42 protein-coding genes are annotated in these 57671 nt (G+C 39.8%); 20 read left to right on the top strand and 22 right to left on the bottom strand.

Translation table 11 applies throughout. The features are described 5' to 3' along the window. Positions 1-66: 66 nt before the first annotated feature. The 6 genes from serS to lrp all read right to left on the bottom strand — a co-directional run bounded on the left by serS (position 67) and on the right by lrp (position 7535). On the bottom strand, positions 67-1347 hold the full coding sequence (gene serS / locus MTCD1_RS09360; RefSeq protein WP_057180899.1) for a serine--tRNA ligase: 1281 nt from the start codon (positions 1345-1347) through the stop codon (positions 67-69). Positions 1348-1460: 113 nt separating this feature from the next. Further along, positions 1461-1862, bottom strand: coding sequence for a fluoride efflux transporter CrcB (crcB, locus tag MTCD1_RS09355; RefSeq protein ID WP_057180898.1), 402 nt, complete (start codon positions 1860-1862; stop codon positions 1461-1463). Then, positions 1846-3276 carry a replication-associated recombination protein A gene (locus MTCD1_RS09350; protein ID WP_057180915.1) on the bottom strand — a complete coding sequence of 477 codons (1431 nt, stop codon included), beginning with the start codon at positions 3274-3276 and terminating at the stop codon, positions 1846-1848. The genes crcB and MTCD1_RS09350 overlap by 17 nt, the downstream gene beginning before the upstream one ends. Before the next feature lie 145 nt (positions 3277-3421). Beyond that, on the bottom strand, positions 3422-4249 hold the full coding sequence (gene lolA / locus MTCD1_RS09345) for an outer membrane lipoprotein periplasmic chaperone LolA (RefSeq protein ID WP_231733011.1): 828 nt from the start codon (positions 4247-4249) through the stop codon (positions 3422-3424). A gap of 96 nt (positions 4250-4345) precedes the next feature. Continuing rightward, positions 4346-6919 (bottom strand): DNA translocase FtsK, encoded by a 2574-nt coding sequence (locus MTCD1_RS09340; protein ID WP_082606485.1) that lies wholly within the window; start codon positions 6917-6919, stop codon positions 4346-4348. Between the two features lie 133 nt (positions 6920-7052). Next, a complete protein-coding gene (gene lrp, locus MTCD1_RS09335) occupies positions 7053-7535 on the bottom strand; it encodes a leucine-responsive transcriptional regulator Lrp (RefSeq protein WP_057180897.1) in 483 nt (160 codons plus the stop codon). Positions 7536-7713: 178 nt separating this feature from the next. Here lrp and ald point away from each other — a divergent pair, with 178 nt between their 5' ends. The 5 genes from ald (at position 7714) to infA (ending at position 12297) form a co-directional block, all read left to right on the top strand. Beyond that, positions 7714-8832, top strand: a complete 1119-nt coding sequence (gene ald / locus MTCD1_RS09330; protein WP_057180896.1) for an alanine dehydrogenase — start codon at positions 7714-7716, stop codon at positions 8830-8832. Between the two features lie 293 nt (positions 8833-9125). Next, entirely contained in the window at positions 9126-10076 is a 951-nt protein-coding gene (trxB, locus tag MTCD1_RS09325; RefSeq protein WP_057180895.1) for a thioredoxin-disulfide reductase, read from the top strand. Between the two features lie 133 nt (positions 10077-10209). Beyond that, complete coding sequence (gene aat / locus MTCD1_RS09320) at positions 10210-10941, top strand: leucyl/phenylalanyl-tRNA--protein transferase (protein ID WP_057180894.1); 732 nt, start codon at positions 10210-10212, stop codon at positions 10939-10941. Between the two features lie 255 nt (positions 10942-11196). Further along, positions 11197-11949 carry an arginyltransferase gene (locus MTCD1_RS09315; RefSeq protein ID WP_057180893.1) on the top strand — a complete coding sequence of 251 codons (753 nt, stop codon included), beginning with the start codon at positions 11197-11199 and terminating at the stop codon, positions 11947-11949. 129 nt (positions 11950-12078) lie between these two features. Beyond that, positions 12079-12297: a translation initiation factor IF-1 gene (infA, locus tag MTCD1_RS09310; RefSeq protein ID WP_011043571.1), complete on the top strand. Its 219-nt coding sequence runs from the start codon at positions 12079-12081 to the stop codon at positions 12295-12297. 412 nt (positions 12298-12709) lie between these two features. On the opposite strand, the gene MTCD1_RS09305 is transcribed toward infA, so the two are convergent. The 4 genes from MTCD1_RS09305 to recC all read right to left on the bottom strand — a co-directional run bounded on the left by MTCD1_RS09305 (position 12710) and on the right by recC (position 22889). Beyond that, positions 12710-13267, bottom strand: coding sequence for a DUF3087 family protein (locus MTCD1_RS09305; protein WP_057180892.1), 558 nt, complete (start codon positions 13265-13267; stop codon positions 12710-12712). An 88-nt stretch (positions 13268-13355) separates the two neighbouring features. Beyond that, positions 13356-15440, bottom strand: coding sequence for an exodeoxyribonuclease V subunit alpha (gene recD, locus MTCD1_RS09300; protein WP_057180891.1), 2085 nt, complete (start codon positions 15438-15440; stop codon positions 13356-13358). Continuing rightward, complete coding sequence (gene recB / locus MTCD1_RS09295; protein WP_057180890.1) at positions 15433-19305, bottom strand: exodeoxyribonuclease V subunit beta; 3873 nt, start codon at positions 19303-19305, stop codon at positions 15433-15435. The genes recD and recB overlap by 8 nt, the downstream gene beginning before the upstream one ends. Beyond that, a complete protein-coding gene (gene recC / locus MTCD1_RS09290) occupies positions 19305-22889 on the bottom strand; it encodes an exodeoxyribonuclease V subunit gamma (RefSeq protein ID WP_082606484.1) in 3585 nt (1194 codons plus the stop codon). The genes recB and recC overlap by 1 nt, the downstream gene beginning before the upstream one ends. 288 nt (positions 22890-23177) lie before the next feature. On the opposite strand from recC, the gene MTCD1_RS09285 reads away from it, so the two are divergent. From MTCD1_RS09285 to msbA, 4 genes are read left to right on the top strand one after another with little or no spacing between them, the layout of a single operon-like run. Beyond that, a complete protein-coding gene (locus MTCD1_RS09285) occupies positions 23178-24920 on the top strand; it encodes an AMP-binding protein (protein WP_143760104.1) in 1743 nt (580 codons plus the stop codon). Then, positions 24920-25150: a hypothetical protein gene (locus MTCD1_RS09280; RefSeq protein ID WP_057180887.1), complete on the top strand. Its 231-nt coding sequence runs from the start codon at positions 24920-24922 to the stop codon at positions 25148-25150. The genes MTCD1_RS09285 and MTCD1_RS09280 overlap by 1 nt, the downstream gene beginning before the upstream one ends. Then, positions 25140-26105: a lysophospholipid acyltransferase family protein gene (locus MTCD1_RS09275; RefSeq protein ID WP_057180886.1), complete on the top strand. Its 966-nt coding sequence runs from the start codon at positions 25140-25142 to the stop codon at positions 26103-26105. The genes MTCD1_RS09280 and MTCD1_RS09275 overlap by 11 nt, the downstream gene beginning before the upstream one ends. 2 nt (positions 26106-26107) lie before the next feature. Continuing rightward, the gene (gene msbA, locus MTCD1_RS09270; protein WP_057180885.1) at positions 26108-27880 is read left to right on the top strand and encodes a lipid A export permease/ATP-binding protein MsbA; all 1773 of its coding nucleotides are present in this window, start codon (positions 26108-26110) and stop codon (positions 27878-27880) included. Positions 27881-27984: 104 nt separating this feature from the next. Here msbA and MTCD1_RS09265 read toward each other — a convergent pair whose 3' ends face one another. From MTCD1_RS09265 to MTCD1_RS09240, 6 genes are all read right to left on the bottom strand, one after another. After that, positions 27985-28344 carry a DUF4870 domain-containing protein gene (locus MTCD1_RS09265; protein WP_057180884.1) on the bottom strand — a complete coding sequence of 120 codons (360 nt, stop codon included), beginning with the start codon at positions 28342-28344 and terminating at the stop codon, positions 27985-27987. A gap of 179 nt (positions 28345-28523) precedes the next feature. Next, positions 28524-30743, bottom strand: coding sequence for a transglutaminase TgpA family protein (locus MTCD1_RS09260; protein ID WP_235013365.1), 2220 nt, complete (start codon positions 30741-30743; stop codon positions 28524-28526). 29 nt (positions 30744-30772) lie between these two features. Further along, complete coding sequence (locus MTCD1_RS09255) at positions 30773-31789, bottom strand: DUF58 domain-containing protein (RefSeq protein WP_231733009.1); 1017 nt, start codon at positions 31787-31789, stop codon at positions 30773-30775. A gap of 23 nt (positions 31790-31812) precedes the next feature. Further along, positions 31813-32853 carry an AAA family ATPase gene (locus tag MTCD1_RS09250; RefSeq protein WP_057180882.1) on the bottom strand — a complete coding sequence of 347 codons (1041 nt, stop codon included), beginning with the start codon at positions 32851-32853 and terminating at the stop codon, positions 31813-31815. Positions 32854-32949: 96 nt separating this feature from the next. Next, positions 32950-34008 carry a 3-deoxy-7-phosphoheptulonate synthase AroG gene (aroG, locus tag MTCD1_RS09245; RefSeq protein WP_057180881.1) on the bottom strand — a complete coding sequence of 353 codons (1059 nt, stop codon included), beginning with the start codon at positions 34006-34008 and terminating at the stop codon, positions 32950-32952. 326 nt (positions 34009-34334) lie between these two features. After that, positions 34335-34595: a DUF5062 family protein gene (locus tag MTCD1_RS09240; RefSeq protein ID WP_057180880.1), complete on the bottom strand. Its 261-nt coding sequence runs from the start codon at positions 34593-34595 to the stop codon at positions 34335-34337. Between the two features lie 262 nt (positions 34596-34857). Between MTCD1_RS09240 and MTCD1_RS09235 the strand changes: the two genes are divergently transcribed. From MTCD1_RS09235 to MTCD1_RS09225, 3 genes are all read left to right on the top strand, one after another. Then, positions 34858-35073 (top strand): hypothetical protein, encoded by a 216-nt coding sequence (locus tag MTCD1_RS09235; RefSeq protein WP_057180879.1) that lies wholly within the window; start codon positions 34858-34860, stop codon positions 35071-35073. 290 nt (positions 35074-35363) lie between these two features. Then, positions 35364-36713 (top strand): NfeD family protein, encoded by a 1350-nt coding sequence (locus MTCD1_RS09230; protein ID WP_057180878.1) that lies wholly within the window; start codon positions 35364-35366, stop codon positions 36711-36713. A 49-nt stretch (positions 36714-36762) separates the two neighbouring features. Continuing rightward, on the top strand, positions 36763-37551 hold the full coding sequence (locus tag MTCD1_RS09225) for a slipin family protein (RefSeq protein WP_438819281.1): 789 nt from the start codon (positions 36763-36765) through the stop codon (positions 37549-37551). 48 nt (positions 37552-37599) lie between these two features. On the opposite strand, the gene MTCD1_RS09220 is transcribed toward MTCD1_RS09225, so the two are convergent. From MTCD1_RS09220 to MTCD1_RS09210, 3 genes are all read right to left on the bottom strand, one after another. Then, entirely contained in the window at positions 37600-38538 is a 939-nt protein-coding gene (locus MTCD1_RS09220; protein WP_082606482.1) for an FAD:protein FMN transferase, read from the bottom strand. A gap of 72 nt (positions 38539-38610) precedes the next feature. Continuing rightward, positions 38611-39972, bottom strand: coding sequence for a DUF3570 domain-containing protein (locus MTCD1_RS09215; protein WP_057180876.1), 1362 nt, complete (start codon positions 39970-39972; stop codon positions 38611-38613). Positions 39973-40005: 33 nt separating this feature from the next. After that, the gene (locus MTCD1_RS09210) at positions 40006-40275 is read right to left on the bottom strand and encodes a DUF4266 domain-containing protein (protein WP_057180910.1); all 270 of its coding nucleotides are present in this window, start codon (positions 40273-40275) and stop codon (positions 40006-40008) included. A 732-nt stretch (positions 40276-41007) separates the two neighbouring features. Between MTCD1_RS09210 and nhaD the strand changes: the two genes are divergently transcribed. The 4 genes from nhaD (at position 41008) to MTCD1_RS09185 (ending at position 45604) form a co-directional block, all read left to right on the top strand. Further along, positions 41008-42252, top strand: a complete 1245-nt coding sequence (gene nhaD, locus MTCD1_RS09200) for a sodium:proton antiporter NhaD (RefSeq protein ID WP_197410272.1) — start codon at positions 41008-41010, stop codon at positions 42250-42252. A 648-nt stretch (positions 42253-42900) separates the two neighbouring features. Further along, positions 42901-43653, top strand: a complete 753-nt coding sequence (locus tag MTCD1_RS09195; RefSeq protein WP_057180874.1) for a hypothetical protein — start codon at positions 42901-42903, stop codon at positions 43651-43653. Then, a complete protein-coding gene (locus tag MTCD1_RS09190; protein ID WP_057180873.1) occupies positions 43650-44132 on the top strand; it encodes a HEPN domain-containing protein in 483 nt (160 codons plus the stop codon). Before MTCD1_RS09195 ends, MTCD1_RS09190 begins: the two co-directional genes overlap by 4 nt. 410 nt (positions 44133-44542) lie before the next feature. Beyond that, on the top strand, positions 44543-45604 hold the full coding sequence (locus MTCD1_RS09185) for a DUF2971 domain-containing protein (RefSeq protein WP_057180872.1): 1062 nt from the start codon (positions 44543-44545) through the stop codon (positions 45602-45604). Between the two features lie 218 nt (positions 45605-45822). Here the strand turns inward: MTCD1_RS09185 and MTCD1_RS09180 are convergent. Beyond that, positions 45823-47378 (bottom strand): IS3 family transposase gene (locus MTCD1_RS09180; protein WP_231733008.1). Its coding sequence is split into 2 segments (ribosomal slippage): positions 45823-46925 and positions 46925-47378, totalling 1557 coding nucleotides; the frame shifts between segments, so codons are not numbered across the junction. A 477-nt stretch (positions 47379-47855) separates the two neighbouring features. On the opposite strand from MTCD1_RS09180, the gene MTCD1_RS09175 reads away from it, so the two are divergent. From MTCD1_RS09175 to asnB, 3 genes are all read left to right on the top strand, one after another. Continuing rightward, a complete protein-coding gene (locus MTCD1_RS09175; protein WP_143760103.1) occupies positions 47856-48683 on the top strand; it encodes a hypothetical protein in 828 nt (275 codons plus the stop codon). 878 nt (positions 48684-49561) lie between these two features. Further along, positions 49562-50182, top strand: coding sequence for a protein-L-isoaspartate(D-aspartate) O-methyltransferase (locus MTCD1_RS09170; RefSeq protein WP_057180869.1), 621 nt, complete (start codon positions 49562-49564; stop codon positions 50180-50182). A 1153-nt stretch (positions 50183-51335) separates the two neighbouring features. Further along, on the top strand, positions 51336-53000 hold the full coding sequence (gene asnB / locus MTCD1_RS09165; RefSeq protein ID WP_057180868.1) for an asparagine synthase B: 1665 nt from the start codon (positions 51336-51338) through the stop codon (positions 52998-53000). 100 nt (positions 53001-53100) lie between these two features. On the opposite strand, the gene MTCD1_RS09160 is transcribed toward asnB, so the two are convergent. Then, positions 53101-54783, bottom strand: a complete 1683-nt coding sequence (locus MTCD1_RS09160; RefSeq protein WP_057180867.1) for an amidohydrolase — start codon at positions 54781-54783, stop codon at positions 53101-53103. A 201-nt stretch (positions 54784-54984) separates the two neighbouring features. Between MTCD1_RS09160 and MTCD1_RS09155 the strand changes: the two genes are divergently transcribed. Continuing rightward, the gene (locus tag MTCD1_RS09155; protein ID WP_057180866.1) at positions 54985-55671 is read left to right on the top strand and encodes a cytochrome b/b6 domain-containing protein; all 687 of its coding nucleotides are present in this window, start codon (positions 54985-54987) and stop codon (positions 55669-55671) included. Positions 55672-55807: 136 nt separating this feature from the next. On the opposite strand, the gene MTCD1_RS09150 is transcribed toward MTCD1_RS09155, so the two are convergent. Beyond that, positions 55808-57664: an Lnb N-terminal periplasmic domain-containing protein gene (locus MTCD1_RS09150; RefSeq protein WP_057180865.1), complete on the bottom strand. Its 1857-nt coding sequence runs from the start codon at positions 57662-57664 to the stop codon at positions 55808-55810. Positions 57665-57671 lie beyond the last annotated feature (7 nt).

Raw genomic sequence — 57671 nt, 5'->3', positions numbered from 1 at the left:
AGATAACTGAGTCGCGTTTTGGTTTTTAGCTAACGTACCTAGCTAGCTAACATAACAAAAAGTGTATTAAGCTATGTTAGTTACACCAGCCATATAGGGTTGTAGTACCGTTGGGATATTAATACTACCATCGGCTTGCTGGTAGTTTTCTAAAAGGGCAACTAGGGTACGCCCTACGGCTAAGCCTGAGCCGTTAAGAGTATGTAATAATTCTGGTTTATTGGTTTCACTATTTCTAAAGCGAGCTTGCATACGACGTGCTTGGAAAGTGCCCATATTCGAACAAGATGAAATTTCACGATACGTATCTTGTGCCGGCAACCATACTTCTAAGTCGAAGGTTTTCATGGCACTAAAGCCAACATCACCACTACATAATGCCATGGTACGGTAAGGTAACTCTAGCTTTTCTAAAATAGCTTCAGCGTGGCCCGTTAACTCTTCAAGAGCGGCCATTGAGTTTTCAGGTTTAACCAATTGCACCATTTCAACTTTATCAAATTGATGTTGGCGAATAAGTCCACGAATATCACGACCACCAGAGCCCGCTTCACTGCGAAAACAAGGTGTGTGTGCGGTCATTTTAATCGGTAATTCACTCTCATCAACAATTTCATCGCGATAAATATTAGTCAAAGGCACTTCTGAAGTGGGAATTAATGAGAATTTTTTACCTGACAACTCGGTATGGAATAAATCCTCACCAAATTTAGGTAATTGTCCCGTACCATATAACGAGGCAGCATTCACTAAATACGGTACGTACATTTCTACATAACCATGTTCTTCGGTATGTACATCGAGCATAAATTGCGCTAAAGCACGGTGTAATTTGGCGATTTTACCACGCAGAACAACAAAACGTGTTCCCGCTAATTTGGCACCACTTTCAAAATCTAAACCTTTATCGATAGCGAAGCCTAAATCCACATGATCTTTAATTTCAAAATCAAAAGTGCGTGGTGTGCCCCAACGCTTTAACTCTACGTTGTCATCTTCATCTTTACCATCGGGCACTGATTCATCGAGTAAATTTGGTATCGCGCTAGCGATAGCATCAATTTTAGCTAATACGTCATCTTGCTCCGCTTTTGTCGCATCAAGTGACTCACCTAGCTGACTTACATGAGCAAGCAAGGGCGCAATGTCTTCGCCACGGGCTTTCGCTTGGCCAATAGATTTTGAACGTGAGTTACGCTCACCTTGCAGCTCTTGCGTTTTTATTTGCAGTGCTTTACGTTGCTCTTCTAATGCACTTAACGTCGCGGTATCTAATTCAAAGCCACGTTTAGCCAGTTGTTGAGCGATATTGTCTAAATCAGTTCTAAGCAGTTTTGCATCAAGCATAATTGTTCACATTCTTGTTTATAAAGTTATTAAAATCGTATTAATTCAGTATAAGCCACGTTTGTTCTATATAAGCTATGGCTATTCAACCCGCGCATAAGGTATATCTGCGGTTATTTAGTTAAAGCTGTCACCATAAACATTCCCAAGCCTGCGGCGCCAATACACAGTGCCACATTCAGTAAAATATTTATCGCCGCTTTTAACACGTCGCCTTGCTGCAATAATAACAAGGAGTCTAATGAAAATGTAGAAAAGGTGGTAAATGCACCCAAAAAACCTATTCCTATTAAGGTTCTATGAACACTAATATCGATAATTTCGCGCTCGATTAGCTGATATAACAAACCCATAATAAATGAGCCGCTGATATTAACCATCAATGTAGCAAAAGGGAAACCTTTTCCAAGCCAATTTAGCACTAATTGTGAAATATAAAAGCGTAAGCTGGCCCCACAGGCACCACCAATGGCAACAAAAGCATATAAAGTAAAGTTACTAATAGCGCTGCTCATGGCTATCCCTATTAAGCTGATTCAAGTAATCGAGTTTTTCTTTGAGTTTTTTCTCTAGGCCGCGTTCAGTTGGCTGATACAAACTAGTGTGTGAGCTATCCCCTTTAGCTAGCGCTTCTGGAAAATAGTTTTCTCCGGCGGCAAAGGCATTCATTTCATCATGGGCATAGCGATACTCACTACCATGGCCAAGTTCTTTGGTGATACTGCTGGTAGCGTTTTTTAAATGTAAAGGTACCTCTAAAGTACAGGTTTGCTGCGCTAATATTTTTGCTTTATTAAAGGCTTGGTACACCGCATTACTTTTAGGGGCTAGTGCCATATAAACGATAGCTTGAGCAATGGCCCGCTCACCTTCACTGGGGCCAACGCGATGAAAAGTATCCCACGCATTAAGTGCCAGTTGCATCGCCCGAGGATCGGCATTACCAATATCTTCACTGGCAATGGCAAGCAAACGTCTGGCGACATAAAGGGCATCACCACCGGCGGTAAGAATTCGGGCATACCAATAAAGTGCAGCATCAGGACAAGAGCCACGCACTGATTTATGAAAGGCACTGATTAAATCATAAAAAGCATCACCACCCTTATCATAAAGGGCAATTTTACTACCGGCGACTTGGGCAATGAGTGCCACAGAAATACTTTTCACCAAGGTTTTTTCTTTGCCAAGCCTGCTCTGTTCACTTTGCTGCTCACCTTCTTGCACAGCAACTGGCTGACTTGCTTGTTTAGTCGCCTTATTGGTTTCTTTACTGGCAATGGATTTAACGACAGCGCTATCAAGGCAATTTTCCAGTAAATTAAGCAAGCGTCTAGCGTCACCATCACTGCGATTAAGTAAACTTTGTCTAGCATCTTCGCAAAGCTCTATCACTAATCCTTGTTCTTTCTCACAAAAACTAATGGCGCGTTGTAAAACTTGTACTAAGTCATCTGCCGTTAATTTTTTTAAGGTGTATAAACGTGCTCGCGATAACAAGGCTTGGTTTAACTCAAACGCAGGGTTTTCTGTGGTCGCACCAATAAATATAATGGTGCCATCTTCAATATGTGGTAAAAACGCATCTTGCTGTGCTTTATTAAAGCGATGTACCTCATCAACAAAGAGTACCGTACGACGTTTATTTTTCCCCTGACCTTGGGCACGTAGTTTAGCTTTATCAATGGCAATACGGATCTCTTTTATACCCGAAGTTACCGCCGATACTCGCTCTATTTCAGCGTTAGCATGCTCGGCAATGATTTCAGCCAAGGTGGTTTTGCCACTGCCCGGCGGTCCCCAAAAGATAAGCGAGTGACAATGGCCTTGGCTAATGGCTAGCGCTAAAGGAGAGCCCTCAGCAAGGATGTGTTGCTGTCCGACATAATCGGCTAAGGTTTTTGGTCGCATTTTCGCGGCAAGCGGCATAAAACTTTGCACAGCAGTATTCTCACCCCTGGTAGCATAACCACTGCTGGAATGGCTTTCAGTAGCGGCTAGCCCATCGGCTTCGCTGGTAAGGTCAAACAGTGAATTTTGCTGATCATCACTTTGCCCTAAGCCTAAAGATGAATTATCGCTGGTCTTCAAGTCTTACACCTTGAGGTAAGCTAAAGCTAAACAATGAGGCTTCTGGCTTATCTGTACTATTAAACTGACTTAAGCTAATTTGACTAATTTGTCCGGTTGCATCTTGAAATGAAAATTCGCTTAATTGCTCAGTTTTTTCACCCGCACTATCCACAACAGTAAAGCTGATGGTTAACCGCTTAATTTGGCTGTTTTTATCTTTTGGCGTGACAATAAAACGTTCAGCCCACGGCTTATTAGTTTTCGGGTCAGCATCCTGTGCCAAAGCAACAGTACGTTCTTGAACAACAGTGTACTGTTGCCAAAGTGTCGCATCATCACTGATTAACAATAAAATGGGCGTGTTATGAATGGATTTAGCTAAGCTATACGCACTGGCTTGTTCAATGAAGGGGTCATAAAACCACAAGGTATTACCATCACTAACAATTAAGGTTTCATCCGGAGTAACGGTCTGCCAATACACCAGGTTAGGTTTACTAATAGCAAGTTTACCTGTGCCTTGTTGTAATAATTTACCTTGCTCATTGAGAATTTTTTGGCTGAAATTAGCGCTAAAAAAAGCCAATTTACCCAGTTTAGTCATTAAACGTTGTTTCGCTTCGCTTGAATACTCTGCTGACGAGGCACTTTTTTCTAACTTGACATCGCTAACCTTAGCTTCATCAGCCAGAGGTTGAGCGGCATAAACCAAGCCTTGAGAAAAATGTAGTATTGGCATTAATAAACTTGCCAATATAAGTGTTCTGATAACAGGCTGTTTCGTTGACTTATTTTGCATTAAGGGGTTTGGCATCAATGTATTTGGCATAGTTTTACTTCTAATAGAATGAAATGTACCAGCACGGTTGCTAGTACAGATATAGTTAATAAGTGCAGTAGTTAATGTATTAGTCAGGGTAAATCGTTATACATCACGAACTGGCGGTGGCGCCAATACTTCACGAGCGCCGTTATTACCTGGTGTTGAGACGATACCTTGATTTTCCATTTGTTCCACAATTCTTGCCGAGCGGTTATAGCCAATTCTAAATTGTCTTTGTACACTAGAAATAGACACTCGACGTTTTTCAGTAACAAAGTTAACCGCGTCATCATATAGGGCATCAACCTCTTCAGCATCGCTGCCTTCGGCTTGTTCACCGGGTAATAAAATATCTTGCTCGTTTTCCCCTGAGAGTATTTCATCAATATAATTAGGCTCGCCGCGCGATTTCCAATCTTTAACCACAGCATGTACTTCATGATCATCAACAAAAGCGCCATGCACACGTGTTGGTATACCGGTACCTGGTGGTAAATAAAGCATATCGCCCATACCTAATAACTGCTCCGCCCCTTGTTGATCTAATATGGTACGAGAGTTTAGACCCGACGATACTTGGAACGCCATACGGGTGGGAATATTGGCTTTAATTAAGCCGGTAATAACATCAACCGATGGCCGCTGTGTCGCCAGTATTAAATGAATACCGGCAGCACGGGCTTTTTGCGCAATACGGGCGATAAGCTCTTCAACTTTTTTACCCACTATCATCATCATGTCAGCAAATTCATCAACAATAACGACAATGCTTGGCAGTTTTTCTAAGGTCGGTGGTGTTTGATCCAAACTATCGGTTGGCTGCCATAAAGGGTCAATAATAGGTTCACCCTTAGCAATCGCCTCAAGCACTTTCTTGTTGTAGCCTTTAAGGTTACGCACACCCACCGCTGACATCACCTTGTAACGTCGCTCCATTTCACCGACACACCAACGTAAGGCATTAGCGGCATCTTTCATATCGGTAACCACTTCAGTCAGTAAATGCGGAATGCCTTCATAAACAGACAGCTCCAACATTTTTGGATCTATCATGATCATACGCACATCTTCTGGCGTCGATTTATACAGCAAGCTGACAATCATGGCATTAACACCAACAGATTTACCTGAGCCGGTCGTACCCGCAACTAATAAATGGGGCATTTTACCTAAATCGACCACCACAGGATCACCGGCAATATCTTTACCCAAGACCATAGCAAGAGGCGATGTTGATTCTTTAAATTCAGCACATGAGATAACTTCACTCAAATAAACAATTTCCCGGTGTTTATTTGGCAGCTCTAAGCCAATAACCGATTTACCCGGGATGACTTCAACCACACGGACACTAATGGCCGATAGGGCACGGGCTAAATCTTTCGATAAACTGGTAATTCTACTTACTTTAATACCCGGCGCTAAGTCTAATTCAAAGCGCGTTATAACAGGCCCTGGATAAACCGAAACTACCTGGGCTTGGATACCAAAGTCGAGTAACTTGGCTTCTACTAAGCGGCTAACTTGATCCAATTCATCTTGATTAATCGGATTTTTCGCTTTATCTGGTCGGTCAAGTAAATCAATAGAGGGCATACCCTTAAACTTACTTGGGGCAACAGCAACTAAATTAACCTGGCCATTCTCGCTGGTTATATTTTGCTCAACGGGCGCAATAGTTGGTGCTTGCAAGTCATCCGCAACATTGGGTTTATCAACTTCAGCGAAAGCGGCGGTGATTTCTTTTTCGCTAACATGCTCTTGCACGTTACCAATACTGGCTTCACCCATTAGATCAGCAATATCAATAAAGGGCTCACACTTATCATCAACGGGCTGTACATTAGCAAGCTCCTCTTCGTCAATACGAAAAGACTCAGGCAATTCAATGCTAGCTGTTTTGGCATGCTTTGCAGTAGGTAACGGTTCTGCCGGACTAAGTGCTTCTTTATCACTGGCTTTATTTTCTACCGAGTGGTTTTTACCATGACCTACTGCTTCATCGTCTTTATCATCACTGCTGGCAAAATGCGTTTTAATAAGCTTAGGAGCGTTTACTAGCCACAGTGCGCCAACAATGGCGTATTGACCAACACTGTCAATAAACTTAAGCCAAGAAAAACCCGTTAATAAGACAAAACCGGCACAGGTAAATAGCAGAAACAATAAGGTAGAGCCAACAAAAGAAAAGTACGGCAATAAAGTTTTACTGAGCACATCCCCTAAAATACCACCGGCAGAGAAGTAAAAAACATCATCAAAGTTCATGCTCGCCAGTGATGTTACACCGAGATAGAACATGAAAAAGCCAATCAACTTTAGCCCTAAAGTTAAATAGTCTAGCTGCATTAACTGATGAAAACGTTGAAACAATAACCAACCGACAATTGCAATAACAAAAGGTAAGCTATAGGCGATAAGTCCAAAAAGATTTAAAAACAAATCTGCTAGGTAAGCGCCAACCGCGCCACCTAAGTTGCGCACTTGTGTTTGATAACCTGTTTGTGCCCAGCCGGGATCGGCGGGATCAAAACTAAAGAGTGCCAACATAATAAACATGGCAAAAACGGTGAAAAACAATAAGCCAGCTTCCAACAAACGTTGTACGCCTGTTAGCTGATTATTGCTCAATATATCAAGAGAGACATCGGTGTTTTCTGTAAGATCTGAAGACAATTAAAAGTACCATCGAAAATAAATAGGTAAAATTACCCATAGAGCAACTAAAGTATCAAATTAGCGCTTAGTTGACAGCAACAAATTACCATTAGGGTACGATATTTCCATCAACTAGGGTTTAATAGTCATGTTAACGGTTAATGGGTAGCATATTACTGGACTTTATCTCATCCATCACTACATAGGTGCGGCTGGCACTGACCGCTGGCAACCTTAATAAGGTATCACCTAAAAGCTGCCGATACGCCAACATATCTTTCACTCGCGTTTTTAGCAGAAAATCAAAGTCACCGGAGACCAGATGACATTCTTGAATAACATCAAGTTCATCAACCGCTTTAGCAAAATCATCAAATACATCCGGGCTGGTTTTGGTTAAGGTAATTTCAACAAATACTAATAAGGCAGCGTCAAGCTTATGAGGATTCAATATCGCTTTATAACCACTAATATATTTTTCTTTCTCTAGCCGCTTTACCCTTTCTAAACAAGGAGTTGGACTTAAACCAACTTGCTTAGATAGCTCAACATTAGAAAGCCGACCATTGATTTGTAATTCTACTAAAATATTTTTGTCGATACGGTCTAAAGGTTTGCCTAATAAATCACTCATTTTATATTACTCTGTTTTATTGGCCTTTTGCAGCATTATATATCGTAAGTATACAAATAACGACAGGTTATTCTACTATATTGTGACTATACTAGTCGCAAATATGAGAAGCACACGCAGTTAACACTTTGATAACAGCACAATGTGCTACCACAAACTTTGCTTAAGAGAGATTGATATGATTATTGGTGTACCAAAAGAAATTAAAAACCACGAATACCGTATTGGCTTAACACCTGCAGGTGTTAAAGAATTAATCGTTAATGGTCACCAAGTAATTGTTGAACATAATGGCGGTGCCTCTATTGGCTTTGATAATGAGCAATATATTACCGCCGGTGCAAAAATCGTTGATAACGCAGCAGAAATATTTGCCACTGCCGATATGATCATCAAAGTGAAAGAGCCACAGCCGGTTGAGTGTAGTATGCTTCGTCCAGGCCAAATTTTGTTCACTTACCTACATTTGGCACCAGATCCTAAGCAAACCGAGTTATTAGTAGCTTCAGGAGCAATTTGTATTGCTTATGAAACAGTTACCGCTGCAACGGGTGGTTTACCTTTATTAGCACCTATGTCGGAAGTGGCTGGTCGTATGTCTATCCAAGCTGGTGCCCATGCATTAGAAAAAGCACAAGGTGGTTTAGGCGCATTATTAGGTGGCGTTCCCGGTGTTGCTCCCGCTAAAGTACTTATTATTGGTGGTGGTGTTGTTGGTACTCAAGCTGCACGTATGGCAGTAGGTATGGGCGCAGACGTGACTATTTTAGACCGTTCTTTACCGCGTTTACGTCAATTAGATACTGAGTTTGATGGTCGTTTAAAGACTGTTTATTCCACTGCAGATGCTATGGATCACCTAATTGTTGAAGCTGACTTAGTCATTGGCGCAGTATTAATTCCAGGTGCAGCTGCACCTAAATTAGTCACTAGAGCACACATCAAATCGATGAAAAAAGGTGCTGTTGTCGTTGATGTTGCTATCGACCAAGGTGGTTGTTTTGAAACATCAAAAGCGACTACACATCAAGATCCAACCTATGTTGTTGATGAAGTTGTCCATTATTGTGTTGCTAACATGCCAGGTGGTGTCGCTCGTACGTCAACAATGGCGTTAACGAATGCCACAATGCCCTTTGCACTAACCATAGCAAACAAAGGTGCTAAACAAGCTTTATTAGATGATGAACATTTAATGGCTGGCTTAAATGTAGCGCACGGTAAAATCACTTACAAGCCAGTTGCCGATGTATTAGGTTATGAATACGTAGAGCCAAGCGTTGCCCTAAACGCATAAGGCTGAACTTAGCCTTAGCTAAAAAATAATGCGGTAAACATTAGGACAATCTTTTCGCTAGATTAGTCTTTTACCGTAAATAGCGCACTTTTGCTTACAGTTAAGCTAAAGTGCGTTTTTTTTAATTTATCTTATAACGAAGTAATTATTTACCCCCTTGCTTTATTTCCTTATCATGCCAATTAATACATAATACCAATCGGACTAACCGAGCAATCAATTAGTCAGATTTTCTATAAAATAAGTAGTTAAAGCTTAACTGCTTCGAAGTAATCAATTTTCTTGGAGAACCCATGAGTGACGTAAGACACTGTCCCCTACTAATTTTAGGCTCAGGCCCTGCTGGTTATACTGCTGCTGTATATGCTGCCCGCGCAAATTTAAAACCAGTAATGATTACTGGTATGCAACAAGGTGGTCAATTAACCACAACCACTGAGGTAGAAAACTGGCCAGGCGATGCGGATGACTTAACCGGTCCTGCCTTAATGGAACGTATGCAAAAACATGCGGAGAAGTTTGATACTGAAATTATTTTCGACCATATCGAATCAGTAGATTTTTCGTCTAAGCCTTTTAAATTAACCGGCAGCAGTGAATACACCTGTGACGCGTTAATTATTTGTACCGGTGCTTCGGCACAATACCTAGGTTTACCGTCAGAAGAAGCCTTTATGGGCCGCGGTGTTTCAGCGTGTGCTACCTGTGATGGTTTCTTCTATAAAAACCAAAAAGTTGCCGTTGTTGGTGGTGGTAATACCGCTGTTGAAGAAGCACTTTATTTATCAAATATTGCCAGTGAAGTTCATTTAATTCACCGTCGTGATACCTTCCGTAGCGAAAAGATTTTAACCGACCGTTTACATGCAAAAGTGGCCAACGGTAATATCACTTTACACACCCACCGCACTTTAGACGAAGTATTAGGCGATAATATGGGTGTGACCGGTTTACGTTTAAAAGAAACCAAATCGGATGCCACGGAAGACCTTGATGTGTCAGGCGTATTTATTGCTATTGGCCACAAACCAAACACCGATATATTTAAAGGTCAACTCGACATGAAAAATGGTTATTTAACCATTCAAAGTGGCACACAAGGGAACGCAACACAAACCAGTGTTGAAGGTGTCTTTGCTGCCGGTGATGTTGCTGATCATATTTATCGTCAAGCAATCACGTCTGCAGGTGCGGGTTGTATGGCGGCATTGGATGCTGAGCGCTATTTAGATGCACAAGAATAAATAGCTGCAGTTAAGACTTCTTTAGCACTGCATTTACTTATTGTACATTAATAAACCACTTGAACTTTAACCGTTTTAAGTGGTTTATTTATTTGTGTTCCTCCGCCGAAAAAAGTAATAGTAAGAGTCAGATATGAGTCAATTACTGTATCAACTTGATGATGCCAGTTTAGCGTTCCCGCCCCTTAATTCTGCACTAACCGAGCCAAATGGTTTACTGGCGATCGGTGGTGACTTATCTAGTGCTAGGTTACTGAGTGCGTATTCCCAAGGTATCTTCCCTTGGTATAGCGAAGATGACCCATTAATGTGGTGGTCACCCAATCCTAGAGCCATCATAGACCTTAACCAATTACGAATTAATCGCACCTTGGCGAAAGCAATACGTAAAGCGCCCTATACCATCACTCTCAACCAAGACTTTATTCAGGTTATACAGCTTTGTGCCGATGCGCCCTTTCGCCAAGACGAGACTTGGATACTGGATGATATGCAGGCTGCCTATATTGGTTTGCATCAACAAGGTCATGCGCATTCTATTGAGATTTGGCAGACAGACGAAAATAATAATAATAATAATGAGTTAGTCGGTGGTTTATACGGTGTCGCTATTAACGGTTTTTTTTCGGGTGAGTCTATGTTCTATAAACGCAGTAACACCTCAAAATTTGCCCTTATTGCCCTAGGACAATTACTCCAGAGTATCGGTATTAATTTTATTGATTGTCAGTTGCTCAACCCCTTTCTGGCAGACATGGGCGCCAAAGAGATAAGCCGTGTGGCTTTTCTACAAAAACACCAACAGGCGATAACTACGCGAGTGCCCGATGATTTTTGGCAAGCCCGAACCTTAACCCTAAATTAAAGTCTTTGTTGTAAAACACTGTTGTCTATAATGTAACACACTGATTTAAAGGAAGGTGTTGCTGATGTGATAAGATCGAGCTTCACAAGCATGGATGCTTGTGTAGAGTCCCATGGAGGGGTTTATGCGTCTCGGTCGTTTACTCAACAACACCAAACTACAACAGAGCCAAATTAAATGACTGATGTTAAGACAGAGCGTCATAATTTTAGTTATAATTAACCTTGATACTGATGTGAAATTGGTAAATTATCAATGAATGAAATTTCCTATAAACTGGGTATAAGTAAAATATTTCCCTGTAATTATTTACCTGATAAAGAAGAGCGGCTACTGATTGCCGTTGATGAACGATTAGCCAACAGTGAGAGTTATGCTTGGTTAATGACCCAAGGCTTTCGCCGTAGCGGTGAACAAAGCTATCGACCACACTGCCCTCAGTGTAATGCTTGTCAGTCAATTCGTGTATTAAGCAAAGAATTTAGCCCGTCTAAAAGCCAAAGAAGATCAAAAAAGCGTAATAATCATTTTATTATTAAACAATCTTCACAATTAAAAGACAGCTATTACCCCTTGTTTGAAGCTTATATTAATACCTTTCATCAAGAAGGCAGTATGTACCCCGCTTCTTTTGAGCAGTACCAGGGGTTTTTAAGCTGCAATTTAACCCAACAATTATTTATTGAAACCTGGGCACCGGCAAATGAGCAAGAGCAAGAGAAACTCGTCTGTGTTGCCGTAACTGATGTCTTAAGTAACGGCTTATCCGCTGTTTATACCTTTTATCACCCAGAATATAAAGCCCATGGTTTAGGGGTGTTTTCTATTCTCACCCAATTAAACTTTTGCCAACAAATGTCATTACCCTATTTATATTTGGGTTATCAAATTGATGATTGTCAAAAAATGAATTATAAAGACCGATATTTCCCCTTTGAGCGCTTTATTAACAGTCAATGGCAATTAAACAGCAAAGCTGTCGTTAATAACGCTAAAATCACTAAATAAAGTGCAGCAAGCCTTTACATTGGTCAAGCAATTAGGCATGATTCGCGCAGCTTTTTTATCTGCCAGAAAATATTACTATTCTAGAATAATTTCTTGGCTATTTGCACAACATTAGAGGTTTAGCGCCCCATGGCGAAAGAAGAAAATATTGAAATGCAAGGTACTGTTTTAGATACATTACCTAACACTATGTTCCGAGTTGAACTTGAGAATGGCCACGTCGTCACTGCACATATTTCTGGTAAAATGCGTAAGAACTACATACGTATCTTAACGGGCGATAAAGTAACGGTTGAATTAACGCCATACGACTTATCAAAAGGTCGCATTATTTTCCGCGCTAGATAAGCCAGAAAACACCTATTAACCTTAGGTTATTTCGAACCAATATAAAAAAACCAGCGCTCTTTTAGCTCGCTGGTTTTTTATTGTCTACGTTTTAACTTCAGTCTTACTTTGAACGCCTTGCTTTACCCGTAACCTTTAGGCTTTACCAGCAAAAGGTTTAGTGATTGAAAATCCTGCGTACTCCATGCCTGTTGAGCAAGCAACAAATTGCTCATTTTCTAAAAGTAGACTGGCAGCTATGCTATCGAATAATTAATGGCAAAATGCCACTGCTTTATCAAAATCATTCGTGCCAAGGGTGATATAAGCTATCATCTTTGTTCTTTAATTAAGCTGCCTTGGGCCTTTTTTGAACGATATTAGTGATATTAGTGATATTAGTGATATTAGCTATAGTCGTTTTTTTTGCGTTCTAATAACAAGCTATCAGCTTTTTTTCGAATTGCTCAGCACTAATAGTTAAGCCTGTGTTAGCAATGGTTTCATTGAGCTGTTGTAATCTTTTTTCGATGGTCGATAAGGTAATGGTATTATCATCTAGTTGATACACTTGTAATTGACTCTGATAGTAAAATGATAAAATGATCAGCGCGGTTTCTTCACCATTTTTACCGGCAAGTTTAATTTTTTTAAACTTACGATACACTAAGTTCTGTAGCTGTTTTACCCGCCACACGTAATATATCTCAGTAAAAAAATCACTGTTTTTAACCTTATATAAAAAGACACCATTGACAACGAGTGCCAAAATAACGCCAATTAAGTTGTAGCTAAAATTAGTCTCTGGCTCTACCGCTACCGAATCAATGGTCGCTTGCACTAGCGCAGTCACTTCACCAACATTGGAAAACAGGCTGATCAGCAGAGTACCAAAAAGCAATGACATCACTAATAATGAGCTGATAAAGCCCACAATAACAATATTTAAATGTTTTCTATATCGTGCTTTGTCTATATCAATTAATTGCATGTGTTTACTGAAATCCTTGGGTATTTATTAGAAATAAAAATCAACCGTAAAAGGTAAAAATAAAAAGTAGTGAGCAGCCGCTATGTTATCACTTTTCACGCGTTGCGCATAAAACTAAACCCGAATGACGCTTAACTTGTGCGCTAACACCTTGCTGCCAAATCCCTTGGTGGGCGGCAATAGTCAGCTGTGTTTTCGCCCGAGTGATGCCCGTGTAGAGTAACTCTCGTGATAACAGTTTACTCGCTCTTTGCTGCTTATGGTGTGCTGCACTCTGTGTCGCTGAAATAACCAGAGCAACATGAGCAAACTCACTGCCTTGGGTTTTGTGAATGGTCATGGCATAAACACTTTCAAATTTCGGTAAGCGTGATGGCAATATTTGTCTTATCGCTTGCTGCCCGGTGTCAGTGTCCTCAGCCGTATTACTTTCAAGACTTGTGTCTTCAAAACACGCCATAAGATGTGTCTTACCTGCTTGGTCTATTACTCGCCAGATAATGCCGATATCGCCATTATACAAACCTAAACGGTAGTCGTTTTCATTAATCATAATGGGCTGACCATGATAAAGCGCCGGCTCATTTTGCTGATAAAGGGCTTTATTTTTCCCTAAATAGTGTTTAATCACCTCATTGAGACGCTCTACCCCATAATCTCCTTGCCGGGTAGCACAAAGTACCCGAAATTGTGCTAACAAGGCAAAGGCATCGCTAACATTGGCGCAAAATTCAATCGGCTGGTAATACTGTTTCACTAAAGGCGCTAACCAGTTAGCAAGCTCACCTTGTGCCAATGATAATTGACCCGCTTGCTGAGAATGTGCATCACACAGTAGCTGCCAACTACGCTTAACATCACCTTGAATAACACTATTGGCGAGCAAACCAATACCGCCTTTACCGTCAAAACGTCTTGATTTAAGCAGAAACGATAAGTAATCAACATTGCTAGTATGACCTGTTAACTGCCCAGATAAAAATTCGCTAGCTTGCTCAGCCGAGAGTTGGCAAACTTGCCGTAAATATTGCACATTATCCGAGCTAAAGCCGCCATGTGGTCGTGGCGCTATATCCGCTAACACACTGCCAGCTGCGACCGAGGGTAATTGATCGGCATCACCTAATAAAATGACTTTCGCTGTATCCTTGAGCGCGCGAAATATCCGAGTCATTAGGGGTAAATCCACCATAGAGACTTCATCTATTAAGATAATGTCATACGCTAAGAGATTATCTTCATGGTGTTTGAAATTAGGCGAATTGGGCAATACCCCTAACAAGCGGTGAATGGTTTGTGCTTGGCTCGGAATTTCCGCTAACACCTCGGCATCGATTAAGTCTTTAAAACCAGAAATGGCAGTAACAATGGACTCTGACAAACGTTGTGCTGCTTTACCTGTGGGAGCAACAAGGGCAATATTAAGCGTCGGTGTGCCCTGTCTACTTTGCGCTGCTACAGCTAACGGCTTTGCTCTTAACTGCGCTAACATCACCAGCGCGGCTAATAATTTAGTGACAGTATAGGTTTTACCCGTACCTGGGCCGCCAGCAATAACACTAAATTTTTTATTGATGGCATTAGCGACCGCCACTTTTTGCCAATCAATGTCTAACGATGCTAGGCCTTGCTCCTTAGGGAATAAGGCCGAAATACACTGTTGAATTTGTCCATTATCATACTGACATTGCTGACTTAAGCGGTTGTTAATGGCATGTCCTAAGTCACGTTCAAACTGAAAGTAACGGCGCAAATATAACTTATCCTTATGCAGCACCAGTAATTGTTGATCACCGGCTTGAATAGTTAACTCAGTTAATAGGCTTTGCAGTTCAGTTAAGGGAGCAAAAACAAAACCAGCATGGCTGAAATCATAGTTATCGCCATTTTTTACTGGCACGCCTTTGCCCCAATGTTGCTCAGCAATTTCTGCCAAGGGCAAACACGTATGTCCGGCGCGTAGGCTAGCACTTAAGGCTAAAAATACATGATATAAAGTTTTTTGCGGCTCGATATCAACGGCGGTCTCAGTATTTGTCTGATAAATTAAGGCAGCAAACATTTCTTTGGCAAAAAAATAATCAATGGCTTCAACACCTTGAATAGCGTCTTTGACTTGATTAAAGTGGCTATACACTTGCTCGCTCCTACTATTCACTCTAATCTCAGTCATCTTGCGCTGCCTCGCTATTTTCATGTGCAAATAGTGCATCTAAATTATTTAATTCTTGCACCGAAATTTTACGATAATACACCCCAGCACCTTGATGCTCTGGCTCTGTCGTCATACCACGAAGATATAAATAATAGACACCACCAAAATGTTTACTGGGCTGATAATCACTAAGGGTCTGCTTTAAATAGCGATGTAGTGCTAAGGAGTAAATCAGATATTGTAAGTCATAATAGTTTTTTTCCACATTATCGAGTAAAGCATCATACTGATAGTCTTGAAAGCTATCACCTAGGTGGCTAGATTTATAATCACACAAGTAATATTTACCTTGGTATTCAAAAATCAAATCGATAAAACCATGCATCATGCCGCTAAGCTTTTTATGGCTAGGTAACATCACTGGATACTTTAACGTTAGAGTTGAGGTATTAGTAGAGCTGCTAGTTGATGTCTTGCTGTCACTGCTATTAATATTACGTTCCGCGCTATTTCGGTGATCGGTTAGCAATTTAGCTAAGGCACTGGTGCCCTCGCCTTGCATGGGAAAATAGAACTCACTTTCACGCAAGGTTTTATTCAAGTCCAGATCGCTAAGACTGGCATAATTGTCATTATCATCATTGCTAATAAAAGCGGTATTAAGCACTTGCTCTAACCAGGCAATTAAATCATCTTCAGTAAAGGAGGTATTGTCACTGGTATTTACCCCGCCACTAGTTAACTCACCATAAACTAACAACGGTTTTTCTACACTTTCTTGCCAGTTGGGTGCAGTAAAATCAGTTTGCTCTAAAATATCATGTAATAAGTTACCGGTATGAGCACCCTTAGCTAATTTGAAACAAATTTGTTGCCCGTGAGTTAACGCGGCAAGCTCGCTATTACCTAGCGGGCTATTGCTCAAGGTGGCTAGCTGGTTCTGGGTAGTATCCGTATCTCGGTCAGGATTAGAAACACCGGCATGACGAATATTGCGGCTTAAGGCAGTAAAAGAACTCAACCACCAATCTCGCTCTATGGTCCCGGTGAATTGACTAACCGCGCTATTGACCGACTCTTGACTGTTATTTTCCAATTGTTTTAACACCTGCCCATTATCATCAAGGGGACAATCAAGTGAGACCTGACGAATACCAATGGCATGCTCAGCACCTGCTTTAACTACTGCTAGCCCCTTAATAATGCTGTCTTGCTCTTGTAGTTGTAGCGTTTTACCTAAAGGTGATAAATGATAGCCATCAAAAGCACAACAGAGGATATAACAACGTCGCTCTGCCCTCGTTATCGCTACATACAGTAAACGAATACTTTCTGCATAAGCTTCATTACTCATGGCTTGTTTAGCTTCTTTGCCGCCATCTAGGCTTAAACACAAATTACCGTGTTTATCATGGTACTCTAGATAACTAACCGCTTTATTACCAAATTTGAGTGGATCTTTATGACGACAAGCAAACGGAATAAACACATAAGGATATTCCATGCCTTTCGAGCCATGCTGGGTAATTAAACGAATAAGGTCGCCGTCACTTTCTAAACGCAGCTCGGCTTCAACGTCATTCGACTCGGCATGACATTGCTGTTCAAACCAATGTAACAGCTCTTGCCCCTGACTTAAGCGCACACTCGCCGCCTGTAATATTTCAAATAAATGTAAAATATTGGTTAAACAACGATCTTTATTGCGTAGCGGTACATCAAGCAGATTGTGCATTAAAGTAATGGCCATGGTAATAAAACCTTGTCGTTGCCATTGGCTACGGTAATCGACAAAAGCAAATTTCATGGTTTGATAGGCCAGTTCATCTTGCTGCAGCTGATACAGTTTTTGTGCATCATAGCCCAATAAACCACATGATAATGCCGCAACAAACAAGCGTTCATTTTCGGGTAACAGTACACCTTTAAGTAAACATAACAATTGCCTGGCTTGCTCGGAATGAAATAAATTGGCTCGGTCAGATAGAAAGACACTATCAAGACCCGCTTGCTCTAGGGCTTGTTTTATATCACGCGCTTCAGCGCCATCTCGCACTAATATGGCAATGTCTTTTGGCTTGGCCGCATGCTCGTTCGAGGTGAGCAAGGTCACTATTTCATTGGCACACCAGTTAGCCATCATAGGCCGAGAGCCTTGACTAACCTTGCTATCTGGTTGTTCATGGTCAGTAAAATGAATAAACTGCAGCGCTTTATCACTGTCTGCTAACACTTGTCCGCTCTCAGCATTTTCTTGGTTGGCACTAGCTGATTTTTTACCGGCCAGAACCGCTAAATAAGGAATACCAAAACCAAAGACACTCTCGCTTAGTTTGCCAGTAGCATCTTCAGGCCTTGCTGCTTTAGCCTTCTTGCTAAAAAGCTGATTATAACCGGCAATCATTTCAGGCGTTGAGCGCCAATTAGTATCCATCAACCAATGGTAGTCACAGCCACTACGGGCATTTAAGTAGGCAAAAATATCACCGCCACGAAAACCATAAATAGCTTGCTTAGGATCGCCAATCAGAAACAAAGCTGCATTGGCTTTTACCGCGTTATCGCCATAATAGATAGCTTGCAAAATACCAAACTGTTTAGGGTCGGTATCTTGAAACTCATCAATTAAAGCGACCGGGTATTGCGCCAGTAATTGTTTAGCCAGTTGATTGGTATTGTCATCACTTGAGCTTTCATCGTTGGAACATTCTTTGTTGGCACCTTTATCAGTCAAACAAGCAGAGCTAAGACAATAGGCTAAGGTATTAATTAGATCGTCAAAATCGAGTAAATTAAGCGCTTGTTTTTGTGTGATCACTTGCTGGCGAATGTTATAAATACCTGATTTAACAATGGTATAAGCTTTCGCTTTATTGATTTTATTGGCAATTTTCTTAACCTGCTCTTTCACTTGTTTTACCGGTGCAAAAGCGTCAAGCAATTCAGCTTTATAAGTGGATCTGGCATAACGTTTACCATCAAAAAAAGCATCGGGCATTTTAACTTTGCCTTCACCGACAGCCATCAGTGATAACTCTTGGTCGATAATACTTACCAGCCAAGTGTTTAATTGCGCCAGCTCGCTGCGCCTTTTTTCTTGCTCTGCGCCCTTTTTAACCAGGATCAGCGCATTTTCAAATAAATCGCTGTGTGTGGTTAAATTTTCGTGAGCCTGGCGTACTAGGGTAATAAATTCAGCGGCAATACTTTCAACATCGATAACCGATAAAGTACTGCTGTGCCCTATGGCTTTACTAAAGCTTGATAAAAAGCTTTCCGGTGTCGCCCAAAAGCTCGCCAACAGCATAAAACTATCAGCATCGCTTTTAGCTAAACTGCGATACCAGTCTTGGCACACTTGCAAGGTGATTTCTGTTGAGTTCGCCGCCATATTGGCATTGAAAGGTAAACCACTGGTAAAAGCATATTGATTTAATACCCGTTGGCAAAAGCCATGGATGGTAAAAATGGCCGCTTCATCTAAAAAAAGTAACGCACGTTTTAATAAAAATTCGCGCTTGCTTTTGTCGATGCGTTTATCGAGGGCGGTAAAATAAGGGTCATCAACACACAATACCTGCCAATCACTCAAGGCGAGGCGAATAAAGCTATCAATGCGCCCTCGTAACTCTTGCGTGGCATCTTTGGTGAAGGTCATCAATAATATTTGTTCAACCGTTAGCTCGCGCTCAAGTAATAACCGTAAATATATTCGAGTAATATTATAGGTTTTGCCAGTACCGGCACTGGCTTCGATTAGATGTTTACCACTTAATGGGATAGTAGCCGCATCAAGATTTTTCAGCGTTAGTGCTGCGCTAGCTACCTTATTATCAAGGTTGTTAACTACTTGGTTAGCGTCAGGAGTATTAAGGTGGGTCATTATTTGCTCTCCTTAGCCGTTTTAGTGGCGGTCTTTTTTGCTGCCTGTTTGGTTGCCTGTTTGGCTGCCTGTTTAACGACCACTTGATATAAATCCTGGTAAATAAAATCAATGTCCGCCTGGTGTTTAGCGTATTGCGGACACTCAGGCCAAAAATAACTCAAATAATCATCATCAGCCAAGCCACGTGTACTCATATCTCCTTGCCACAAACCTTCAAAACGCCCTTGGGTCATTTCTGTTAACTGGCCGCGCTTTTTGGTAAACACTTTGTCGGCCAATTCACCGTTTAACAGTAAGGCTTGTTGTTGACCTTTAAAAAACATCTTAATGAGCTTAATGAGTTTTGCTTTTGCATCAATGATATTAGCGACCGAAAACTGCTCTACCTTCTGCGCTTTGGTATTAAAATATAAGCCAATAGTTTCAGTCACTTGTTGTAGTTTTACCGAGTCGCCAGCGTTAATTATCGTTTCATTGGCCATCTGTTCATTAGCAATGAATTGCTGTTGCCAGACTTGCACCACAAGTTGCTGAAAGTACATGGTAAATTTATCTTTCGCTTTAGCGCTTGAGCTACGATAGTGCACCAATAAGTTGTTCTTAACCGCTAATTGAGTATTCAGTGTTACCTTAACCTTGTTACCGCTTAAGCAGTCAACATCAAGGACAAGATGACAATCAATGATCTCAGGATTAGCACAATTAAGCTTGCTTATTTCCTCACTGAATTGCTGCACATCTTGCTGATAATCTTTAAACAAGCTTGCTGTAGTCGGTAAATCGGGGAATTTACCCGATAACTGGGCACGGGTTAACACCTCCGCTGATGCTGCGCTATTTAATGCTGCGTTGAGCAAGTCTTGGCGTAGTAAGTAGCTTTCTAAGTGATTAACACTAAAAGGCTCAACATCTTCTAACAAGCTATGATCATTATCAAAATATAAATTCAGCTGCTGTTGGGCAAACATTTTTGCTGGATGTTGATAAAACCGTATTATTTGCTGGCAAGATAAACTCACCTCTTTATTATTATCTTGTGCCTGTATGGCTAACGGTGCACTGTTATCGATTGAATCGGCAACTGAGCCAGCATCAACAACAGGACGTTGCCCTAACGCCAACCAATTGGCATCGAAACTGGACCATTTACCTTGATAATTATCGGCACTAAACGCTTGCATGGCTAATTGATAGATACCCGTTGGCTGCGCTTCATTATGACTACTGCTATCTTGTTCACAGAAATTCCAACCATAACCTTGAGCTAAATATTCCATCAACTCTTTAACCACCAATGAGGGTTGTCTTTCATTATTATTTTTTATATTTCGCCCTTGATAGCTAAGGTACAAGGAATTTCTGGCGGAAATAATCGCTTCCAAAAATAAGTACCTGTCATCACCACGGCGCGATCTATCGCCTAATTGAGCCTTAGACAGCGACATAAGATCAAAGCCCAAGGCTTGGCGTTGCCGAGGGAATTCGCCATCATTTAAGCCCAATACCGCGATAATTTTAAAGGGGATACTGCGCATAGGTAACATGGAACAAAAGGTGACCTGACCAACCATAAACTGCTTACTGGCATCACCCTGACTAAAATGTTGGCTTAGGTAATCAACGATAATTAACCAGCAAATGTCATCGTCAAAATGGGCATGGTGACAATGCTCTACCAAACCAGCAATGGCTTGCTCAATCACCATTAGGCTGCTTTCATTACTGACATTATCAGCATCGACTCGACTAAATAAACCCTCTAGTTGTGCAAGTAAAAAACTTTGCCATTGTATTGCGCTACGAGAGCGTTGCAGGTTTTCACTAAAATATTGTAACTGTTCGATAAAAAGCATTAACTGACCCAGTAACACGCCATCACTGCCTTCAACATTACTCAATAACAGTTGCTCTTGATAAATTTGTTCACTGTCGGCAAAAGCAAAGCCACGCAATAGTCGTGCTAAGCCTTGTTGCCAAGTAAAAGCAACACTGGCGTGTTGCCCCAACAATGCCTGTTTATGACTTAAATCAATGCCCCAATGCACCGTTGCTTGTTCAAGCCAAGCTGAGATCTTAGCCAAGTCTTCTGTGTTAATGGAAAATTTATTTGCCATGGCGGGTAAGCGTAAAAACGATAACAATTGTGCGACACCAAATCGGCTATCAGGTAAGGTCAGTAACTCGGTAAAAGCGGCGACTAAGGGATCACTATCTTTAGCACTGCGATCAGCAATAGAGCAAGGCAGTGGCGGTACTTCACCGGCTATATCTTGCCAACCCCGAGTAAAAACAGCATTAACATAAGGGGCATATTGTTCCACTTGTGGACACATCACCAAGATATCTTTTGGCGTTAAGCTGCTATCTTGGTTAAATTGATGTAATAAGTAGTCATGCAATGCTTGCACTTCTCGTAAAGCACTATGACAACTAGTGATGACAATAGAATCATCTTGACCAGCCGTATTTAGCGCATCCTTGTCATCATCGCTAGCCTCACTTTTGCCGTCAATCCTGGCATCAGTAAGGGAAAGAATATCATTTTGCAGCTGATGTAAAACACTGGTTTTTTCCGCTGCTGCCATGCTCGGCTGGTCATTTTTAGCGTGTTCAAACAATTCAACATCTATGGTGCTGTAATCTTGCAACATGGAGATAAACTCTCGGCCCTGTTGGCCGAAGTTAGCTAATAGAGGATTGCCGACAAAGTTTTGTACCTCGCTCTCATCGGCTGAAACACCATCGGACCATTGTGATAACTTATTGAGCGCCTGTTTTTCAGTCACTATATCGCCCCAATAGGAGAAACACGGATTAAGATGAAAGAAATGTACTTCAACATGCTCACTCAAGGCATTAATAAAATCAAGCCACATCGGCGCCATAGTATTAAGACCGAAGAAACTAATGCGTGGCGGAATAAGATCTTTTTTGTTGGCAATATTGGCAATAGCATCCTTGAGTAATTCAACTGGGTTATAAGGTAATTGCTCAATTAACAAGCGCCATAATTTCCCTTGCCATTTATGTTCACTGGCAGCAATTTTTTCAAGACCTTGCAGTTCAAAATTTCCTTGTTGCCAACTGTCTAACCACTGTGGTCTAAAAATCAAATACTGCTCATATAAATCAGCTAATTGTGTGGCTAATTGATAACGTTTTAATTGCGCTTGTTTGTCTTCAGTATAACCACTGCCATCTACTGAATCTGCCGATATATCACCACGCCAATAGTGGCTAGCTTGACTAAAATCATCATCATCGACCACTGAATCGAGTGCTAAAAGTGCATGTATACGCCAACAAAGCACTTCTCTGGAGTAAGGTGACTGATCAGGCACTTTATCTTCGCTAGCCAGTGACCTTATTAATTTCCACAGGAATTGAGCTGGTAACGCGTAACGCATATTCATGCTTATACCACGCTCTTTAGCGATCGCTAAGTTAAGCCAATGCTGCATACCCGCATTTTGCACGACAATGACTTCTTGATTAAATACACCTAGAGGGGAAAGTTGCGATATTTTGTTGAGCAAGAGTAACAAATTTTCCATTTTGTTGGCAGGATAAAGATGGATCAAGATAATGCCTTAATTGTAAATGACTATGATTGCCAGTGGCTAAAAACCACTCATTATGACCTGAGAAATCAACGAATAAAATTACCTTAAATTTAACCATAAGGCGTTAAAGAATACGAGTAAAATTAGTTAGCTAGCGAAGAAAGCTCTGCTATTTTTTCCCTTACCTTGACACTTTTTTACAAATTTACCCATAGTTGTGACATTTTATCGACAAAACAGTTACCGAAGATAATCGTGTTATTGGTTACATTAGCTTTCATCAAATCAGCAGCCCAACGACAACGAATGAATTTATATCAAGCAATCTTTGCCACATCCGCAAAGCAGTTTCCCAATAATATCGCCCTTTATGTTGACGCTAGTGCCACAAAAAATAACAGTGTCAAAGGCAAAAAAGGACAGGTAAAAACCTTTACCTACCACGCTTTTTTTGCACTGAGTCAACAATGGGCGAACAGCATTCGTTATTTTAATGATGCGTCATGCCCAGTGGCTATTTATGGTGGCCGACAATGGCAGATGTACGCTGGCATACTCGCCATTCTGGCCAGTAATAATGCCTATGTACCGCTTAATATCAAACAACCGGCCAAGCGAAATAGCAAGATATTGTCAGCCATAAATAGCCAGGTACTCTTGGTGGCTGCTAACGAAGACCCATCGGAGTTATTGCAACACACAAAACAGCCATTAGTGGTCTTGTATTTAGGCACAAATACGCCTAATTGGTGCCTAAATAACAAACGCCATCAGTATTTTAACATTGACGATGCGGTTTCAATAAGCAGCACTGACCTAAGAGCAAATACAACGGCAACAACTACAACGAACATAGCATCATTAACGGCATACCCTTATGCATATATCTTATTTACTTCGGGTAGTACCGGCACACCAAAAGGCATTGCCGTTAGTCATAAAAACATTATCAGTCACCTGCACCGGCTCGATAAGCTTTTAAAGATAACGGCAAGGGATAAAGTCAGTCAGTTTTTTGAATTATCTTTTGATTTATCCGTCCATGATATGTTCAGTTGCTGGCACAAAGGCGCGGCGCTCTATATTATTCCTAATGAACAGCTTATCTGCCCGATGGCATTTATTAAAAAGCATCAATTATCTGTTTTTTCCGCCGTTGCTTCAGCGTTATCTTTTATGGATAAAATGCGCTTATTAAAACCTCAGCAATTACCTAGCTTGAGACTAAGCTGTTTTGGTGGTGAAAAACTACTCACCAGCCAAGCGTTAAAGTGGCAAAAATGTGCTCATAATAGTCGGGTAATCAATCTCTACGGTCCAACAGAGTGCACGATTACCGCCACTTATTTTGAATTAAGTGACCAGCAAGAAATCACCTCAGCATCAGTACCCATAGGTCAAGCATTGCCTGGATTAACGGCCATACTGGTCAAAGATAATAAAGAGATAACGACCAGCAATACCTTAGCTGAATTGTATCTAGCCGGTGATCAACTTGTTGACGGTTACTACCAAGACAGTAAGAAAACAGCGCAAGCTTTTATCACACTAGCAAGCCCGTTAGCTCAAAGCGCAACACGTTTCTACCGTACCGGCGATATTGTCTATTATGACCAACAAAAAAACATTGTCTTTCATGGTCGCAACGATCAGCAATTTAAAGTATCTGGTCACCGGGTCGAAGCTGCCGAGATTGAAACTGCCATTGTTAGCTTTTCCAACGATATCACTTGGTGTGTTGTTGCTGCACACGTTGATCATAACGGCAATACTAGGATCATCGCCTTTATTGAATACCAACAAAACTTACCCCCTTGTTCAGCTTCGAGTTCAGCTCCGAGTTCAAGTTCAGCTTCAGCCTTAGACAATTACCAACACACTCTTGCCGCACTAAGAAAGCATTGTTTACAGCATTTACCCACTTACATGGTGCCTGATGAGTTTAATTTCCAGCCATTATTACCCCGTAATATCAGTGGCAAAGTGGATATCAAAGCGCTACTTAGTGCTGATCATAATAAAATAACTACTCCTAAGGAGACCCTATAATGTTAATACAACAAAGTATCATTCAGTTCATTGAAGAAAAGACCCATTGCCCGTTAATAGACCTAACGGACAACTTACTTGGCACGATAAAATCATTCGATTTCATGATGCTCATGCTAGAGCTGGAACAGAAATTCAAGCTAACACTGCCCTTTGAGCAGGCACTTACCGCTAACTTAAGACAAATCGATGAGTTTATTTTTTGGGTTGAGCAGCACCATGAAAGTTAAACTTTCCAACAAGTCTACAGCCAAAGCGATAACACCTTCGCCACGAGCCTTAATAAAGCATAAAACCATGAGTCTCGGCATAAGATTTTTGCTGAGTACTTTAATGAAGTTAACTAAAAAACGACGTAAGAAATTAATCAACAATATTGGCAAAATAATACTACGTTTTGCTACAAAAACCAGAAAACGTGCCATCAATAATATTGTTCGAGCCATGCCAGAACTCAGTATTAAAGAAGCAACTGACTTGGCCTTTGACGCTTATGGTAATTGTGCCTATGGCGTGGCCGAGTCTTTTTGGTTATCACAAGTAGAGCCTGATATTTTTTGTGATGAAGAAACCTTACAAATTTTGCAATCAGGAACCGGGGCTTGCATTGCCACCATGCATCTAGGCTGCTACGAAGCAGTGCCGCTTGCTGTGGCAAAATTTGCCAATAATTCAGTCACTTTAACTAACATCCCTGATTTTTTAACCGATGAAATGGACTTTTATTCTGCCGTCAATATTACCGCCATCAATAAAAAATCTGCACATGCTTTTAGCCAGTTATTAATCCAAGCGGGCAATAATGGCTATATTTCTTTGCATTGCGATCTGTACGCCAACCAAACTGAAGTAACCTTTTTTGGACAAAAAACTAAAGCGCCCTCCGGCGTAGTTTTACTGGCAAAAATGACTAAAAAACCGCTCTTACTGGCCTATGCGGTTTATCAAGACGACGGCCAAGTACAAGTGTTTTTTGAAACATTGCAATTAAATCAAGAGATAGCAATTCAAAACCAGTTCAATAACGAGCTGCAAAGCAAACAATCAATCAGTCAAAAAACAGCCCCAGAAATTGAGCAAAACGTTGAACAAGTGATGGCACAAATTTACCAACGCTTTGAGCAAATAATTAGACAATATCCAAGCCAATGGTATTGGTCTTATAACCGTTGGAAAAACTACTAATCATGTTAAGTAATATCAATAGTCTAGAAATATCATCAGACCCGTTTGCCAATAAAAACCCAAGTTTATACCGCAGATTACTCTCCTATTATCTGCTACACAAAAAGCTTATTTTCATTGCCTTGCTAGCTCTATGTTTATTTAGTTTGGTCGATGCAGGTATGATTTATTTGGTCAAGCCACTTATTGACCAAGGTTTAGGAAAAGCCAATAGCAACACCTTACAACTAGGCGCTTTATTAATCATCGGGATTTTTTTGCTACGTGGTAGCGCAAGTTTTATCTCAAACTATGCCATTGCCTACGTCAGTAGCAAGGTAACGTATCAAATACGGCAACAAGCTTTTGATAAGTTATTATTTTTACCTCGAACCTTTTTTGATAACAATAGCCGTGGCAGCCTTATTGCTAAACTCATCTATGATAGCGAGCAAGTATCTCAGACCTTTGCAACGGCTGTCGTTATTGTCATCCGAGAGTCTGTCATCATCTTAGTATTACTCACTATGATGTTTTACCACAGTTGGCAATTAACAATGATTTTCTTGGTGATAGCACCCATTATCGCGTTAATTATTAACAAGGTATCGCAGCGCTTTAAAATGATTAGCCGCGCATTACAAAAAAGTATGGGGCAAGTAAGTAAGGCAACAGAGCAAGCAATTTCAAATCAACAAGAAATAATATTACTCAATACAGCTAGCCAAATAAGCGCTCAGTTCGAGCAAATAAACAACCATAACCGTCAACAAAATATGAAGTTACAAGCAACAAGTGCCATAACTAATCCAGTCATTCAACTTATTGCCTCGTTTGCTATTGCTGCGGTACTACTACTTGCCAGTAATGAGCAGGTGCTCAATCAATTAAGCCCTGGCAGTTTCACGCTGATTTTAATTGCCATGGGCTCATTGCTCAAACCACTTAAGCAACTAAGTAATATTAATCAACACTTACAAAAGGGTTTAACTGCAGCAAGCAGTTTGTTTAGTTTTCTAGATGAAAAAGAAGAGCATGATACTGGAAGCAAGCATTTATTAGCACAATGTTCAAACATTACCTTTAACAATTTATCTTTCTCTTATCAAGGTAAGGCTCAACCCGCGTTAAAACATTTTTCAGTGAAGATAAAAGCCGGTAGCAGTGTTGCTTTTGTCGGTGAATCCGGCAGCGGTAAAAGCACCCTAGCCCGCTTATTATTACGTTTATATCAATCGCCGCCACAGTCCATTTTCATTAATGACATAGCCATTGAAAATTATAGCTTAGCATCACTTAGGGCACAGTTTGCTTTTGTCTCACAAGATATTGTGTTAATAGATGATACCCTAGCAAACAATATCCGTTTTGGCTGTAATCGCCCCGTATCAAACGAAGAAGTTGCGCAAGCTGCACTTGATGCCAATGTCACCGTTTTTGCTAAAGAGCTAGCCTTAGGTTTAAATACACCAATAGGAGAAAATGGGCGCAATTTATCGGGAGGGCAACGCCAACGAATAGCCATAGCTCGTGCCATGTTACGTGATGCCAGCATTATCATCTTAGATGAAGCGACTTCCGCCTTAGACAACCACAGTGAACAACATATACAGGAAGCTTTCACCCGGCTAAGCAAAAACAAAACCTTATTGATTATTGCCCATAAGTTATCAAGCATAAGAAATGCCGATGAAATTATCGTGCTCAACAAAGGCGAATTGGTCGAACAAGGCACTCATCTAGAGCTACTCGCCAAAGCAGGTTATTACCACGCACTGCACCAAAAAAGTGGTTAAGTGGTGGTAACAAGCTTGCTTACTCGAGCAATATTGCTGCTTGCCTGCAAGTAAATGCCAACAGCATTGCGGTCAGCATAAATTCATCTTGGCAACTACTAGCATCACTTAATAAAATCTAGATGTTGTTGATACGAATCACCGAGTAAAGGCACTTTATATTCACGCCCTTTAATCGCACAATATAGTCCTACGGCCCATGCTACTACGACAGCTATATTAAGTATCCAACCAACGAGAGGGATCAAAGAAAGTATGGCACCGGTAATAATTAAACCTAAAGATTGCCGTAAATGAAAACTGGCTAGTGAGGATTGATGTTTATCATAGATAACCATAGCCACCACCCAACCTATTAGGGTGAAATAACTAATAACCGCAACGAGTGTTGCCATTTTATGTTGCTCGGCCCAACTCATTTTCTTTTCAAAAACATTATCATAATCACTTGGTATATGTGGCATAACAGACACTCCGTAACTAATGTTTAGGGGAACCGCCTGAGTAACGAATGTAAGTTTCAGCTTAAATTAGTTACTTAGACTTATACCTAAATTTAGGAAAAATAATGTCATTCAACAAGAAAACTTTCTGTCCTGCCATTTAACATAACGACTAAGGAGTTAAATTTTATCAATAAAGCCTATAAATGTTTTTTATCGCTATTTTTTAATACTTGGATAAAGTGATGATATTGTTGCTGCATTGTTACTGTCTGCTTTTCTTGTTCACTTATTGATAACGTCTGGTAGCACAATCGATTATAACTAGCACTGAGTTGGGTGAAAACAAGGGCTAACTCTGGATATTGCTGCCTGATCTTTTTAGCAAAATCATTAACCGTCATGGCTAAAGGTTTTTCCATGCCTTGTTTTGCTAATCTGTCGATGGCTTTATGATAAATTATTTGCCACTGAGCAAAGGCTTGTTTTTTTACCTTTGGACGATTTAACCAGTGTAACAACAACATCAGCATCAGCATACTGAGCACCAAGGTCACGGCTATAATTAACGCTAATTTCCACGGGACCATCTTACCAAACCAGTGTTTCAATAAGTCATATTGTTGCTGGCTGGTAAAACCAATAACCCAGCGGGTCCATTGGTAGTCGAGGGCATCAAATTGTAAACGTAACGTATTTAGCCAAGCAATATTCTTCATACGATATAAGTTAAAGAAGGTATTATTCAGCTCAGCTTGCTCTTGCAGTAACTGATTTGACCAACCAATATTTACCCGCTGCGGGTCTACCGCACCCGTTGGGTCAATACGCAACCATCCTTTACCTGCCACCCATATCTCAGACCAAGCATGAGCGTCATATTGATAAATACTTAAATGGCCTTTATTCACTATTTTTCCGGCACTATTTACTTCATTTGTCACACCATTATATTCACCACCTAAATAGCCAGTAACCAGTCGTGCCGGTATTCCTGAAGCGCGCATAAGAAAAGTAAATGCGCTGGCATAATGTACACAAAAACCTGCTTGGCTATCAAAAAAGAATTGATCTAAGCTGTTATTTACCAACAAGGGCGGTTGTAAGGTATAAGAATAATTTTGTTGGTTAATTAGCGTTAATACCGCCTGTGCACGCGCCTGCACATCGACATAGTTATGTTGTAACTGTAGCGCCAATTGCTCAAGCCTAGGATTACTCCCCTGAGGGTAGCTCAAATTTATTTGTCTACTCTGCGGCGATAACTCAAGTGCTAATGGCGCGGTTAAATAGCTAGTTAACCGATAAGACTTAGCTTGGCTAATAATGGTTGAGCTCTGGATGGTGTAATCAGTTTGAGCAGTAATACCACTGGCATTGCCGGTCACTACCGCCGGCGCTAAAGCAAATAAATATTTTTGGAAACTCGCTTCAACAAATACTTGATACGTTAAGGGTAAAACCTCAGTGTTACTGGCATCAAAAATAAGGCTTTTAGTTCCTGACCCATCAGCTTTGTTTTGGGTAACTTTATTTTGTCTGCGCCACTGCCTACCATCGTAATTTTCTAGCACCATGGCCCGCCAGTATAACTGTGCATAATTGGGTATTTTTTGTCCGCCAAAATCAGCACGGAAAGCCAATTTAGTGGAGCGGGTTAAATTGGCAATATCACCTGGTTTAACGGTATCGGACAATCCCGTTTTAGCAGACTTAGCGAATGGTACTTGCCAAAAAGGTGACAGCCGAGGAAAAACTAAAAAGAGTACCACAGCCAAAAGAGCACTTTGCCCCAATAAAACCACCACCACCTTGAGATTAGTGGCAAAAGCATTTTCCGAGGAGAAAAACTGTAACAATACCGTTAAATTAATGATTAATAAGCTTAATATTATCAGGGAAAAAACCAAGTCTTGCCTAAAAATAAGTGCCGAGGCTAAAATGAACAAACCCAATAATAACAGTTGATAAAAATCCCTACGTGTTCTTAATTCAAAACCTTTAAGTGCATAAGAAAAACAAAGTAAATGCACCATACTAAGCAGAATACCGACCTGCTTGGCGGTAAGCGCGATTGCAACGCAGCCCAATAGTGCAAATATGCCCAGTACCACGGGAGAGATATTAGTCGCTAGTTGTTTACTTGGGCCATGACTGTGGCGCTTACTCGCTAAGTTACTCTGAACTGTGCCAGGATGTTTCCCCCTGCTGGTGTTAGCCGTAGCTCTATTTTGCTGTAATAAAAGTGCTTGCCATGCCAATGATAAAGCAATTATTATCAACATCCAGGTGCTTAGTTCCAAGGCAACGACGGCGATATTTAAACATTGGCACAAGCAAAGTAGCCAGCTATTTTGTCGGCTTAAGTAAAAGTTACTCATGGTTTTACCGTTAACGTTCCCGCTAGTGTTTTGTGACACCAGCTTCTTTTTCTTGTTAAATAACATCATCAATATAAAGCCAGTGCCGTCAAACAAGCTTGTTGGTGATGAAAACCAGAATTAGGTGGAATGTTCATTGCTGTATTGGTCATATCAGGGCAAAGCGCTAAACCAAAGCTTTGCTTAGCTGTCGTCAATTCACCAATAAGAAAGCTTAAATAGGCCAATTGTATTTCTAGGTCATTACTGGGCATGTCGCTAAGTTTTAACCATGTTAATTGCCCTTGGCTTGCTTGATAGTGTTTTGAGTAGTGCCCTTGCCCCTTTGCTAACTGTTTCCAAGCTGTTCTGGCTTTGGACTCACCGCGAACAAAGCTCTTTAATTCTGAAAAATCATCGCTGCCCACACTATTCGTCGTTTGATAACTTTCTCTGTTTGGCTCATCTACTTGCCCTGATAATTGATATTGACCAGCAATGAAACTTTTAGCTTTAGGATAAATAATGGCATAGTGGCCAAAATCCAACATGGCTTTACTTTTAAATAGCCCTAAGGAATATTCGCTAAATACAGTGACTCGTCCTAATTTATATTGGCCTCGTTTAGAGGGTTTATAGGCTAGGATTAACTCTTGTGTCCCCTGTTTACATTGCCCCAGGTTGACAATGGGGCTGTTTAAGCGAGCATCACTAAAATGAGCATTGATATCATAATGCGTTTTTTTAGCCGTTATTTTAATGACATAATACAAGGTGGCATCAGCATAACCTTGTTGTTTTGCCCTACTATAAAAACGCAATTGTGAAAAGTTATAAAAACTATGCAGCATGACACTAATAAACAAACTCGCTAATAAATAGCTAAACAATAAAATGATATTATTTTGGTAGTTGGTGCCTAATAAAAACACCAAGACGACAAAACCTACGTAGGTAAGGCCAAAACGGGTTGGGTATATCATTATATTTCGGCTGTTTAGTTGATGCTCTCGCCGAGTTGGGATCCGATGAGAGAGCCATCGCTCAAAGTTTTTATCAAGGAAACGTCTCAGGGGTTTAACCAATGAAAATGAAGTTATTGCCATAATGATACCCGTTAGCGATCTACTTAGTAACCAAGCGGATTAAGCACATCAACACTATTGAGTATTTGCCTAGCCACGCTGGTAGACTCCTGTTGACTTGGGTCTAGCTGTTGGTTAGCTTGCATTTCTAATCGATGTTGGCACACCACATAAAATACCGCTTGTACATCATCAGGTAAAATATAATCACGGTTATCAATAAAAGCCATCGCTTTAGCGGCTTGTAACAGTGCTTTTGATGCCCTTGGTGATAATGGCTTGCAGCTAATAATAGCGGCAGTTTCTCCGCTATTATTTACCTGGCTAGTGTGACTACTATAAGCCCGTCTACTAACATGACTTAATGCAATAATATACTCAAGCACGTCATTTGAAACACTTATTTGACTAACGGCATCTTGCATGGCAATAAGCTCATCTTGACTAACCACTGCCGCCTGATTATCTGCGGTCTTCTGATTAGTCCGCTGAGAGCTAGTTAATAAAATCTGCTTTTCCGCTTTTATATCAGGGAAGCCGAGGGATAAACGCATCATAAACCGATCCAGTTGCGACTCAGGTAATGGATAGGTACCGGCGTGAAACAAAGGATTCTGCGTAGCAATAACAAAAAATGGTCTTGGTAATTCATGGGTAATACCATCAATACTGACTTGTTGCTCAGCCATGGCTTCAAGCAGAGCACTTTGGGTTTTAGGACTCGCCCGGTTAATTTCATCGGCCAAGACCACTTGATTGAAGATAGGGCCTTTGTGCAACTCAAAACGATTAGTTTTCTGATCAAAAATGGAAAAACCGACTATATCCGCCGGTAATAAATCATTGGTAAATTGTGTGCGCTGATAAGTTAAGCCCAAGGTGGTGGCTAGCACATGGGCCAGTGTCGTTTTGCCCATACCCGGTAAATCTTCTATTAATAAATGTCCTTGAGCAAGTAAACAAGCCAGCGCTAAACGGCACTCGTTCGGTTTACCTAATACCACGGTTTCAATTTTATTTAAAATGGCAGTGATGGCGGCTTGACTGGCTTGCACTATATCTACAACTGGCGGCGTTTGCGGCATAAAAAAACGTCTAATTATAATGAGTTAATTAGACGTTTTATCATGAATTGACGAGAAAGGGAATTGCTAACCCTTATTAGCTTCGATTAGGCCAGCTTAGTCGTTAATATAACGTCGATTAGCAACCGCTTCATTTAACTGACTTAATAACTGCTCGGTATCAGGCCAACCAATACAAGCATCGGTAATACTTTGTCCATAGACTTCAGCTTTACCGTTAACTAGGCTTTGATTACCTTCCACTAAATGGCTTTCAACCATAACACCGAAGATATTGTCATTGCCTTGGCTTATTTGCTGACTTACATCAGTAGAGACTAACATTTGATTTTCAAATTTTTTGTTCGAGTTAGCATGACTAAAGTCAATCATCACCTTAGGGTTTAAATCACACGAAGATAACTGCTCGGTGACCGATTTAACACTGTGTGCATCAAAGTTAGTGGTTTTTCCGCCACGTAAAATAATATGGCAATCACCATTACCTGTCGTTTCGACTATGGCCGCATGACCAAATTTTGTCACCGATAAAAAGTGATGAGATGCAGCGGCAGAGCCAATAGCATCGATAGCAATTTTAATGGTACCGTCAGTACCGTTTTTAAAGCCAACCGGACAAGAAAGCCCTGAGGCTAATTCACGATGAACTTGTGATTCTGTGGTACGCGCACCTATAGCCCCCCAACACATAAAGTCCGCTATATATTGTGGCGTGATCATATCTAAGAACTCACCCGCGGTTGGTAAACCAATATTATTAAGATCCAGCAATAATTTCCGACCTAAACGTAAACCATCATTTAATTGAAAGCTGTTATCCATATAAGGGTCATTGATCAAGCCTTTCCAACCGACCGTGGTCCGTGGTTTTTCAAAATAAACCCGCATCACTATTTCAAGACTATCTTTATACTTTTCACGTAACTTAACCAAACGCTGGCCATACTCAAGCGCAGCTTTAGGGTCGTGAATAGAGCAAGGTCCAATAATCACCAGTAAGCGATCATCTTTACCGTTGAGAATATTGTGAATAGCAGTTCTGCCGGCAACAACGGATTTAGTGGCTTGCTCTGACGCAGGAAATCGCTCCAATAAGGCAATTGGAGGTAATAAGTCTTTAATTTTATTGATGCGTACATCGTCAGTTTGGTACATAGTTGGCTCTCTACTGCTATTTGTTGCTTATTCATGACTAATTCATTTAGCCTGAATGTTGACGATACTCAGTGGTGTTTATGTTACTTTTAGCTTTGCCATATCGTTAGTTATGGCTGTAGTAAAATAACGTCCGCTAAGTACCTTATTATTAATTCCTAATTAGAATCCCAAAAACAATCTAGCAGTGTTGCTGGTTGAATACCATGAAAAACTGCTGTTATAGGCTGGTTTTTAGAATAAATATTCTAATATTGAAACATAACGACAAATGCAGTAAATATTAACTAACACCTCCGATGAATAAACACTGTACAGCGACATCATTATTTAAGTAATTCATGCCCCTCGGGTAACTGTTTTGCTATCCAAAGTGCCAATTTATGCTTCATATTGGGTTGGTCTTCATTATCGATAGCTAAGGGTTGAATGAGCTTATCATTCACCAATAAGCGATAAAGACTTTCTATTTTATCTTTGGCGGAGTTTGTCGCGGCGAAACTATTGTAGCCACGGTTAACCGCGTAATTTTCACCAATGCTTAACGCTTTTTTTAGCAATTCAGCTTCATTTTTTAATTTTTTCATTGAATATCGACCTGGTAGCAATCTGATTGTTATTACCATGCGTTAAATGACGTCTAAATACAAGCTTAACTACTGACATAAACACCGGCCTAACACACCAAATGTGACCAATAAACAAGCAATTACATATTTTAATAGGTTGCTAGCTATTGAAGTAACAATCTATTGTGTCCACCTAGGTTTTTAAAGCCAGTTTACCCGTCATCAATCCTATTAGCGGTTATACTAGTAAACACAGGGGTGACGCTTTCTGGAGGTTATTATGTTTTTAAAAAACAGAAAAAATGGCGATATGGTCGATGTCGATAAAATCCGAGATTTAACCAATTTGTATCATGAAAAGGTTTTGGGATGTTATCAAGTGGGGGAAGAGGTACAAGACCCACAAGAATTTAAGAAATCAGAGCTGGTGTTTTTATCAGGTGAAGACTTACCTAAGTGCTGGACCGACCCAAATTACCGTGTTCGTAAGAAGTAACCTTGGCCATAATATATCGTTAACAACAAATTGCTAACGTGCACATCGACACTGACATTGCTAAGGGGGAGATAGCAATTACCTCCCCCGTTTCTATTCGCTCTATTAGACCATGGCGCGGCTAGATTTTCCTGCAGTAAACTTCCATGCTAAAACTCGGCTGAACATCCCCTTGCTGACATTATTACTTTCTTCTATTTAGCTTTTTCTTTAAGGTTAATTCTATACAGCAGCTGTTCATTATTTGAGCTAAAATAAATACAAGTGGTGATTAACTTGGGTGTGCAGTTATGTTGCGCTTATTATTGTTTATTATACTTAGCAGCCCTTTATTGCTCGGCGAGCTACTGGCAGCAGAACACCGCCCTGCTACTCAACAACATATCCCAGTGTTAACGATAAAAGGTGCTATTGGCCCTGCAGTGAGTGATTATATTGCCAAAGAAATCAGCCGAGCCAATCAACAAGCACAAGCCTCGGCTATCATACTTATTATCGATACTCCCGGTGGTTTAAGCAGTAGTTTGCGCGATATAAATCAGCGCATACTTGATTCAGACATACCGCTATTGTGCTTAGTTTTTCCACAAGGAGCACGCGCCGCTAGTGCAGGCACCTATATACTTTATGCTTGTCACGTCGCGGCAATGTCTTCAGCGACCACATTGGGCGCAGCTACGCCAGTTAATATCGCAGGTGGTTTCTCCCCTAAGCAACAAGACAAAGAAGCAAGCCGACAAAAATCCGCCATGGAGATAAAAGTCCTCAATGATGCCATCGCCTACATTCGCTCTTTAGCACAATTAAGGGGGCGCAATGTCAAATGGGCTGAGCTGGCCGTTAGCGAAGGAGCCACTTTATCTGCGAAAGAAGCCTTGGAAAAAAATGTTATTGACTATTTAGTTGAGAGTCCTGAAAAATTATTACAAGTACTTGATGGTAAAACCATCATAGTTAAACAGCAAGAATACCCTCTACAGCTCGCGGGTGCGCAGTTGGTTTACCGCCAACCCGATTGGCGCAGTAAATTTATTGCCACCATTACCGATCCGAATATTGCTTATCTGTTAATGCTAATTGGTATCTATGGCTTATTACTGGAATTCTATAGCCCTGGTATTGGCATTGCTGGTGTTACCGGGGCTATATCGTTGTTTATTGCTCTTTATGCCTTTCAGCTGTTACCGATTAACTACGCAGGTTTTGCGTTATTATTACTTGGTATCAGCTTACTCATTGTTGAGTCTATGATACCGAGTTTTGGCGTCTTTGGCATGGGTGGCTTAGTCGCCTTTATCTTAGGTTCTATTTTTCTAATAGATACCGATCAGCAACAGTTTCAGGTGTCCCTAACGCTCATTTTTTCCCTCGCCATTGCCAGCGGCTCATTTATTGTTTTTATTCTAGGCTATATATGGCGTATGCGAAGTAATCAAGTTGTTAGTGGCTTGGCCGCGCTTATTGGCGCACAAGGTACAGTACTTGAGGATTTCACCCCTGAAGGGGTTATTTTATTAAAAGGCGAGCATTGGGCGGCAATCAGCACAGAGCCACTTAAACAAGGGCAGTTAGTGACAGTGAATAGCTTTACTGGCTTAACTGTCAGCGTCACAAGATCATCAGAACCGCAGAAAAAATAGCCAGCAAGATAGAGGTAACAACACAATGGAAATTTTAATTAATACCAGCATGCTGATGCCAATAGCAATCATAAGTTTATTGTTATTATTTGCGTTTAGTATGTTCCGTGTTTTAAGAGAATACGAACGTGGGGTAATATTTTTTTTAGGCCGCTTTGAAAAAGTAAAAGGCCCGGGCTTAATCATTGTTATTCCGATCATTCAACAAATGGTACGAGTAGATTTACGTACTGTGGTTATGGATGTGCCCAGTCAAGATGTCATCAGTCGCGATAATGTTTCGGTGCGGGTTAATGCGGTCATTTATTTTCGCGTTATCGACCCTCAAAAGGCCATCATTAATGTCGAGAATTTCTTGCAAGCAACGTCACAATTAGCACAAACAACGTTGCGCTCGGTGCTGGGTCAACATGAGTTAGATGAGATGCTTGCCAACCGAGATATGCTTAATACCGATATACAAGCGATATTGGATGCACGTACCGACGGTTGGGGCATTAAAGTATCAAATGTCGAAATCAAACATGTCGACTTAAATGAAACCATGATCCGGGCTATTGCTCGACAAGCCGAAGCGGAACGAACTAGGCGAGCTAAGATCATTCATGCCTCGGGGGAAATGGAAGCTTCCACTAAATTAGTCGAGGCTGCTAATAATTTAGCCAAGGAGCCCAATGCTATTTTATTACGTTACTTGCAAACATTGACCGAGATTGCCGGAGAAAAAAATTCGACCATTTTATTTCCCATGCCGATGGAGTTAATGAAGGGTATATTTAATCAAGGTGATAAGCCAGAGCTCAAAAACGATCAACACAGCAAAAAACCGAATAATTAAGCATAACGAATATTTTTAATGGCTCTGTTGTCGTTTATTGGCTTATGGCTATCTTCGCGCCCAATAAGTAACCTCTTGCTCAGACAAAAACTGCTCTGCGCCCTTTCCTTGCAGCAAGGCTAGGGTAGCTAACATACCTGCTTGAAGGCATTGCGGTGCTAGCGTGGTAATTGATCTTGGCGCTTGCTCGATGGGCCAGCCTGTTAAGGCGTTAAGTACATGGCTATATCGCTGGCCATCTTTAACGAGAAAGCGCTTACTATCTCCGCTTGTTGCTAGGGCGCCGTGAGTTAAGGCCACTATTATTTCTTTGTTATTATCACTGTTTGGCTTAGTGTACTCCGTTGACTCGATGGCAACTTGCCAGGGTAAACCGTTTAATCTGGGCCCAGTGACGGCCAAATCGCCACCAAGGTTCACCAGTACTGGCAGAGCGGTTATTTGCTGGCTTAATAAAATACCGCGGTCAACCGCATATTCTTTACCAATACCACCAAAATCAAGCGCCATACCTTGGGGTAAGGTAATGCTGTTGTGCTGATAGCTCACTTTATGCCAGCCAACTAAAGGTAAAACAGCGGCAACTTGCTTTTTTGTGGCGATATTATCACTGCCATCAAAGTGCCACACTTGATTTAGAATACCGGCGCTAATATCAAATACCCCCTCACTGAGCTGATAACACTGCTCAGCAAAGTTTAATAACAAGTAGCATTCTTCATCGATGGCCATGCTCTGCCCAGCATTATTATTGATTTGGTAACAGACACTGTCTTTGTTATAGCGACTAAACTTATCTTCAATACGCCAAACCTCATCACTGACCGCGCTGGCGACCTGTTTTGCCAAGCGATGATCCTTTGTTTGGATCAGTACTTCACAGGGGCTGGCCATAGCGTTAAAAGATATTACATAGCCTTGCTCTTGAGCTTGGAGCGATAGCGTTCGCTTGCTGTTGTTATTTGTTTTATTAATGGCTTTATTCATTAAGGTTATTAGCAGGGTAAAATTTCATCGCAACTCTCATATAAAGTGCCATAGCACCTTCTAGGTAAGCAATTATAAAAACGAATAGCTTAACTGGAATATAACGGCTTGCACCACGGGATAGACAGTTAAGTTAGCCAGCTCGCTAGGTTGGTCAAAACCAGCATTGCTTGGCATTTGTCGATAATATTCTAACCTTACGGAAAAATCGTTACCGTTATTGAGACTGAAACCATATTTCAGTCCAAGAGTTACCGCGGTCATTGCCCCTATGCGGTAATCAGCACTGATAAAGTTTTCTTCTGATGAGCCATTACTTACTTGCTCCACAAAAGTATAGGGGCGATAAAAACCAGCGGCACTTTGTTGATAATAACGAATATGTGGCTGTAGATAGCTTGCTTTACCAAAGCGACTAGCAAGAGGCATATGCAAAGTGCTATCCAGAGTGTGCGAGTTAATTTGCCAGTCATCCCACATATAACGATAAGAAAAATCCAGCACACTATTCAACAGGCCTTGGTCAAAATGGTATTTAGTTTGCGCAAAGACACTTTGCTTTTTGCGCTCATCCGGCCGGTGTTCATAAATATAATCTTGGGCCGTGCCCGCTTGGTTCAACACACTGACAATTTTAAAGGGATCGGTTAAATAACCCCGCACCATAGAATAAGAGTAGTTAAACTGGGTGATCATCCGGCGATTAATAACTTGGGTAAAACCCACTAAAACATCACTGGTGATCTTATTATCGCCACTGGCTATTCGCGTTGCCGCAAAATCTTCATGCCAACTAGGTGAATTGCTATCACCAATAAGCATAGAGGCATAAGGTTTAGGTATGCCACCAATAGGGGTATATCTATCTTGAAAATGACTAAAACCTAATGAAATTGTTGAGTTTTTCTTATAAAAATCCAGCGCTAAATTACCATTAATACCCAGGGATAAATAATCAAACTCTTTCGATAAATGGCCACCAATACTGGCGGTATAGTTTTCAGCTAGCGGCTGTGTCCACTGGGCGTTTAACTGCACTCGAGTATCTTTGAAGGTGTCATCAAGGGGGGTATTCCCTGCTTGGCTAACATATTGACCCTCACCTGAGGGGCGAGTAAAAGTTTGCGCTTGAGCTTGTACCACAGCACCATTAGCTGAAGCGCCAGTTAAGGAGTCGATAGTCAGCTTTACATTTAATACTTCATCGTTGGCAAAGGTTTTGTTAGCGCTGACAATGATCTCAGCCGCAGTGACCCGCTCGGCTTCGGAATAATATAAAAAGGCACTATCAAATTGCCAATCTGTTAAAATTTCAGCTTTTGCCTCATGCACTATAGCGCCAGTACCTAATAAAGCGCCCGCCGCCATAGATAAAGCGGTTTTGAGATTGGTTTTTTTATGCTGGTTATGTTGTTTAGTGTCTGAATAACTCATCGATTATGATACTTAGTGCTTATTGTCTAAAAATTAATTGCAGCCACAGCCGCCGCCACCAAAGCTCTTGCCTCCGCTAGAGGCTTCTTTGGAAAAATAAATATGATCGTCCAAAGCAGCATCAATAGCGCTGGATGTTAGCGCCATTGATTTTTTCGCCAATAAATCCCGCTGCCACGGCTCTACTCCCAAACTACTGCAAGCACTAAGGTTACTAAGAACAACAACTAACAAAACAAGCTTAAATTTAGCTGTTAATTTATGCTGGTGTAATTGCAGTGATTTTTTAACGGTGGATTGCATCGCTTTCACTATTGCCTTTAATTATCTTGATATTAACCTTGTTCGAAAGAGTAACTGATGATGGCTTAATCAAGGTTAAATCCAATCGCCATAGGGGTTATTTTACCTTAAAACAAACCACTATGGCGATATTTAATCTCGCCATCCGCTTTTATTAAGCTAGTTTTACTCGGCTTAATCGGCAAATACTTTGCTATGTGGCCCTGCCTCAGCGCGCTAGTCTTATTCACTTAGACCAGTAAATTAACGTTTCCTTAGAGTAAACTTGCGTATATAATGCGCCGCCATGGTGTTAATTAATGATAAAAAAATGACCTTCAATAAGCCCTATGCCTTATTGTGTTTTTTATTATGCTTTTGCTTTTTAAGCACAAGCTTAGCTCAGCCCTGCTTAGCAGAAACTAACGTAAACAACGGCTATTATGGCCAACTTGAGTTAGAAGATAATCATGAGCCTAGTGCGCTTTTATGCAGTCACCTTACTCTAAAAAGGTTTGACAAACCTAGCCTACTCATTGTTCATCCCCCCTTAGAAAGCCTAAACCTGCAAAGATTACCTTGCTGTAATCGTGACCCACCGGCCTCTTAAACGTTACAAAAACAGCACTCAATACTATCAGCCAAGCGATAAATAAACCGCATAAAGCATAGTGTTTTCTCTTTTTTGGAGACTTCTTGTCACTATTTTTTAATGGTGATAACAAACTCTTATTGTCCTAGCAGCCCATTATTATGATTAATACCGTTATTCTCACCCTAGTGGTCATCAGTTTTTTGATGATCATTTTTGAAGACTTAATTCACATCAACAAGGCAAAAACAACCCTGTTTTTTGGCACCCTTTGTTGGATACTCGCATTTATCTTTCCAATAAACCAAAGCCTGACCAGTGAAACAACTCAGCAACTGAATGAAAATTTACTTGAAATTGCCACCCTGTGGTTATTTCTGATGTCGGCAATGACCTTTGTTGCTTATTTAAATAGCAAAGGTTTTATCTCCGCGCTAGTGCAACGGATATTGCCGGAAACCATTTCTGAACGTGGTTTGATGTTTGTCATTGCCATTTTTGCTTTTGTCTTCTCTTCTTTCGCCGATAATGTCACCGCAACACTGGTGTCTATTACTGTGGTGGTGAATTTACAATTAGAAGTAAAAAAACGCTTAAAATATGCCACCCTAATAATATTTGCCGTTAACAGTGGTGGTGTTTCGCTGATCACCGGTGATGTCACTACCTTAATGATATTCATGGAAAACAAAGTCACCATTGCTAACTTGCTTATTTTAATTCTACCGGCATTTTTGGGGGTATTAACCTTAGCGACTTTATTATCATTCAAACTCACCGGCGAAGTTAAATTAGCGCAAACACGTATTCAGATTGATAAAGGGGATATCATTATCGCCCTAATTTTTGTTTTAACTATTTCAGGTACTTTACTCGCCAATGTCTTGTTTCATATTCCACCTGTATTGACTTTTTTGTTTGGTTTATCTGTGATGTTTTTAGTGGCGAATATGCTACCCAATAAAAATAACCAAGATGCTTTAAACTATATACGCGAAGTAGAATATGATGCCCTACTGTTCTTTTTAGGGGTGTTATTACTGGTCGGGATTTTAAAAGAAATTGGCGTACTACAGGGTTTTACTGAACTCTATCAGTACTTACCAGCCATAACAGTTAACTATTTAGTCGGTTTTATGTCCTCTGTAATTGACAACGTCCCTTTAACTGCCGCGTTATTAAAATCTGGCGTTGATATGAAAGTCACCGAGTGGCTAATGCTCACCTATGCCACGGGTGTCGGTGGCTCTATTCTCGTTATAGGCTCAGCCGCAGGTATTATTGCCATGAGCAAAATTAACGAATTGAACTTCATCAGTTACTTGCAAAATATTTTCGCTTTGATTATCGCCTATACCGTGGGTTATATTGGTGTCTATTTCGCGGCTAATTGGCTAATTGGCTAAAAAATAGCAGCCACTCACTGTATCCCCCCTACTCAAGGTAACGAGCAGTGAACGTTATGCATATCTTGCTATAACGTTCACTGTGCCCCCTTAGAATTATTGACATTAACCTCATTTACGATAGTTTGTTTTTATTCAAAACTGCCGCGCGATAATAACACGCCATTAAGTTGGCTTTATTGCTCCTTAAAGCCCTAGCTAGTACCTCTTATAACAAGGCTAGAATAAATCATAATTCCTACTATATTTAGCAAGTAATCCTGAGCCTAGCCCATTAGCTAGGCTGATAAAATGTGACTACGCATAATTATTGAGATTAGTCTCATTTACGATATTTTTTAAAGGGATACTGACAAGATCATATTTCTGAAACGACGAATTTTCAGTCATAATACGTGAGACTCAGTCAGCAATATTTAGGATCACTTTGTGCGCATTGTTGACGTTAGCCTAATATTTTTTATCATATATTTTCTAATGAACTAATTGTCCTAGTAATATACTTCACCCGTACGATATCTAGCGATTTAAAGAACGTATATCTAATTATTTGATATTACGCAAAGTTCATGTGAATGTTAACTAGTTATTGAACCTGACATTACTATAATATAATATGCGTGTAACAATAAATAAAAGAGTAAATTGATGGCACCTCGCCTACCAAAAACAGTTGAATCAAAAATATTTGATAGTTTGAATGAGTCTATTCGTAACGGAATTTCTATTTCAGCGTTTAAACTTGAAGCCTTAGTTGCTAACGCTAACTCTTTGAATGTACCGGGAAGATATGCAACTTTATCGGCGCTTTATTCTCATGCGTTAGAATATGACTTAGCTTATCAAAATGCAGAATATTATATGGAGAGTGGGCATAACGACTCAGACTGTATTGCGGATATCATTTCTGGGCTTACTAATGTCAAATTATTCAATAAAGCTGTTGAGCTTTCAAAGAAATATCCTATTATATTGGAATACCCTCGGTCACGCAAAGACACCTATGAATCAGCACTTTACACTTTAGATATTGAATATTGTGAACATATCACTTTAAAATATAACATTGAGGGACTTAATATATCTTTCGATTATGAAGAAATCCTACATTTTTTTGGCAATGATGAAAAGTTGGTATCAAGAGCTTCCGCTTATTTTAATTATGTATATAGTAGTCTTGCTGATATCTTTGCTGAGTATTCTGTTCTAGGAAATAGTCTAGTGTTTGGAGTATCACAGGTGGAAGATTATAGCTCTCTACACTTAGCTATTAATATAAATGGCCAATGCTTCGATAACGTCTTAGACATTGAATGTAAATGGCATAAGAAACTTGCTCAGTATGTCGTCGTGGATGAGAAACTTTGCAGTATAGCATTTTCCATGGAGATAAGCTGTTGATATCACCGGAAGATTTTTTAAAACACTCGAATTCGTTATACAAACTAGGTGAAAAATCTGAGATATTACTGAGGAACGTAGCTCGTAACTCTTACTATGCTCTCTATCACAAATTAGTAAAAATAGATGGTCTCCCAACCCTAGATAAAAATAAAAAGGAGTTTGGGTCGCATGAGTCTCTTATTCAACAACTTAGGATGAGTGAGGATCTGGGCTTGCGTGAGTGGGGATTAACTTTAGCTAATTTGAAAGCTACGAGAACGAAAGCAGACTATAAAATTAGAGGTCCATTTTCTGATCACGATGCTAGAAAATCTATAAAAATCGTTGAAAAAACTTTTGCTGAAATCACAATAAAAAGTAATGATAAAATCACAGTAAAAAGTAATGATGATGTCAATACAGAAAAGTGCAAACAAGTAATCAATCCAACGCCTGTTGCCCGTCCTAAACGTACAAAATTACGAATTATAAAATAACTCTGGTTTAAGTGTACTATACCTTTACGAGGTGAAGTTACTCTGATTTCAGAAAGCACACAAAAAGCCTTTAAAGCGAGAAAAAGCACAATTTTTTTTCGTTTAAAGGTTCTTATCGATACAAAATCTAATCCAACCTGTCCAGTAATAGCTTATGTCTTCTTTCTGGTATATAGCGACGTTTTAGAGATACTGTATAAACAATAGATGTGTAAAATAAAATGCTACACATATGCTAAAAATAAAGTTAAAGTATCGACATATTTACTGTGTAGTATATTGATATTAATGCCTTTATTTTTATATTAAATTCGTTAATAGGCTGTTAGCTGAAGATCTACATAGCAACAATCACGTTAACCACCTTAATTAGTAATGCATTAATCGATTGGCTCTAAGAGAACAAAAATATGAAACAAAAGGCACAAATATTGTATCGATATTATGATTTAGAGGGTGGATTAAGAAGCATTGAAAATCAGACATTACGCTTTTCCCGATCTAAACTATTTAATGACCCTTACGATTCAGTCCCAAAGGATGTTGCTACAAGTTATACTAGTAATGAACAAGCTGATGTAAAGCACCATTTTAATAACAACTTTATTCTTTGCTTTACTCGTTCACCATTAAATACGCTCATGTGGTCTCATTATGGTAAAAGTCATACGGGTATCGTTGTTGGGTACGATATAACTAAAATTCCAGAACTATCATCAGGGAATGTTATTTCAATTGAAGATGGTGATGTTATTTATCCAACTTCACGACCACCTCAAAGCGACAAGCCAAATAAAAAATATCTATATAAATCATCCGAGTGGAATTATGAAGAAGAAGTTAGAGTTGTTAGATCTTTTGAAGAAAAGGTGAAAATTGATAATAAAAGATCGATACCACAAGGTAATTTTTCAGGTGTTCTAGAGGCGAAGCGTTTATGGGGGGATCTAAATGAATCTAAATATCCTTCAGAATTACACCCTCAATCTTTTAATAAATTCGATTTAAAAATACCACCCGAAGCAATCGCAGAAGTTTACCTTTCATCTAATACGCCAGAAGCACATCATTTGTGTGGTTATACTGATCAAATAATCAATCTAATCATCCAGTCAGCACCAAATTCTACAATATTAAAAGTAGAAACATTAAAAGACTCATGGCAACTGGATGCTGATGAACATTATGGAGCTATCCGCAGATGGATTTCTTGGAATTATCCATTACATTCTTATTGTTTTATCAATAATTTTTTAGGGATTAAACCTCCTTGGCCTGCGGTTTGTCCTTTATGTCATAAAAAACATATATGGAATGAACTGGAAAATATTGAAGATGCTTTGAAACGAATCAATGATCTGACAACTCATTCTCCCCCAATGAGTTCTCAAATATTAGGAGAACGTTTTTTTCATGGAACCCATGGTAGTAAAAAAGGGACTGTTTTATATCCTAAAGGTCAAATGCTTTAAGGCTACTTGAAATAAATTTATTTTACATAACGAATTTATATTTTTTTTGGCTGAGTTCTAAGTTAGGTTTGTGTTATTTAAAAAAGCAGCTAACAAATATTTTCAAGCGGACACGTAAAGTTTGCTCGGTTCCGCTACAAATTTTAGCCAACTATACTTAGCCGCTTAAAATGGCGTTATCGATACAAAATCTAACCCGAAACATTGTTTGGTGCTTACTACCAAATGTCTGCAGTGTGGTAGGAAGCGTCCATTTCTCGTTCAGGGTTTAAGTACACTTCTTCCGGCAAATCCCAATTGCGGATATCACCACTCCAACGCTCAGGATTTCGCTCCTTAGCACGCTGATAAACTTCTTTTCTATTCGCTAATACTTTGTCCGCCAACCCCGAATGCCTTTGGTTAGGAGTGACGTACTTAATCCCGCTATGTTTGTGGTTAAAATTATACCAGTGGCTAAATTTCAATACCCAATCACGTGCTTCATCAATCGTTAAAAATCCTTTATAAGGATAATCAGGTCTATATTTACACGTTTTAAAAATCGACTCGGCGTAGGCATTATCATTACTCACACGAGGACGACTAAATGACGATGCTACGCCTAAACTATAAAGTGTTTCAAGCATTGATGAGCCTTTCATTGGGCTGCCATTATCCGAGTGCAGCACAAGCGGATTATTTCTAACACTTTCTTTTAAATGGGTCTTTCTGATCAATGTCGACGCATTTTCTGCTGATTCGTCATCATGAATTTCCCAGCCAACAATCTTTCGACTAAATATATCTAATATCAAATATAGGTAAAAATGTAGCCCTTTCACGGGGCCAGGCAACCAAGTGATATCCCAACACCACACTTGATTAGGCCCAGTCGCGCAATGTGTCGTAGGCGATTTCCTTTCTTTTATCTGACTGCGACCACGAGAGTTTTGCAGTTTCTTTTCATGAAGAACGCGATAACAAGTCGATTCAGAAGCAATATAAACGCCTCTATCAGCCAATGCTGGGACGATTTGACTTGGTGGCAAACTCTTGAATTCGTCGCTATTAAACACGGCTAACAAGTTGCCTCGTTCCACTTCTGACAGTTTGTTTTTAGGCTCAGGACGCTGGGCACTTGGCCTACCATCTGTTTTTATAGTCCCATCAACAATCCAGCGTTGATAAGTTCTAACACTGATCTCAAGCTCGGCACAGGCTCTAAACCTTGCCGCGCCAGAAGCAACGGCCTCGTTAATTAATTCAACTGCTTGAATGCGAACTGAGTCGAGGATCATTCGTCCTCGATTTCCCCCCAGATCGCATTTGCTTTTTTTCTTAGCACCAATAACGCCGCTGTTTCAGCTAGCGCCCTGTCTTTTCTAAGCAATTCTTTTTCTAATTGGTTAATCTGTTTTTTGTCTTTTTTTGCTTCAATTATGAAGGTTTTCTCCTGCTCTTTAACATTGGCATTAGCATCCATACAAGCACTTCGCCAAGCTACGATCTGTTCTGCATAAAGGCCTTTATTACGGCAATACTCCGCCAATTCTGCTTGATTTAACGACGCTGTTTCCAACACTACAGAGAACTTATTTGCTGAAGACCATTGTTCAGCATTCTTTCCATCACCTGGCACTAAATGCCCCTTATTAACGGCTTGTTTACGCCAATTATACAAGGTTGATTCACCAATACCCATCTCGATAGATAATTGGGTGATCGATATATTACTCGGTGGCATCATCTTCTGAAGTGCCGATTCTTTTCTTTGTGCTGAATAATGTTTCACAATTCGTCCACGCCCTCTACTTAATTTAATGATTAAATATTAAGCGCGACAACTAGCCTGACAGAAAGGGATTTTGCAACCGATAATCAGCCGTAACACATGTTTTCTTAAATCACACTACAACTATCTATCACTCCCTTTATTTTAGCCACAAAACACAGTTCTAATAAATGATGAACTCTATGAGTATTATGACTTTAAAATCCACAGAGTTAATATTACCCAACTCTAATATTACAAAAATGACAACAAAATGTTAAATTTTTGTAATGGGTGAACTCATCAGACCACTTTTTGTACAGGCTGTATAGAAAGAAAATTAATGTGTTGATTTCTTTGTGTATTTTTGTAAATGTTAAACACCTTTGTTACATGATGTTTCAAGGAATATTTATAATAATCAATAAGGACAACCTAAGAATGAGATATAAATTGATACTTTGTGCCTCTATAGCCACATTACTTTCTGGCTGCGTAATGACATCAGAGCCATATGCTTTTAAAACAAACGCAACTAACTTGAAGGAAAAAACATTTACATTTAATAAGTTTAGCGGTGAAGGTTATACAGGCATAGAATCAAAAGATGTAATAAATTCAGTATCGAAATATATTAAAAACAACTCAGCTTTCTATAAATGTAAGTCGTCTCTGTACGGCTCTAGTTGTAGCGACAGTGTACCTGGAGGGATAAAAACCTCTTGGGGTTCTACCGTCACTAAGCATGACGATATGTTCGTACTTAGTTATTTTGAAAAACAAAAATACAGTACAGGTAGACTTGATACAGCAACAATTAAGCAATCTTTCTCTTATAAGTTAACAGAGCAAAGTGACAGCATAACACTAGCTCTAAGCCCATCTTCTGAAGCTAACGTAAAACCAGCATCTTCAGCTATAGGCCTCCCTTTCTCAGCACCAATTTCAGATGAAAGTGTTACAAAGTGGGCAGAGTCTATGATTAAATCCACTAATAAAGCGACTATTGGTCAAACTGCATATGTTAAAGGTGAATTTGATGTGAATTTAACTGTTGATTCAGTTAAATCTAATTTAATAAGAGGGTTTGATTTAAAGTTCTCAGACTTAAAGAATGGGGTTCAATTTAAAGCAAGGACTACAAGAAATATCGGACGTTCAAAAGTAGATATCAATATTACGTTAAGTGTTTATCGCGGTAAAGCTAAGATTGAGTATTTATTAACGCACCCATTCAAATTAACAAGTGATGGAAAATCGTCCACCTATAATAAAGATATTATAAAAATAGTATTAGAAGAGATTGAAAAATCTGCAAATTCATAAAGTAATTTAACTAAATGAATCAATTATTAGCCGCTTTAACAGCGGCTTTTTTCTTTAAACTATTAATAGCCATTATATTCTGCTTTTTCTGTCAAAAGTATATCTAACTAATTTTTAATTTGATAATTGAATCCATATTCAGTAATAGAAAGAATATAAAGTATCATCTTTCTTTGCTCGTGCGTCAGGTGTTCTGCTTTGCTAAAAATGAATTCAATCCCCGCCATTATCAATTTGAGTTTATGTAAACTTTCTTTGAAAATAGTAAGTATTTATGAAAGTCGCTTTCGTCACAATTTAAGATCAGAAAATTGCAACAGGAAAATATGTAATTATCCAACGGCTGAACAGTGGAAAAGTTAGCGTCCGAGACGAAACTTTACCGTCTGCAATGAACAAAGCAGACGTTAGCCATAACTGCATATTAATGTCGCCTTTGCGCACAAAGTTATCGTTAAAAAGTGAACACTGAATGACCGCTCTGGTGGCATTTTTTCCAGTCATGCTATCCGATTAATTGGCAATATTTATAGTCAAACAATGCATATTTATATCTGTGTGGAACGTCAGCTTTCGTATCTAAACTGCCCGTTAGCGGAGATGATTTTTGTTTATAAAAACGTCCGCAAAATGGTAGCTAGTGACCTTAGAACAATGGACACGATTAGCTTTTCCCTCAGAAAAATCTAACGTCAAAAAAGTGCCTAAGCAGAAGTTAACTTCAAAAGTTTTGCCATATATATATTCTAATGCTACCTATTAGGTTAAATTAGCAAGTTATTTATTGAATCTATTAACCATATCTGGTGACAAATTAGTTTCTATGATAAAAATTTTTATAAACAAAGAAGTTCGTATCAGTCACCTATACTGATGGTATGAACATAAATTCAAAAGAATATTTTATCGACGAATGGCTATACTACAGAAAAATTATCAACGAAAAACTTTTAAGTGCATTTATGCAAATTCCTCGAGAAAACTTTATTGGTGATAATCCTGCTAGTGATGCTTATCGCGATCAACCGCTTTCTATTGGTTTTGGTCAAACCATTTCTCAGCCGAGTACAGTTATGCTGATGCTTGAACTTCTAAATTTAGAACGTACTCATACCGTTCTAGAAATAGGTGGAGGAAGTGGCTACAGTGCTGCATTAATGTCTCGGTTGGTCAAAGAAGTTGTTTCTATTGAGATCATTCCTGAGTTAGTTACCTTTGCAAATAAGAACTTGGCTCAAACAAAAATATCAAATGTTATGATGGTTAATTTTGATGGAAAAGTTGGCTACGAGAAGAAAGCCCCTTTTGATCGAATTGTCATTGCTGCTGCCACACTTGCTGTACCTCAACCGCTTTTTCATCAATTAAAAGTTGGGGGAGTGCTGCTTGCTCCGGTGGGTGATGTCCATTGTTGCACCATGAGGAAGTTTATTAAACACAGTGACAATGATTTTGATGAGAGCAGACACGGTCTTTTCTCTTTTGTACCGTTAGTGTAGAGAGTTTGGCGCTGTGAACCTAATTGTGTTAATCGAGTTATTATTTTAGTTTTTGCAGTAAACCTAGTCTTACTGGGAAAGCAGTATTGTTTGTGGAGCATACTAAACTATCGATTGATGTCCATAGATGAATAACTTCACCTGATGATTTAGTTACCTTTTGCAAAGGTTGAAAATTGAATTTATTTGATATTATTTCATCAATAAGTTGTGGTTTAATTTTATCTTAGTGAAAATGGCAATCCCATACATCACTATTAACAGGAAAGTGTTTTCGTTGTTTACATAACCAGCCAAATGATTCATCAATTAAATTCATCGATACTAATTCGGTTATCATTTAATGAATACACCACTTTAAAATATTCGACACCTATTGAGTCTTTAACAGTGACTTTCATCGTAAACCATCACCATAGGATACTTAATCCTTTGTTACGCCAAGTGAATAAATACTTCTGGCGATTACCACTAAATAATTAGCACTACTAAGACCTATATTAAAGTTTCAATGACCGCTATGATGGCTTTGTTCTCATTCAGGTTTAACAGGTTATTGTCAAAAAATCACCATCAATAGACTCATATTTTTATATTTTTGGAACGTCCGCTAACGTATCTAAACGGCCTCTTTTGAGACCGTTTTTATATTCAAAATTTAGTCGGCTTTGTGGTAACTGCTGTCCTTAGAATTTGGTTAAATTTCTCTTATTGTCTTTTAAGTGGAGGTTAGAGATATAGCCGATAGTAATGAATAATGATTTATGAATCTCATTTTTATTGACTCAGTCTCATGGTTTGTGATTGTATTTTATTAAAACACTAAATCTTAATCATCAGTTTCCCCTTTGTTTACGCTACTTTAAAATGAGACCAGTCTCATTTATTTTGCGCAGTCACATATGCTTATTACCTTTAGTGTAAAAACTTTATTATTTGATATTGATCTTTCGATGAAAGCTGTCAAAGTGAATGTGCTTGTTTATTCTCACTTTTAATGATTCATTGAGAGATAGATAACTAGCAGAGGTATGGTCTGGTTACCCTCTTACAAAAAAACCGGCCCTACAATTCGGCTTAAATTAATTATGTGACCTAAAGAGTCAATATAAGTTAGTTTACATAACAATATTAATAAAGGAGTAGCGCTTCAATGTGTTCGATCTTTGGTATATTAGATATAAAAACAGGTGCAGCAGCACTTCGTCCTCAAGCGTTAGAATATTCTCGTCTTTTACGTCACCGTGGTCCTGATTGGTCAGGAATTTACAGCAACGACCATGCTATCTTAGTACATGAGCGTTTATCTATTGTTGATACTGAGCATGGCGCTCAACCGTTATATAACAAGGATAAAAGCAATGTTTTGGCGGTAAATGGTGAAATATATAACCATAAAGCCTTAGCCAATGAATTAAATGTAGATTACACCTTTCAAACGGCGTCTGATTGTGAAGTCATCTTGCCACTTTATGAAGAGTTTGGTGTTGATTTTATTGATAAACTACAAGGTATGTTCGCCTTTATTTTATATAACGAAAAAGACAATTCTTACCTAATCGCCCGTGATCATATTGGTATTATTCCACTTTATACCGGTTATGATAGCGAAGGTAACTTTTATGTCGCTTCAGAAATGAAAGCGTTAATGCCTATTTGTAAAACAGTCTCTGAATTTCCTCCTGGCCATATCTTAGATAGCCGTGTGGGTAAATTACAACAATATTATAAACGAAACTGGCAAGAATATGGTGCAATAAAAGACAATACCACCAGCACCACTAAAATTCGTGAAGCCTTGGAAGAGTCGGTTAAGAGTCACTTAATGACAGATGTACCTTACGGGGTATTATTGTCTGGTGGTTTAGACTCTTCCTTAATCGCAGCCATTACCAAAAAATTTGCCGCACGTAGAATCGAAGATAATGATTTAAGCGAGGCATGGTGGCCAAAAGTTCACTCCTTTGCTTGTGGTTTAGCTGACTCTCCTGATTTAATCGCCGCGCAAACCGTTGCTGACGATATTGGTACTACCCACCACAGCATTATTTTTACCGAGCAAGAAGGTATTGATGCCCTTAAAGAAGTTATTTATCACTTAGAAACTTACGATGTCACCACAATTCGCGCTTCTACGCCGATGTACTTAATGGCACGTAAGATTAAAGCCATGGGCATTAAAATGGTGCTTTCGGGTGAAGGCGCGGATGAACTATTTGGTGGTTACTTATATTTCCATAAAGCACCCAACGCACAAGCCTTTCATGAAGAGTTAATTCGTAAACTTGACCGCTTACATAAGTTTGATTGTCTACGTGCTAACAAGTCTATGTCGGCTTGGGGTATTGAGGCACGTGTACCCTTCTTAGATAAACACTTTATGGATGTTGCTATGCGCATCAACCCTGAAGATAAGTTATGTGGTAACGGTAAAATGGAAAAAGCTATTTTACGTGAGTCTTTTGAAGGTTATTTACCGAAAGAAATTTTATGGCGTCAAAAAGAGCAGTTTTCTGATGGTGTTGGTTATTCGTGGATTGACGGTTTAAAAGCCCATGTTGAAACACTGGTTACCGAGCAACAGCTTGAAAATGCTCACATTAGATTCCCAATAAATACCCCTGATAACAAAGAAGGTTATTACTACCGTACAATTTTTGAAGAAAAGTTCCCGTTAGTTACGGCTGCTGAATGTGTAATGGGTGGTAAATCTGTTGCTTGTAGTACCGAAGAAGCGCTAGCTTGGGATGAAAGCTTTCGAAATAATGCTGATCCATCCGGTCGTGCGGTATTAAGTGTACATAACGAAAGTTATTAATAACCGTTGGTAACGCGCTTGTTTAACGAGCAAGATCATAAAAAGCCGATATTAGCTAATATCGGCTTTTGTATTTTTTATCGAGCCTATTCAGCAGATGCTATTTAGCTACGGATGGCTCGGCTAAAGAAAAAACCTTTTTACCTGCTACCCAGGTTTGTAACACCTGACTTTGCCATATTTGGCTTGCTGGCATAGTAAATATATCATCGCTAAGCAGAATGAAATCAGCTTTTTTACCGGCCTCTAAGCTGCCTATTAGCTTTTCTTGATGAGCTGCATAAGCGGCATCTAGAGTAAAACTTCTCAACGCTTCAACTGGTGTCATCTTTTGCTCTCCATACCAACCGCCTTGAGGTGAGTTGTTGTGATCTTGCCTAGTAATGGCCGCATGTAAACCATAAAACGGATTGGGCGACTCTACCGGAAAATCTGAGCCAGCAGCAATAACAGCATTACTATCAAGCAACTTTCGCCATGCATAGGCACCTAAAATACGTTGTTCGCCAAGACGAGTAACTGCCATGTTTTTATCACTAGTGGCATGTGTCGCTTGCATTGAGGCAATAACATTAAGTGAGGCAAAGCGAGGGATATCAACTAAGCGCAGTACTTGTGCGTGCTCTATTCTATGCCGTAATGACTTAGTGTTACTTTTAGCAATGGCTTGCTGATACAGGTCCAATATCAATTTATTGGCATTATCACCAATAGCATGGGTGTTAACTTGAAAACCAGCATTCATAGCAAAATCAATATAGTGTTGTAAGGTTTCCTTATCATGTAATAACAAGCCCTTATGACCAGCATGATCGCTATAATCGTTAATTAATGAGGCTCCCCTACTGCCTAAAGCACCATCTGCTTGAATTTTTACACTGTTAAAAATAAACATGTCATCGTGAGTTTTAAAAGGGCCCTGTGCTAATTGTTGCTGCCAGTTTTCGCTGGGTAAATACAACATGCCATTAATACGAATGGTCATATTATTTTCACTGGCTAGCTCTTTATATAAGTTAATATTATTTTGATCTATGCCGGCGTCATGAACACTGGTTAATCCCAAACTTGCCAATGAATGCATTGCTTTGGTTAAAGCTAACTTATCTTCACTACGTGATGGTGGGGCAATGCTCGCGGTGATCAACTCCATAGCATTATCAATAAACACCCCAGTAGGCTGGCCTTTTTCATCTCTTATTATCTCCCCGCCAGCGGGGGCTTTACTCGCTGCAGTTATCCCCGCTAAGGCCATAGCTTTAGAGTTTGCCCAACCAGCATGACCATCAACTCGTTTGAGCCAAACAGGCTTATCTGGAAAAGCCTTATCTAAACTTTTAGCACTGGGGTAACTATTATTAAGCCATTGCACCTGATTCCAGCCTCGACCAAGCACCCAGCTTAAGGAAGGATTATCTTTGGCATAAACTATGGTCCGGTTAACGGCATCGGCTTCTGATGCGCTATTAACCAAGTCAACCCGCAGTAAACTGTGTCCATAACCAAGAACGTGGCCATGTGCGTCAATTAATCCTGGCAGCATAGTTTGACCATGACCATCAATAACCACCACATCATTCGCTATATCAATAGTTTCACCTGGTTGATATGTTTTATTGATGGTGTCGTTAGTGAAAGATATAGCAGAAAATTTTATTAAGGTCTCACCACTGAGAGTGTAACCATTGACATTTTTTATTATGGTTGTCTGCGCCATAAGGGGCGTAGCGATTAACAGTGATGTAATGGCACTAATGACACTAATGACTTGAAGTTTCTTCATGATATTTATATGGTTATTTTGTTAAGTTGAGCCCTAATAAGTACACTTTAACATGCCTCAATAACAGACAAAAAATAAATATCAAAACTAAACACAAAAAAAATGATAATTAGTAACATTTAGCGACTTAACTTTACCTAGTAACTTAGGGTAAAATAGCGCCCTCAATGACTATTCACTCGGGCAATTAAAGGCGATTACGTGACAGAAAAACATCTTATTTGGGATTTACCCTTGCGCATTTTTCATTGGAGCTTTGCCATAACCATCCTAGCGTCTTGGTATACCTCGGAGCAAGAAGGGGAAATGATTGAACTACATATGCAATTGGGTTTCGTTGCCTTAGCTTTAATCGCATTTCGCATTCTCTGGGGCATTATCGGGCCAAAACATGCACGCTTTGCTCAGTTTATCCCCTCGCCCAAGACGCTTATTCACTATTTACACCCGGCAAAGGAGAGTAAAAATACCCCTGGTCATAATCCCTTAGGTGCCTTGATGGTGGTATTGATGATTGTATTAATCACTTTACAAGCCGTTAGCGGCTTATTTATCAATGATGATATTTTTTCCTCCGGGCCATACTACGGCAGTATTGGTAATGATTTAGAGAAAATAATGTTTTTTTTACATCACAACACCTTTGACTTTATGATTGCCGCCATTGCTTTGCACCTTGGGGCCATTACTTACTATTGGTGCATAAAAAAACAAAATTTAGTATTGCCTATGATCACCGGAAAAAAATCCGCTAAGCAAGTAAACGCTATTGATGCTATTCCACATTCGAAGCTTATTCTCGGTGGCATTGTTGCCATTTTTTGTCTTGGTTTTGTTTATTGGCTTGTTATCATCAATGCACCGGTACTAGAAGAATTTTACTATTAAATGCTTGTTACAAGCTATCGCTATACAGCAGTGTTGATATGAAAAGGTTAGCCACTTGGCTAACCTTTTTGTGCTTTTATACCCTTGACTTAACTCGATTTTATAATAGCAATAGAGCGCCAACCATTAACAAGCACTAGAAATAATGGCGATATTCCACTTTGAATTCTTGAAAACTATTTCGGGCATGGTCCTTACCTTCGACACGGTGAAAGTCAGCAGAAATCCTCAAGCTATCCTTATTGCTAAGTTGCATACTGTGTTGCAAACTGAACCGACTACGTTGGCTTTGATCAAATAAAAATTGATAATGCTCGGCTTCAATCATTAAGGTGCTTTTTGGCCAATAATGTAACAAGCCAACATGTACTCCCGGTGCAACGGCGGCAAAACTATTCAGCTTACGATTAAACTCTAATCGCCCGGTGACAAAGCCAAAAACATGAGTATTGTCAATTACTTGGTAACTAACACCGCCGCCTCCTGAGCCTTGAGTGACTAATACTTCCTTATCAACTGTCCATTGTTGCTCTACGCTTATATTAGCTTTCCATGACCAAGGTGAAAAATAATTATTCCTTGCTGATAAAGAGACGATATCAAGTAACTCCGCTTTTTCGAGTTTAACCTTACCCCCTTGATAGGCTCGGATCATGACATTAACCATATTTAATGACATACCTTGGTAATAACCGCCAATAGGGTCAAGTAAGTCATGATAACTGCCTCGGTATTTAAATTCGACAAAGCCTTGGTCTAGGTTTTGACCAAAGCTGACACCCAGCATCGACGTTTTATGGCCAAGATCAGGGCGCACTGGTTGTTCAATGGTGATAGTTAGCTTGCTTGGATTTTCGCTTAAGCGCCTCAATAGTAAAAAGCTTCGACGCGTGGTGGCTTTAGCACGGCCATTAAATGTATTTTGATAACGTAAATACCGATAAGCACTATCAACAATGAGTTGTTGCTGCTTAATTGTTAAACTGATAAATTCGTCTTTATTTAATAGCTCAATATCTTTAGATAAAGCCAGTGCCAAGGCATTTTCATCATCACTTAACATAGCTAATTGCGCTTTTAGCTCAGTTAAAATTGACGGTCGGTAATGAGTATCCGCTATTAAATCAGCTTCTTGTACTACCCTTACCGTATCTAGTGGCATAGCGGTAACCGGAAAATTATTCGCTAGGTATAAACCGGGCCGAGCAACATCAAGTAATTCAAGCAAACGAAAGGAGCAGTTTTCATCAAAGAAATAATATTCAAAGCTAATGCCTTGTAACTCCCAAATATGGGCTAACATTGCATCAATTTCATCGGGCTTTAAATTTAATTTATATTCCCATAAATCACGATTTTCCAAGCGGTTATACTCTTTGATTTTTTCAAAGTAGGGGTTAGCGGCAAATTTACCTGGGTAACCACCGGTTAATCCTCTGGCCGCATATAAAAAACCGCCATCACCTGCAGGCACTGTCGCGCCGAAGTTCAAGGCATAAGAAAGGTAAGTAGAATTTTGCTCAACATTTTCAGGGTCAAAGCGAAAAAAAGTGTGACCATACATAGAGGAGGGACTATTTAATTGTGCTGAGGCAAAGACCAACACTACACTCGTGGTATTGAGTTTTTTACGCCAGTCTAGATACTCCTGACAAACAAAGGGTTTAACTTCTTGGGCAAGCCCTTGAATATTTTCTAATAAAAACAGGGTTCTGGCCGGAAATTTACATTGAGTTTCGCTTTGATTTTTCAAAGCAGAAATCGTCGCTAATAATTCATTTATCGGATTTGTTGCGCCATCGTTCGCTAAAAAAAAACTAGCGTCATCAACATAGCTTTCAATATCACTACCCTCTGTTTGCGTATTGATATGTAATAATGCTTGCCACTGCTCTGTTTGCGCCAATTGAGAAATATTATTTGGTTGCTGTGCATTAGCTTTCACAGCCAATAAAAAAAATAAGGGTAATAATAGCGATGCTTTAAAGTTCATAGAGTTT

Origin of the sequence: Colwellia marinimaniae, assembly GCF_002207865.1 — a bacterium.
GTDB lineage: Bacteria > Pseudomonadota > Gammaproteobacteria > Enterobacterales > Alteromonadaceae > Colwellia > Colwellia marinimaniae.
Note: the sequence above shows the minus strand (reverse complement) of the source record. Positions and strands in the feature narration are given on the sequence as shown.

Coding starts and splice junctions, on each gene's coding strand:
- MTCD1_RS09185 (WP_057180872.1), top strand. CDS start 44,543: ATGAAACAAAAGGCACAAATATTGTATCGATATTATGATTTAGAGGGT.
- aroG (WP_057180881.1), bottom strand. CDS start 34,008: ATGTACCAAACTGACGATGTACGCATCAATAAAATTAAAGACTTATTA.
- ald (WP_057180896.1), top strand. CDS start 7,714: ATGATTATTGGTGTACCAAAAGAAATTAAAAACCACGAATACCGTATT.
- infA (WP_011043571.1), top strand. CDS start 12,079: ATGGCGAAAGAAGAAAATATTGAAATGCAAGGTACTGTTTTAGATACA.
- MTCD1_RS09150 (WP_057180865.1), bottom strand. CDS start 57,664: ATGAACTTTAAAGCATCGCTATTATTACCCTTATTTTTTTTATTGGCT.
- MTCD1_RS09265 (WP_057180884.1), bottom strand. CDS start 28,344: ATGCCACATATACCAAGTGATTATGATAATGTTTTTGAAAAGAAAATG.
- MTCD1_RS09255 (WP_231733009.1), bottom strand. CDS start 31,789: ATGGCAATAACTTCATTTTCATTGGTTAAACCCCTGAGACGTTTCCTT.
- nhaD (WP_197410272.1), top strand. CDS start 41,008: ATGATTAATACCGTTATTCTCACCCTAGTGGTCATCAGTTTTTTGATG.
- MTCD1_RS09170 (WP_057180869.1), top strand. CDS start 49,562: ATGAACATAAATTCAAAAGAATATTTTATCGACGAATGGCTATACTAC.
- MTCD1_RS09225 (WP_438819281.1), top strand. CDS start 36,763: ATGCTGATGCCAATAGCAATCATAAGTTTATTGTTATTATTTGCGTTT.
- trxB (WP_057180895.1), top strand. CDS start 9,126: ATGAGTGACGTAAGACACTGTCCCCTACTAATTTTAGGCTCAGGCCCT.
- MTCD1_RS09305 (WP_057180892.1), bottom strand. CDS start 13,267: ATGCAATTAATTGATATAGACAAAGCACGATATAGAAAACATTTAAAT.
- crcB (WP_057180898.1), bottom strand. CDS start 1,862: ATGAGCAGCGCTATTAGTAACTTTACTTTATATGCTTTTGTTGCCATT.
- MTCD1_RS09350 (WP_057180915.1), bottom strand. CDS start 3,276: ATGCCGCTTGCCGCGAAAATGCGACCAAAAACCTTAGCCGATTATGTC.
- MTCD1_RS09195 (WP_057180874.1), top strand. CDS start 42,901: ATGGCACCTCGCCTACCAAAAACAGTTGAATCAAAAATATTTGATAGT.
- MTCD1_RS09215 (WP_057180876.1), bottom strand. CDS start 39,972: ATGAGTTATTCAGACACTAAACAACATAACCAGCATAAAAAAACCAAT.
- lrp (WP_057180897.1), bottom strand. CDS start 7,535: ATGAGTGATTTATTAGGCAAACCTTTAGACCGTATCGACAAAAATATT.
- MTCD1_RS09275 (WP_057180886.1), top strand. CDS start 25,140: ATGAAAGTTAAACTTTCCAACAAGTCTACAGCCAAAGCGATAACACCT.
- MTCD1_RS09230 (WP_057180878.1), top strand. CDS start 35,364: ATGTTGCGCTTATTATTGTTTATTATACTTAGCAGCCCTTTATTGCTC.
- MTCD1_RS09280 (WP_057180887.1), top strand. CDS start 24,920: ATGTTAATACAACAAAGTATCATTCAGTTCATTGAAGAAAAGACCCAT.
- MTCD1_RS09235 (WP_057180879.1), top strand. CDS start 34,858: ATGTTTTTAAAAAACAGAAAAAATGGCGATATGGTCGATGTCGATAAA.
- MTCD1_RS09250 (WP_057180882.1), bottom strand. CDS start 32,853: ATGCCGCAAACGCCGCCAGTTGTAGATATAGTGCAAGCCAGTCAAGCC.
- MTCD1_RS09220 (WP_082606482.1), bottom strand. CDS start 38,538: ATGAATAAAGCCATTAATAAAACAAATAACAACAGCAAGCGAACGCTA.
- asnB (WP_057180868.1), top strand. CDS start 51,336: ATGTGTTCGATCTTTGGTATATTAGATATAAAAACAGGTGCAGCAGCA.
- serS (WP_057180899.1), bottom strand. CDS start 1,347: ATGCTTGATGCAAAACTGCTTAGAACTGATTTAGACAATATCGCTCAA.
- MTCD1_RS09210 (WP_057180910.1), bottom strand. CDS start 40,275: ATGCAATCCACCGTTAAAAAATCACTGCAATTACACCAGCATAAATTA.
- recB (WP_057180890.1), bottom strand. CDS start 19,305: ATGACCCACCTTAATACTCCTGACGCTAACCAAGTAGTTAACAACCTT.
- MTCD1_RS09315 (WP_057180893.1), top strand. CDS start 11,197: ATGAATGAAATTTCCTATAAACTGGGTATAAGTAAAATATTTCCCTGT.
- msbA (WP_057180885.1), top strand. CDS start 26,108: ATGTTAAGTAATATCAATAGTCTAGAAATATCATCAGACCCGTTTGCC.
- MTCD1_RS09240 (WP_057180880.1), bottom strand. CDS start 34,595: ATGAAAAAATTAAAAAATGAAGCTGAATTGCTAAAAAAAGCGTTAAGC.
- MTCD1_RS09285 (WP_143760104.1), top strand. CDS start 23,178: ATGAATTTATATCAAGCAATCTTTGCCACATCCGCAAAGCAGTTTCCC.
- MTCD1_RS09160 (WP_057180867.1), bottom strand. CDS start 54,783: ATGAAGAAACTTCAAGTCATTAGTGTCATTAGTGCCATTACATCACTG.
- aat (WP_057180894.1), top strand. CDS start 10,210: ATGAGTCAATTACTGTATCAACTTGATGATGCCAGTTTAGCGTTCCCG.
- recD (WP_057180891.1), bottom strand. CDS start 15,440: ATGACTGAGATTAGAGTGAATAGTAGGAGCGAGCAAGTGTATAGCCAC.
- lolA (WP_231733011.1), bottom strand. CDS start 4,249: ATGCCAAATACATTGATGCCAAACCCCTTAATGCAAAATAAGTCAACG.
- MTCD1_RS09175 (WP_143760103.1), top strand. CDS start 47,856: ATGACATCAGAGCCATATGCTTTTAAAACAAACGCAACTAACTTGAAG.